Annotated in this window: 56 protein-coding genes (2 of these 56 cut by a window edge); 8 read left to right on the forward strand and 48 right to left on the reverse strand. The window is 72.7% G+C overall.

Annotation, left to right across the window (positions count from 1 at the left end; translation table 11 throughout):
* The 8 genes in view from AWQ68_RS29280 to AWQ68_RS29315 are tightly spaced (at most 54 nt apart) and all read right to left on the reverse strand, a layout consistent with a single transcriptional unit that may run on beyond the window.
* Positions 1–593, reverse strand: the 5' portion of a protein-coding gene (locus tag AWQ68_RS29280) for an SDR family NAD(P)-dependent oxidoreductase (protein ID WP_066946284.1). Its footprint begins 295 nt before the window's first position; only the first 593 of its 888 coding nucleotides appear in the window; the start codon lies at positions 591–593; its stop codon lies off the left edge, out of view.
* Entirely contained in the window at positions 590–1,639 is a 1,050-nt protein-coding gene (locus AWQ68_RS29285) for a hypothetical protein (protein ID WP_066946287.1), read from the reverse strand. The genes AWQ68_RS29280 and AWQ68_RS29285 overlap by 4 nt, the downstream gene beginning before the upstream one ends.
* Positions 1,636–2,175 (reverse strand): UGSC family (seleno)protein, encoded by a 540-nt coding sequence (locus tag AWQ68_RS29290; RefSeq protein ID WP_066946289.1) that lies wholly within the window; start codon positions 2,173–2,175, stop codon positions 1,636–1,638. Before AWQ68_RS29290 ends, AWQ68_RS29285 begins: the two co-directional genes overlap by 4 nt.
* Positions 2,176–2,187: 12 nt before the next feature.
* The gene (locus tag AWQ68_RS29295; RefSeq protein ID WP_066946292.1) at positions 2,188–2,409 is read right to left on the reverse strand and encodes a hypothetical protein; all 222 of its coding nucleotides are present in this window, start codon (positions 2,407–2,409) and stop codon (positions 2,188–2,190) included.
* Positions 2,409–4,460, reverse strand: a complete 2,052-nt coding sequence (locus AWQ68_RS29300) for a dipeptide ABC transporter ATP-binding protein (protein ID WP_066946294.1) — start codon at positions 4,458–4,460, stop codon at positions 2,409–2,411. Before AWQ68_RS29300 ends, AWQ68_RS29295 begins: the two co-directional genes overlap by 1 nt.
* Complete coding sequence (locus AWQ68_RS29305; protein WP_084464520.1) at positions 4,457–5,344, reverse strand: ABC transporter permease; 888 nt, start codon at positions 5,342–5,344, stop codon at positions 4,457–4,459. The genes AWQ68_RS29300 and AWQ68_RS29305 overlap by 4 nt, the downstream gene beginning before the upstream one ends.
* Complete coding sequence (locus tag AWQ68_RS29310; RefSeq protein WP_066946297.1) at positions 5,341–6,288, reverse strand: ABC transporter permease; 948 nt, start codon at positions 6,286–6,288, stop codon at positions 5,341–5,343. Before AWQ68_RS29310 ends, AWQ68_RS29305 begins: the two co-directional genes overlap by 4 nt.
* Positions 6,289–6,342: 54 nt before the next feature.
* Positions 6,343–7,959, reverse strand: coding sequence for an ABC transporter substrate-binding protein (locus tag AWQ68_RS29315; RefSeq protein WP_066946300.1), 1,617 nt, complete (start codon positions 7,957–7,959; stop codon positions 6,343–6,345).
* A 299-nt stretch (positions 7,960–8,258) separates the two neighbouring features.
* Between AWQ68_RS29315 and AWQ68_RS29320 the strand changes: the two genes are divergently transcribed.
* A complete protein-coding gene (locus AWQ68_RS29320) occupies positions 8,259–9,113 on the forward strand; it encodes an IclR family transcriptional regulator (protein WP_084464521.1) in 855 nt (284 codons plus the stop codon).
* Here the strand turns inward: AWQ68_RS29320 and mftF are convergent.
* The 7 genes from mftF to mftA are packed head-to-tail and all read right to left on the reverse strand — an operon-like array spanning position 9,082 to position 14,951.
* Complete coding sequence (gene mftF, locus AWQ68_RS29325) at positions 9,082–10,527, reverse strand: mycofactocin biosynthesis glycosyltransferase MftF (RefSeq protein WP_066946306.1); 1,446 nt, start codon at positions 10,525–10,527, stop codon at positions 9,082–9,084. The genes AWQ68_RS29320 and mftF overlap by 32 nt on opposite strands.
* The gene (locus tag AWQ68_RS29330; RefSeq protein ID WP_066946308.1) at positions 10,524–11,360 is read right to left on the reverse strand and encodes a mycofactocin-coupled SDR family oxidoreductase; all 837 of its coding nucleotides are present in this window, start codon (positions 11,358–11,360) and stop codon (positions 10,524–10,526) included. The genes mftF and AWQ68_RS29330 overlap by 4 nt, the downstream gene beginning before the upstream one ends.
* The gene (mftE, locus tag AWQ68_RS44405) at positions 11,357–12,097 is read right to left on the reverse strand and encodes a mycofactocin biosynthesis peptidyl-dipeptidase MftE (protein ID WP_245656187.1); all 741 of its coding nucleotides are present in this window, start codon (positions 12,095–12,097) and stop codon (positions 11,357–11,359) included. The genes AWQ68_RS29330 and mftE overlap by 4 nt, the downstream gene beginning before the upstream one ends.
* Positions 12,094–13,275 carry a pre-mycofactocin synthase MftD gene (gene mftD / locus AWQ68_RS29340; RefSeq protein WP_066946311.1) on the reverse strand — a complete coding sequence of 394 codons (1,182 nt, stop codon included), beginning with the start codon at positions 13,273–13,275 and terminating at the stop codon, positions 12,094–12,096. Before mftD ends, mftE begins: the two co-directional genes overlap by 4 nt.
* A 17-nt stretch (positions 13,276–13,292) precedes the next feature.
* Positions 13,293–14,525 carry a mycofactocin radical SAM maturase gene (gene mftC / locus AWQ68_RS29345; protein WP_066946316.1) on the reverse strand — a complete coding sequence of 411 codons (1,233 nt, stop codon included), beginning with the start codon at positions 14,523–14,525 and terminating at the stop codon, positions 13,293–13,295.
* Positions 14,522–14,818, reverse strand: coding sequence for a mycofactocin biosynthesis chaperone MftB (gene mftB / locus AWQ68_RS29350; RefSeq protein WP_066946319.1), 297 nt, complete (start codon positions 14,816–14,818; stop codon positions 14,522–14,524). Before mftB ends, mftC begins: the two co-directional genes overlap by 4 nt.
* Positions 14,819–14,840: 22 nt before the next feature.
* Positions 14,841–14,951, reverse strand: a complete 111-nt coding sequence (gene mftA / locus AWQ68_RS42870; protein WP_066946321.1) for a mycofactocin precursor MftA — start codon at positions 14,949–14,951, stop codon at positions 14,841–14,843.
* A 200-nt stretch (positions 14,952–15,151) separates the two neighbouring features.
* Here mftA and mftR point away from each other — a divergent pair, with 200 nt between their 5' ends.
* Positions 15,152–15,754 carry a mycofactocin system transcriptional regulator MftR gene (gene mftR / locus AWQ68_RS29360; RefSeq protein ID WP_245656189.1) on the forward strand — a complete coding sequence of 201 codons (603 nt, stop codon included), beginning with the start codon at positions 15,152–15,154 and terminating at the stop codon, positions 15,752–15,754.
* Here the strand turns inward: mftR and AWQ68_RS29365 are convergent.
* From AWQ68_RS29365 to AWQ68_RS29380, 4 genes are read right to left on the reverse strand one after another with little or no spacing between them, the layout of a single operon-like run.
* Positions 15,730–16,563 carry an IclR family transcriptional regulator gene (locus tag AWQ68_RS29365; RefSeq protein ID WP_084464524.1) on the reverse strand — a complete coding sequence of 278 codons (834 nt, stop codon included), beginning with the start codon at positions 16,561–16,563 and terminating at the stop codon, positions 15,730–15,732. The two genes, mftR and AWQ68_RS29365, sit on opposite strands and share 25 nt — an antisense overlap.
* A gap of 31 nt (positions 16,564–16,594) precedes the next feature.
* Entirely contained in the window at positions 16,595–17,578 is a 984-nt protein-coding gene (locus AWQ68_RS29370; protein WP_066946326.1) for a PDR/VanB family oxidoreductase, read from the reverse strand.
* Positions 17,575–17,763 (reverse strand): hypothetical protein, encoded by a 189-nt coding sequence (locus AWQ68_RS29375; protein WP_066946329.1) that lies wholly within the window; start codon positions 17,761–17,763, stop codon positions 17,575–17,577. The genes AWQ68_RS29370 and AWQ68_RS29375 overlap by 4 nt, the downstream gene beginning before the upstream one ends.
* A complete protein-coding gene (locus tag AWQ68_RS29380) occupies positions 17,760–18,830 on the reverse strand; it encodes an aromatic ring-hydroxylating dioxygenase subunit alpha (RefSeq protein ID WP_066946332.1) in 1,071 nt (356 codons plus the stop codon). Before AWQ68_RS29380 ends, AWQ68_RS29375 begins: the two co-directional genes overlap by 4 nt.
* 506 nt (positions 18,831–19,336) lie before the next feature.
* Between AWQ68_RS29380 and AWQ68_RS29385 the strand changes: the two genes are divergently transcribed.
* Positions 19,337–19,879: a hypothetical protein gene (locus AWQ68_RS29385; protein ID WP_066946335.1), complete on the forward strand. Its 543-nt coding sequence runs from the start codon at positions 19,337–19,339 to the stop codon at positions 19,877–19,879.
* 518 nt (positions 19,880–20,397) lie between these two features.
* Positions 20,398–21,081 carry a hypothetical protein gene (locus AWQ68_RS29390; RefSeq protein WP_157545869.1) on the forward strand — a complete coding sequence of 228 codons (684 nt, stop codon included), beginning with the start codon at positions 20,398–20,400 and terminating at the stop codon, positions 21,079–21,081.
* 120 nt (positions 21,082–21,201) lie between these two features.
* On the opposite strand, the gene AWQ68_RS42875 is transcribed toward AWQ68_RS29390, so the two are convergent.
* The 13 genes from AWQ68_RS42875 to mdlC form a co-directional block, all read right to left on the reverse strand.
* Positions 21,202–21,348 (reverse strand): hypothetical protein, encoded by a 147-nt coding sequence (locus AWQ68_RS42875; protein ID WP_157545871.1) that lies wholly within the window; start codon positions 21,346–21,348, stop codon positions 21,202–21,204.
* Positions 21,345–21,629, reverse strand: coding sequence for a muconolactone Delta-isomerase family protein (locus AWQ68_RS29395; RefSeq protein WP_066946341.1), 285 nt, complete (start codon positions 21,627–21,629; stop codon positions 21,345–21,347). The genes AWQ68_RS42875 and AWQ68_RS29395 overlap by 4 nt, the downstream gene beginning before the upstream one ends.
* A 57-nt stretch (positions 21,630–21,686) precedes the next feature.
* Entirely contained in the window at positions 21,687–22,394 is a 708-nt protein-coding gene (locus AWQ68_RS29400) for an alpha/beta hydrolase (RefSeq protein WP_066946344.1), read from the reverse strand.
* Positions 22,391–23,419, reverse strand: a complete 1,029-nt coding sequence (locus AWQ68_RS29405; protein WP_084464525.1) for a Rieske 2Fe-2S domain-containing protein — start codon at positions 23,417–23,419, stop codon at positions 22,391–22,393. The genes AWQ68_RS29400 and AWQ68_RS29405 overlap by 4 nt, the downstream gene beginning before the upstream one ends.
* A 37-nt stretch (positions 23,420–23,456) precedes the next feature.
* Positions 23,457–23,753 carry a hypothetical protein gene (locus AWQ68_RS43750; RefSeq protein ID WP_066946347.1) on the reverse strand — a complete coding sequence of 99 codons (297 nt, stop codon included), beginning with the start codon at positions 23,751–23,753 and terminating at the stop codon, positions 23,457–23,459.
* Positions 23,750–24,601: a DODA-type extradiol aromatic ring-opening family dioxygenase gene (locus tag AWQ68_RS29415; protein WP_066946350.1), complete on the reverse strand. Its 852-nt coding sequence runs from the start codon at positions 24,599–24,601 to the stop codon at positions 23,750–23,752. The genes AWQ68_RS43750 and AWQ68_RS29415 overlap by 4 nt, the downstream gene beginning before the upstream one ends.
* Entirely contained in the window at positions 24,594–25,313 is a 720-nt protein-coding gene (locus AWQ68_RS29420) for a 4-carboxy-4-hydroxy-2-oxoadipate aldolase/oxaloacetate decarboxylase (protein WP_066946354.1), read from the reverse strand. Before AWQ68_RS29420 ends, AWQ68_RS29415 begins: the two co-directional genes overlap by 8 nt.
* Positions 25,310–26,041, reverse strand: coding sequence for a PIG-L deacetylase family protein (locus AWQ68_RS29425; protein WP_066946477.1), 732 nt, complete (start codon positions 26,039–26,041; stop codon positions 25,310–25,312). The genes AWQ68_RS29420 and AWQ68_RS29425 overlap by 4 nt, the downstream gene beginning before the upstream one ends.
* A 176-nt stretch (positions 26,042–26,217) precedes the next feature.
* Complete coding sequence (locus AWQ68_RS29430) at positions 26,218–27,213, reverse strand: PDR/VanB family oxidoreductase (protein WP_245656191.1); 996 nt, start codon at positions 27,211–27,213, stop codon at positions 26,218–26,220.
* A 186-nt stretch (positions 27,214–27,399) separates the two neighbouring features.
* Positions 27,400–28,080 (reverse strand): response regulator transcription factor, encoded by a 681-nt coding sequence (locus AWQ68_RS29435; protein WP_066946356.1) that lies wholly within the window; start codon positions 28,078–28,080, stop codon positions 27,400–27,402.
* Positions 28,077–29,627 carry a sensor histidine kinase gene (locus tag AWQ68_RS29440; RefSeq protein ID WP_218007088.1) on the reverse strand — a complete coding sequence of 517 codons (1,551 nt, stop codon included), beginning with the start codon at positions 29,625–29,627 and terminating at the stop codon, positions 28,077–28,079. The genes AWQ68_RS29435 and AWQ68_RS29440 overlap by 4 nt, the downstream gene beginning before the upstream one ends.
* 133 nt (positions 29,628–29,760) lie before the next feature.
* Positions 29,761–31,080: an MFS transporter gene (locus tag AWQ68_RS29445; RefSeq protein WP_066946360.1), complete on the reverse strand. Its 1,320-nt coding sequence runs from the start codon at positions 31,078–31,080 to the stop codon at positions 29,761–29,763.
* 176 nt (positions 31,081–31,256) lie between these two features.
* Positions 31,257–32,858, reverse strand: coding sequence for a benzoylformate decarboxylase (gene mdlC / locus AWQ68_RS29450; protein ID WP_066946362.1), 1,602 nt, complete (start codon positions 32,856–32,858; stop codon positions 31,257–31,259).
* 263 nt (positions 32,859–33,121) lie between these two features.
* Here mdlC and AWQ68_RS29455 point away from each other — a divergent pair, with 263 nt between their 5' ends.
* On the forward strand, positions 33,122–34,585 hold the full coding sequence (locus AWQ68_RS29455; protein ID WP_066946365.1) for an aldehyde dehydrogenase family protein: 1,464 nt from the start codon (positions 33,122–33,124) through the stop codon (positions 34,583–34,585).
* Positions 34,586–34,764: 179 nt separating this feature from the next.
* Here the strand turns inward: AWQ68_RS29455 and AWQ68_RS29460 are convergent, their stop codons facing one another.
* The 13 genes from AWQ68_RS29460 to AWQ68_RS29520 form a co-directional block, all read right to left on the reverse strand.
* On the reverse strand, positions 34,765–35,769 hold the full coding sequence (locus AWQ68_RS29460; protein ID WP_066946368.1) for an amidohydrolase family protein: 1,005 nt from the start codon (positions 35,767–35,769) through the stop codon (positions 34,765–34,767).
* A 20-nt stretch (positions 35,770–35,789) separates the two neighbouring features.
* Entirely contained in the window at positions 35,790–36,896 is a 1,107-nt protein-coding gene (locus tag AWQ68_RS29465; protein WP_066946371.1) for a zinc-dependent alcohol dehydrogenase, read from the reverse strand.
* Between the two features lie 56 nt (positions 36,897–36,952).
* Positions 36,953–37,786 carry an SDR family NAD(P)-dependent oxidoreductase gene (locus AWQ68_RS29470; protein ID WP_218007089.1) on the reverse strand — a complete coding sequence of 278 codons (834 nt, stop codon included), beginning with the start codon at positions 37,784–37,786 and terminating at the stop codon, positions 36,953–36,955.
* Between the two features lie 43 nt (positions 37,787–37,829).
* Positions 37,830–39,119 carry a phenylacetate--CoA ligase family protein gene (locus AWQ68_RS29475; RefSeq protein WP_066946374.1) on the reverse strand — a complete coding sequence of 430 codons (1,290 nt, stop codon included), beginning with the start codon at positions 39,117–39,119 and terminating at the stop codon, positions 37,830–37,832.
* Positions 39,120–39,147: 28 nt separating this feature from the next.
* Positions 39,148–40,266, reverse strand: coding sequence for an NDMA-dependent alcohol dehydrogenase (locus AWQ68_RS29480; RefSeq protein ID WP_066946377.1), 1,119 nt, complete (start codon positions 40,264–40,266; stop codon positions 39,148–39,150).
* Between the two features lie 25 nt (positions 40,267–40,291).
* The gene (locus AWQ68_RS29485; RefSeq protein WP_174554162.1) at positions 40,292–41,263 is read right to left on the reverse strand and encodes a TIGR03560 family F420-dependent LLM class oxidoreductase; all 972 of its coding nucleotides are present in this window, start codon (positions 41,261–41,263) and stop codon (positions 40,292–40,294) included.
* Positions 41,250–42,722 carry an aldehyde dehydrogenase family protein gene (locus AWQ68_RS29490; RefSeq protein WP_066946380.1) on the reverse strand — a complete coding sequence of 491 codons (1,473 nt, stop codon included), beginning with the start codon at positions 42,720–42,722 and terminating at the stop codon, positions 41,250–41,252. Before AWQ68_RS29490 ends, AWQ68_RS29485 begins: the two co-directional genes overlap by 14 nt.
* A 22-nt stretch (positions 42,723–42,744) precedes the next feature.
* Positions 42,745–43,854 carry an NDMA-dependent alcohol dehydrogenase gene (locus AWQ68_RS29495; protein WP_066946384.1) on the reverse strand — a complete coding sequence of 370 codons (1,110 nt, stop codon included), beginning with the start codon at positions 43,852–43,854 and terminating at the stop codon, positions 42,745–42,747.
* Positions 43,855–44,004: 150 nt separating this feature from the next.
* On the reverse strand, positions 44,005–45,093 hold the full coding sequence (locus AWQ68_RS29500) for an ABC transporter ATP-binding protein (protein WP_084464527.1): 1,089 nt from the start codon (positions 45,091–45,093) through the stop codon (positions 44,005–44,007).
* The gene (locus tag AWQ68_RS29505; RefSeq protein WP_066946387.1) at positions 45,090–46,163 is read right to left on the reverse strand and encodes an ABC transporter ATP-binding protein; all 1,074 of its coding nucleotides are present in this window, start codon (positions 46,161–46,163) and stop codon (positions 45,090–45,092) included. The genes AWQ68_RS29500 and AWQ68_RS29505 overlap by 4 nt, the downstream gene beginning before the upstream one ends.
* Positions 46,160–47,035 carry an ABC transporter permease gene (locus AWQ68_RS29510; protein ID WP_066946389.1) on the reverse strand — a complete coding sequence of 292 codons (876 nt, stop codon included), beginning with the start codon at positions 47,033–47,035 and terminating at the stop codon, positions 46,160–46,162. Before AWQ68_RS29510 ends, AWQ68_RS29505 begins: the two co-directional genes overlap by 4 nt.
* Positions 47,022–48,035 (reverse strand): ABC transporter permease, encoded by a 1,014-nt coding sequence (locus AWQ68_RS29515; protein ID WP_066946392.1) that lies wholly within the window; start codon positions 48,033–48,035, stop codon positions 47,022–47,024. Before AWQ68_RS29515 ends, AWQ68_RS29510 begins: the two co-directional genes overlap by 14 nt.
* The gene (locus AWQ68_RS29520; RefSeq protein ID WP_066946395.1) at positions 48,032–49,630 is read right to left on the reverse strand and encodes an ABC transporter substrate-binding protein; all 1,599 of its coding nucleotides are present in this window, start codon (positions 49,628–49,630) and stop codon (positions 48,032–48,034) included. Before AWQ68_RS29520 ends, AWQ68_RS29515 begins: the two co-directional genes overlap by 4 nt.
* Before the next feature lie 423 nt (positions 49,631–50,053).
* On the opposite strand from AWQ68_RS29520, the gene fdhA reads away from it, so the two are divergent.
* Together fdhA and AWQ68_RS29530 are read left to right on the forward strand one after the other, a co-directional pair.
* Complete coding sequence (gene fdhA / locus AWQ68_RS29525; RefSeq protein WP_066946398.1) at positions 50,054–51,271, forward strand: formaldehyde dehydrogenase, glutathione-independent; 1,218 nt, start codon at positions 50,054–50,056, stop codon at positions 51,269–51,271.
* Positions 51,272–51,320: 49 nt separating this feature from the next.
* Positions 51,321–52,109 (forward strand): SDR family NAD(P)-dependent oxidoreductase, encoded by a 789-nt coding sequence (locus AWQ68_RS29530; RefSeq protein WP_218007090.1) that lies wholly within the window; start codon positions 51,321–51,323, stop codon positions 52,107–52,109.
* 126 nt (positions 52,110–52,235) lie between these two features.
* Here AWQ68_RS29530 and AWQ68_RS29535 read toward each other — a convergent pair whose 3' ends face one another.
* Complete coding sequence (locus tag AWQ68_RS29535) at positions 52,236–52,664, reverse strand: hypothetical protein (protein ID WP_066946400.1); 429 nt, start codon at positions 52,662–52,664, stop codon at positions 52,236–52,238.
* 351 nt (positions 52,665–53,015) lie between these two features.
* Between AWQ68_RS29535 and AWQ68_RS29540 the strand changes: the two genes are divergently transcribed.
* Positions 53,016–53,918: a bifunctional helix-turn-helix transcriptional regulator/GNAT family N-acetyltransferase gene (locus AWQ68_RS29540; RefSeq protein WP_066946403.1), complete on the forward strand. Its 903-nt coding sequence runs from the start codon at positions 53,016–53,018 to the stop codon at positions 53,916–53,918.
* 144 nt (positions 53,919–54,062) lie between these two features.
* Here AWQ68_RS29540 and AWQ68_RS29545 read toward each other — a convergent pair whose 3' ends face one another.
* Both AWQ68_RS29545 and AWQ68_RS29550 read right to left on the reverse strand, forming a co-directional pair.
* A complete protein-coding gene (locus AWQ68_RS29545; protein ID WP_066946406.1) occupies positions 54,063–54,851 on the reverse strand; it encodes an alpha/beta fold hydrolase in 789 nt (262 codons plus the stop codon).
* A protein-coding gene (locus AWQ68_RS29550) for an MFS transporter (protein ID WP_169809009.1) crosses the window boundary here: on the reverse strand, positions 54,842–55,634 show its 3' portion. It continues 422 nt past the right edge of the window; only the last 793 of its 1,215 coding nucleotides appear in the window; the start codon falls outside the window, past its right edge; the stop codon is at positions 54,842–54,844. The genes AWQ68_RS29545 and AWQ68_RS29550 overlap by 10 nt, the downstream gene beginning before the upstream one ends.

A 55,634-nucleotide genomic window follows, 5' to 3' on the forward strand; every position in this document is an offset into this window, starting at 1 on the left:
GGCGCCACGTCCATGGACAGCGCGCGGGTCAGTCCGATCACGCCGGCCTTCGACGCCGAGTACGCGGTCGAGAACGGCGCCGCGGTCAGCCCGGCCATCGACGAGATGTTGACGATGCGCCCGTACCTGCGGCCCCGCATGTGCGGCACGGCCGCCCGGCACATCAGGTACGTGCCGCGCAGGTTGACGCCGAGCACCAGGTCCAATGTCTCCAGCGGCACGTCCTCGATGTCGGCACGGTCCGGGCCCTGGGGGGCCGCGGCATTGTTGACCAGGACGTCGACCGAGCCGAACCGCTCCACGGTCGCGGCGACCATCCGCTCCGCGGCGGCGGGGTCGGAGACGTCGCCGAGCACGGAGGCGACCTCGTGCCCCTCCGCGGCGAGGTCGGCGACCAGCGCGGACAGGCCGTCGCCGGTCGGCGCCGCGCCGATCAGCCGCTGGCGGTCGTTCGGGACGCCCGCCGCCTCCTTGTCCGTCACCATCACGGCCATCCCGGCCCGCGCGAGGGTGCGGGCGATGGCCTGTCCCATCCCGTCGGGCTTGCCGCATCCGGTGACGAGGGCGGCCCGCCGCCCCGGTCCGCCGCTCACGGCTCGACCCGCGCGGAGACGCCGGACCAGTTCGAGAACAGCCGGACCACCATGGACATCCCGGCGTTCCTGGCCCCGGCGACGACGATCGGCAGGTTCTGCGGCGAGTCGGCCGCGAACATCGGGTCGAAGCCCTCCGCATCTCCGTCGCCGCGCTCGTATCTGACGCCGTTCTCGGTGATGCCGTTCTTGCCGACCCGGGCCAGGTCGGCCTTGGTCCGGCCGCACCGCTCCACCAGCCAGGTACGGACGTCGTCCTTGCTCATCCCGGCGTTCGCCAGCATCTGCGCGTGCTCCGGGCAGAACACCACGCCCGCCCCGGCGTTGCGGAAGATCAGCGAGCCGCTGCGGGACAGCGTGTCGGCGAAGTCGGCGAGCAGCTTCTCCGGGTCGCCGGTGTGCCGGTTGTCGACGTACTCGCTGGTCCGCAGCAGGGTCGTGGAGACGGCGTCGACGCCTGCGGTCACCCCGCCGTCCACCGACAGCGGCTCCCAGGGGCTCTCCTCCTCGTTCTCGGCGATGCACATCGCCCAGCGGCCGGGGACGCCCTGGGTCGCCTGCTCGAAGACGTGCGGGACGACGCCGAGCCCGTTGCGCACGATGAGGCCGATGGCGCGGGCGACCGTCGCGTTCGCCCGGAAGCCGGGTCCGAACACGCCGCCGGTGCTGTTGAAGCCGAGCCGCCGCCGCACCGGGCCGTTCACGACGAGCAGCGGCGCCGGGCCGCTGGTGCTCTGCCAGCCGCCGCCCATGGTGGAGCGCTCCAGCATCAGCGCGTCCCACGCGGCCAGCACCACGGGGAAGTACTCGGGCAGGCAGCCGGCCATCACCGAGTTGATCGCCGCCAGCTCGACGGTCACCTCGCGCTTGAGGTGGTCCAGCCTGCCGATCACCTCGTCGGCCGGCCGCGAGGTCGTGGCGAGGAACTCGTCGGTGCGCTCCCTGGTCGCGGGCACCGTGGGCAGCCCGTCGGTCCAGCCCTGCCGGTACACGTACTCGATCGCCCGCTCCGCCACGCGCGGGTCCTCGGTGGCCTGCCCGGTCATCGTCCCTCCTCGCTCACCCGCGCCACGACGACGTCGAGCAACTCGCCGGCGCGGACCGCGACCTGCTCGGGGTTCAGCACCGCGACCGGGTGCGGGGTCATCAGGAAGTCGAAGTCGGCGTCGCCGTGCACCTCGGCCATCGCCCTGGCCGTCACCGCGAACGCGTCGCTGCAGATGACCGCCGCGGGGACGCCCTCACGCTCGAACGTGATGCCGTCGGCCACCGCGGACGCGCTGCACGAGCCGCAGTCGCCCACCCCGACGACCACCACGTCGCAGGCGGTCTTCATCTCGCTGAGCAGCGGCTCGTCCACCGGCAGCGCGAACATCTCCTTGGTGCGCCGGATCGTCACCACGGCGCCGTACCGGCTCGTCATCAGCTCGCCGATCTCGGCCAGCAGCAGGGCCGCGTTCTGCTTGGTGTTGTCCAGCAGGCCCACCCGCGCGCCGGCCAGGCTCGGCAGCCGCCGCGCGCCGGACGCCACGCCGGCGGGCCGTACGGACAGTCCCGTCGGGTCCAGGATCCGGTCGAACATCCCTCACACTCCTCAGTCGTTCGGATAGGTCAGCCGGATCGCGTCCGCGTCGACGCCGAGGATCGGCTGCAGCATGGTGACCAGGATCTTCTTGGGCACCAGGCAGTCGCCGCAGGTCTCCGGGTCGGCGGTGATCCGGACGTCGAACCCGGCTCCGCTCTCCTCGACGGTCAGGTGATAGCCGTCGACGGCCAGGGTCGCGGCCATCTGCTCAAGTCGGGCGTCGTCTTTCATCACTGCCTCATTCGTGCTGTCGGTGACGGGGCCGCCGGCTCCGGGGAGCCGGTCAGCGGGAAGTGGCAGGCGGCGAGCCGTCCTGGGGCCACCTCGACGAGCGGCGGCTCCTTGTCCGCGCACTCCTGCCGCGCCATCGGGCACCTGGTACGGAACCGGCAGCCGGACGGCGGGGACAGCGGCGAGGGGAGCTGGCCCTCCAGGCGGGGCGTGCTCGCGTGGTCGCGGGTGGGGTCGGGCACCGGCACCGCGCCGATGAGCGCCCGGGTGTACGGGTGGGCCGGTGCGGAGTACACCTGGTCCGCGTCGCCCAGCTCGACGATCGTGCCGAGGTACATCACGGCGACCCGGTCGCTGATGTTCCGCACCACGCTCAGGTCATGGGAGACGAACAGCATGGTGAGTCCGCGCTCCGCCTTCAACCGTTCCAGCAGGTTGAGCACCTGGGCCTGGACCGACACGTCCAGCGCGGACACCGGCTCGTCGCACACCAGCACGTCCGGGTCGAGCGCCATGGCGCGGGCGATGGCGACGCGCTGCGCCTGCCCGCCGGAAAGCTGGTACGCCTTCTTGCCGCCGTGGATGTCCGGGTCGACGCCGACGCCGCGCAGCGCGTCGTCCACCTTCGCGGCCAGCTCCGCGCCCCGAACGCCCTGGATCAGCAGGCCCTCGGCGACGCACCCGCGCACGGTCTTGCGCGGGTTGAGCGAGGCGATCGGGTCCTGCAGGACGATCTGGATGCGGGTGCGCTGCCTGCGCATCTCGCGCGGAGAGAGGGTGAGCAGGTCGGTGCCGTCGAGCAGCACCGATCCGCTCGCCGCCTGCTGCAGCCGGACGATCGCCTTGGCGGCGGAGGACTTGCCGCAGCCGGACTCGCCGACCATGCCGAGGGTCTCCCCCGGCGGCATGGCGAAGCTGATCCCGGACACCGCATGGATCGTGCCGCCCGGAACCCGGTAGCGGCAGACCAGGTCGCGGACCTCCAGCCGGGGCGGCCGCCCGGCCGCCGGGGTCGCGGCGGCCGGGGCGGCCACCGCTGCGGCGTGCGCCGAGGCCGGAGCCGCGTCCGGCTCCACCGGGACGAAACAGGCGAACCGGTGGCCGGAGTCGCCCTGCGAAAGCAGTCGCGGCCGCTCGGTGCGGCACCGGTCCACCGCGGCGGGGCAGCGGGGCGCGAAGCGGCACGCCCGCGGCCGTCCCACCGGGTCGGGGGCCGACCCCGGAACGGTGGGCAGCACGCTGTGCCGCGGCATGTCCAGGGTGGGCAGCGCCCCGAGCAGCGCCCGGGTGTACCGGTGCCTGGCCTCGGCGAACAGCGTCCGGGTGGCGGACTCCTCGGCGATCCGGCCGCCGTACATGACGGCGATCCGGTCGGTACGGCCGGCCACCACGCCGAGGTCGTGGCTCACGATGATCATGGCCATCCCGCGGGTGGCCTGGATCTCCTGCAGCAGGTCGAGGATCTGCCGCTGGATGGTCACGTCCAGCGCGGTGGTCGCCTCGTCGGCGATCAGCAGGTCGGGGTCGCAGGCGAGCGCCATCGCGATGGCGACCCGCTGCCGCATGCCGCCGGACAGCTGGTGCGGGTACTGGGCGAGCCGGGCCCGGGGCTCCGGGATGCCGACCAGGTCGAGCAGGTCGAGCGCCCGCTCCCGCGCCTGCGCGGCGGTCAGGCCGAGGTGCCGCCTGGCGCCCTCGCTGACCTGCCGGCCGATCCGGACCACCGGGTTCAGCGACGTCATCGAGTCCTGGAAGACCATGGCGACCCGCTTGCCCCACACGCCGCGCGCCTGCTCGGTGCGGCCGCCCGCGAGGTCCACGCCGTCGAAGGTCAGCTCGCCGGAGAGCGTGGACGCGGCGGGGGTGACCCCCATGATCGACCGGACCAGCATCGACTTGCCCGAGCCGGACTCGCCGACCAGGCCGAGCGTCTCGCCCGCGCCGAGGTCGAGGTCGACCCCGTCCAGCGGCCAGATCGTGCCGCGCGCGGTCGGGATGCGCACGCTGAGGTCACGGATCCGCAGCAGCGACTTCGCCTCGTCGTGCGTCACAGATGTCCTCCCCGTCCGTCCGCGCGCTCGCGGAGGCGATCACCGATGGTGTTGAACGAGAACACGGTCAGCAGCAGCACCGCCGCGGGGACGAAGACGAGGTACGGCCGGGTCCTGATGCTGTCGAAGCCGGACGCGATCATCCCGCCCCAGCTCGGCCGCGGCGGCGGCAGGCCGATCCCGAGGAAGTCGAGCGCCCCCAGGGCGATCATGAAGGTCGCCACCATCACGAACCCGAACGCGACCAGCGAGTGCGCGATGTTCGGCAGCACCTCGCGGACGATCATCCGCCAGGCCGGCGTGCCGAGGGCCCGGGCGGCCAGCACGTAGTCCCGGCCGAGCTGGACGTTGGCGTTCGCGTACGCGATGCGCAGGCTGGACGGCAGGCTGAGCAGGCCGAGCATGGCCGACAGCGACCAGACGCTCGGCCGCGTCACCGAGGCCATGGCCAGCAGCAGCACCAGGCCGGGGAAGGCGAGCACCACATCGCTGAGCAGGTTGACCACGGTGGCGAGCCAGCCCTTGAAGTAGGCGGCCGCCGTCCCGAGGGCGACTCCGCCCGCCATCCCGATGACGGTGCCGAGCAGCGCGACCGCCAGGGAGAGCTGCGCACCGTGGATCACCCGGGACAGCACGCTCAGCCCGACGCTGTCGGTGCCGAGGAACTCGGGCCAGGACTCGAACGGCGGGGTCGCGCCGTCCGCCACCGGCTCGTCGTACCCGGCGATCGGCAGCAGCCCGGCCAGCAGGGTGGAGGCGAGGACGAGGACCACCCAGACGGAGCAGAGCACCAGGCTGACCGGCGGCCGGCGCCGGACCGGCGCGTCCTCGTCCTCGGCCGCGGCGGGCCGCGTGCCGGGCCCCGTCGTCATCGTCGCGCTCATGACGTCTGCACTCTCGGGTCGATGACGGCCTGAAGGAGGTCGACCAGGGTGTTGACCACCACATAGGTCAGCGCGACCAGCAGCACCACCCCCTGGACGATGGGGACGTCCCGCTGGGTGACCGCGTTGACGATCGCCGACCCCATGCCGGGCAGCCGGAAGATCACCTCGGAGATGACCGCGCCGGTCATCAGCGAGCCGATGGACAGCCCGGCCAGGGAGACCAGCGTGGTCAGCGACGGCCGCAGCGCGTGCCGCAGCAGGATGTAGGCGGTGTTCAGCCCCTTGGCCCGCGCGGTCAGCACGAAGTCCTGCTGCAACGTGGTGATCATGTCGCTGCGCAGCACCCGGAAGAACGTGGCCATCGGGTGCAGGGCCAGCACCAGGGAGGGCAGGATCGCGCTGCGCAGGTTGCCCACCGGGTCCTGGGTCAAGGGCACCCACCCGCTGACCGGCAGCATCCCCAGCCGCACCGCGAACACGTAGAGCAGCCCGATCGCCAGCACGAACGAGGGCAGCGACATGAACAGCGAGGAGACGCCGGTCGCGATCGTGTCGATCTTTCCGCCGACGTTCCTCGCGGTGTAGGCGGCCAGCGGCACCGCGACCAGCAGGGCGATGCCGAGGCCGAGCACCATCAGCTCGAAGGTCACCGCGAAGCCGTTGGTGATCACCTCGGTCACCGGGACGTGGGTGAGCAGTGACTCGCCCAGGTCGCCGCGGACCGCGTCCGCGAGCCAGGACAGGTACCGCTCGGCGAAGGGCCGGTCCAGCCCGAGCTGCCGTTCCAGCTCCGCGATCTGCCCGGCGTTGGCGTTCGGGCCCAGGATCTGGGCGGCGACGGTGCCGCCCTGCGAGAGCAGGGCGGTCACGCCGAGGGAGACCAGGAGGACGACGGCGAGGAGATGGCTGAGCTTCTTCGCCACGAACGTGGTGCCGCTCATCTTCCCTCCTGATTCCGGTCGTGAGGTTTGTACGGGTTCAGCACGTCGGACCGGTCACCCGGTGTACGCGAGCTTCTGCGTGAGGAGGATGTCCAGTCCGCCGTTCACCGGCTCGACGCCGGTCAGCTTCGCGTCGTGGACGAAGAACGAGATCGGCTTGCCCCAGATCCAGAACGGCAGGTCGGTGGTCCAGATCTCCTGCACCTTCCGGTACGCGGCGATCCGGTCCTTCTCGTCGCGGGAGCCGCGGGCGGCGACCAGGGCGTCGTCCATCTCCTTGGTGGCGTAGCCGGTGAGGTTGGTGGCGCCGCCGGAGGACAGCCAGTCGCCGAACAGCGGGTCCGGGTCGTGGAACTTCATGCCGCCCGGGTAGCTGGTGATCTGGAAGTCCCGGTTCACGAAGATCTTCGTGTACGCGTCGGCGGCGGTGATGATCTCGACCTTGACCTCGAAGCCGGCCACCTGGTTGAGCCGGCTGGCGACGTACTCGGCGAGCTTCTGGTCGGTGCCGGGCAGCGCGGTGATGGTGAAATGCAGCGGGTTGCCCTTGGCCTCGCACTCCTTGACGGCCGCGGCGGCCTTGGCCGGGTCGGCCGAGGGGAACTTCAGCGACTCGTCATAGAAGGCGGAGGACGGGTCCATCAGGCCGTAGGTGGGGCCGCCGACCTTCTGCGACTGGTTCAGCGCCTTGTCGATCGCGGCCGGGTCGAGCGCGTAGGCCAGCGCCTGCCGCGCGCACAGCTCGCCGAACGGCGCCTTCTTCTCGTTGAACTGGTACGCCGCGCCTCCGCTGGGCTTGAGCGTCGTCACGCCGAGGCCGGCCGCCATCGCGTCGTCCACGGCGGTGGGGGTGGACACGTTGTTGGCGAGCTGGACCTGGCCGGACACGATGGAGTCGATCACCGTGGCCGCGTTGCCGGCGGTGGCGAATGTGACGCTGTCCAGGTGCGGCTCACCCGGGGTGAGGTAGTTCTCGTTCTTGACCAGCTTCAGCTCGTTCGCGGTGCGGTTCCACTGGGCGAGCTTGAACGGGCCCGCGCCCACCGGCTTCTCCGCGTACTGCTTGCCCGACGCCTTGATCGCGGTCGGCGAGGCGATGTAGCCCAGCGAGTTCGCCACGATCCGGTCGAAGGCGCAGTTGGCGGTCTTGAGCCGGATGTCGACCGTGGTGTCGTTCTTGGCGCTCGCCGTGACGCCGGCGAGCTTGGGCGCCTGCGGCGACGCGGTCTCCGGGTCCTGGATGCGCTCCCAGTTGAAGACGACGGCCTCGGCGTCCAGCGGGGTGCCGTCGGTGAACTTCAGGCCCGGCTTGAGCACGAGCGTCCAGTTCTTGCACGTGTCGTCGACCGGTTCGATGCTCTCGCCGAGCTGGCCGGTGACCGTGTTCGTGGCGATGTCGGCGTAGAACAGCACGTCGTAGAGCGCCTGCATGTAGCCGCCCTGCGCGCCGTAGTTGCCGGTCTGCACGGCGGCGGGATCCAGCGAGAAGATCGCCTGGGTGATCAGCAGCCGGGCGTCTCCGCCGGCTTTGGGAGCTCCCGTCGCCGTGCCGGGCTCGCCCGCGGCGGTGGACGTGCCGCCCGAGCAGGCGGACAGGACTGCGGCGGCTGTCACCGCTGCCGCGCCGGCGACGGCTCTCTTCGTCCCGGCGACGCGGCGTGGACGTGACATGGCGGATCCTCCTGAAGGCTGGGGTGAGCCAGCGACTGTGACCGGGGCCACTTGAGCCCGTGCTCAGGCAATGTAGGTTCCGCACCGGTGCGCCGTAATCAGTGCTTCCACGTCGCGGAAGAAGTCACCGGAAATCGCCCGGCGGCCCCGTTTCCGGGCCCGAAGGGAACGGAACTTCCGCCGGACGGAAGACCGTTTTCGACCCATCCGTATCGCTTCCTAAAGTCTGTCCACATGTGTAGCCTGATTTACGTTTACGTAACATTGGTCACTTTTTGACCCGGCACGTAGGTGAGCGTATGACTGTTCTCGCAGCCACCTCCTCGGAACCGACCCGGCTCACTTCCGCCCAGCGGGTGCTCTCGATCCTCGGCGTCTTCAGCAGCGAGCACATGGCGCTCTCGCTCAGCGAGATCAGCCGCCGCACGGGCCTGACCCTGACCACGACCCACCGGCTCGTCAACGAGCTGCGCGCCTGGGGCGCGCTCCGCCGCGAGAGCGACGGCAGGTACACCATCGGCCTGCGCATCCTCGAACTCGGCACCCTGGCACCCCAGGGCCTGCAGCTCCGAGAGGTCGCCCTCCCCTTCCTCGACGACCTGCGGCACGCCACCCACGCGAACATCCACCTCGCGGTCGCCGACGGGCACGACGTCATCTACATCGAGTCGCTGCGCGCCCGGCACGGCGTACCGGTGCTGAGCAGGCTCGGCGGGCGCTGGCCGATGCACGCCACCGGAACCGGCCTCGTCCTGCTCGCGTACTCCCCCCAGGAATTCCAGGAGGAGGTGCTCCGCTCGAAGCTGCGCCAGTTCACCGCGCAGACCGTGACCTGCCCGGACGCCCTGCGGGTCAGGCTGGCCGAGGTGCGCAAGTCCGGCGTCGCCATCACCGAGAACCAGCTCACCCAGGACGCCCTGGCCATCGCCGCGCCGATCCGCGGCCCGCGGGACGCCGTCGTCGCGGCGGTCGGCGTGACCGTGCCGACCGGCTCCGCCTCGCCGCACTCCCTGGTGCCCGCGCTGGCCGCGACCGCCCGCGGCATCTCCCGCGCGCTCGGCGCGCCTTCGGCCACCCCCGTGTCGGGCGTGCCCGTCTCCTCACCGCCGCGGATCCGCGGCCTCAACCGGAGCGTCCCGAGGCAGGGCCGCTGACCGACCGTCCCGAGGCTCCCCGTACATCGGGCAGCAGGGACCGAGCCGAGCGCCCCCTGACGGCGCCGGCCCACACCCCGGCGCCGTAGGCGAGATCGTCGAGCCGCCGGGCGACCACGAACCGCACCGGGTCCAGCCGCGGACGGGTCTTGCGATACTCCACGATCCCGTCCGCCAGCGCCGCCACGAGCACCGCCCGGCGGACCCTGCGGGAGACCAGGCACCCGGCGAGGCTGAGCGGCCACCAATGCCGCAGCAGCAGCGCGCTCGTCTGCCCCAGCGCGCCGGCGAGCCCGAGCCCGGTCAGGGCCGCCGCCAGCCGCCGCGGGCTGTCGCTCCGGGACACCGTACGGGTGAGCCGCGCGGACACCCCGGCCAGCACCGCGGCGGCCACCGGCGCCGACCAGCGCCGCTGCGCGAGCAGCGCCCCGACCGCGGCCACGCTCCACGGCGCGAGCACGGCCGGGGCCACCGCGGCGCCGTGCCGCCGTGCCAGCGTGTGCGCGCCGGTCCCGTAGAACGCCTTGCGGCCCAGCCACGACCGGAACCCGGTCCGGTGGTCGTGCCGGACCGCGACCGCCGGCTCGTACCTGACCTGCCATCCGGCGGCCGCCAGCCGCCAGACCAGGTCGACGTCCTCGGCCACCCGCATGCCGCCGGCGTAGCCGTCGCCGAGCGCGGCCACCCGCGCCACCAGGCAGGCGCTGGGCACCCAGCCCACCGGTGAACGCGGGCGCACCGTCCCGGGGACCGGCCCGAGGTCCAGCGACGAGCGGACCGCCTCGTACCGGGAGATCCAGTTCTGCCGCCGCCCGGCTGAGGCGTCCAGGCCGAGCACCCGGGGCGCGACCGCGGCGACGCCGGGATGGTGGAAGTGCCGCAACAGTGTCGCCACCGCGTCGGGGTCGACCACCACGTCGGAGTCCACGAACGCCACGTACGGCGTGCGGACCCGCGCGAGGCCCGCGTTGCGCGCGCCCGCCGGGCCGACGTTGCGGGGCAGGGCGACCAGCTCCGCACCGTGCCGACCGGCCACCCCGGCCACCGCCGCCGCGTCGTCGGAGCGGTCGTCGACCACGATCACCGCCATGCGCCCGCCCAGGCCGGCCAGCAGCCGGTCGAGCTCGGCCGGCCGGTCGCGCACCGGGACCACGACGGTGACCTCGGACAGCTCGACCGGCGGCAGCTCCCGGGCGACCGGATCGGCCATGCCGAGCGCGAGCAGCCGGGCCGCGAGCCGTTCCGACCATGGATCGGCGACCCGGATCCGGCGCCCGGAGAGGATCGTCGCGGCCCGCCCGGTGAGGTGGATCAGGCGGGGCGGCGCGCCGCCCACCAGGGTGCGTCCGCCGTCGTACGCCCGGACCTCGCGGCCCAACTCGACGACGAACCCGTCGGGCAGCCGGTCGCTCATCCGCGGAACCCTCCCTCGGCGCTCACCACGGAGCCGTTCGCGACGCCGCCCGCCCTGGAGCAGTGGAACGCGATGAGCTCCGCGATCTCGGACGGCTCGATGAGCCGCCCGTTCAGCTGGGACGACGCGAACGACTCCACGTCGTCGATCCCGTACAGCGCGGCCGTGGCGGCCAGCATCGCGGTGCGGGTGGAGCCGGGCGAGACCGCGACCGCGGTCACCCCGGTGCCGGCCAGGTCGGCGGCCAGCCCGCGGACCAGCCCGATCACGGCGTGCTTGGCCATGCCGTACCCGGCCAGGTGGAACAGGCCGCGGGTCCCGGCGGCCGAGGCGACCGCGACGAACCGGCAGCCGCCGGGGTCGGGGCCGCCGAGCATCCGGGGCACGGTCGCCGCGGCGGTGTTCCACACGCCGAGCACGTCGATCTCCCACAGCGTCCGCAGCTCCGGGTCGGGGGTCTCCCACAGCGGCCGGCCTCCGGCGATCACCGCGGCGGCGGCCACCGCGGCGTCGAGCCGGCCGAACCGCTCGACCGCGAGCGCGGCGGCCGCCTCCAGCGCCGCGCGGTCCCGCACGTCCGCCACCACGGCGGCGACCTGGCCGGGGTGGGCGTCGCGCAGGGCGTGCAGCGCGGCGACCTCCGGCTGCGGGTAGTCCGCACCCGACGCGCGGGCGGGTCCCGCGCCGCCCGCGCACCAGTCCACCGCGACCACCCGGTAGCCCTGGCGGCAGAGCGCCCGGACGGTGTCCGCGCCGATGCCGCGAGCGGCGCCGGTGACCAGGGCGACCCGCGGGGGACGGCTCTCCCCGCTCGCCCCGCTCGCCCCGCTCACCTCCGGCTCGCCTCGGCCCGGAGCCGGCCGCCGCCGTCGGCGACGCCGCGCTCGATCAGGCCGGTCGCCTCCGCGACCATCTCGCCCAGGACCCGCGCCCCCTCGGCGGCGGTGGCTCCGGTGGGGTCGCCGAGCACGCCGGACGGGGACACGGCGGCGACGCCGCCCGCGACGATGCCGGGCATCAGCTCCCCGATGGGCGCGGTGTTGCCGGGTGCTGCCCTGGCCAGGTCCACCCGGCCCGGGGCGAGGTGCAGCATCAGCGAGGTCTCGGTGTACCCGGCGTGCGCGTCGACGGTCTCCGTCTCGCACGGCACCCATGCGACCTCGTGCCGCTCGTACATCATCTGGGCCACCGCGTCGGACAAGGTCCGCGCGTTCCCGCCGTGCGCGTTGACGAACACGATCCGCCCGGACCAGACGGACAGCGAGCGGACCAGCTCCACCAGGGTGTGCCGGAGGGCCTCGTTGCCGATCGAGACCGTCCCGGGGAACGACTGGTGCTCCCCGCTGGCGGTGTAGCTGAGCGGCGGCGCGACGAGGACGGGCTCGTCCGGGTGCCGCTCCCGCCACCGGGCCGCCGCCCCCTCGGCCACCGCCACCGCGATGGCCGTGTCGGTGTCCAGCGGCAGGTGCGGGCCGTGCTGCTCGACGGAGCCGACCGGCACGAGGACCAGCGGCCGCTCCGGCAGCGCCGTCCAGGCCAGCCCGGACAGCCGCGCGTCCGGCGGCGTCACACCGACTCCGTCGCGCCGAGGGTGCGGGTGAACCCGGGTGGGACGACCACATCGTCCGGGGTCAGCTCATGGATGGAGGAGCGGCCCAGCCCGAGCAGGGCCGAGTCGATGCCGCCGCGCAGGATGTCGAGCACGTTCTCCACCCCGGCCTGACCGGCCGCGCCGAGGCCCCACAGGTAGGCCCGACCGATCATCACCGCCCGCGCGCCGAGCGCCAGCGCCTTCACGACGTCGCCGCCGCGGCGGACGCCGCCGTCCAGCAGCACCTCGATCCGGTCGCCGACCGCCTCGACCACCGCGGGCAGGGCGCGGATCGGCGCCGGGGTGCCGTCCAGGTTGTTGCCGCCGTGGTTGGACACCGAGATCGCGGTGACCCCGGCGTCGACCGCGCGCCGGGCGTCGTCCACCCGGCACACGCCCTTGAGCATGAACGGCCCGTCCCAGCGCTCCCGCATCCAGGCGACGTCGTCCCAGGTTGGGAGGGGGGTCTGCATCCACTCGCCGTACGCGCCGAAGAAGGTCAGCGGGGGCTCGCCCGGGTCGGTCAGGTTGGGCACGGTCAGATCCGGCACGCCGCCGGTGCGCAGGAAGTCCAGCAGCCAGCCGGGCCGGGACAGCCCCTCGGGGGCGAATCTGGCGATCGCCTTCAGGTCGAGCCGCTCGGGGATCCACGGGCTCCCCCAGTCGCGCCCGTTGGAGAACGACCAGTCGAGGGTGGCGATCAGGCCGACCGCCCCGGCCGCGCGGGCCCGCTCCATCCGCCGGACCATCGCGTCCTTGTCGCCCATCCAGTACATCTGGAAGAAGGTCGAGGAGTTCGCGGCCACGACCTCCTCGACCGGCTTGCTGGCGAACGAGCTGAGCCCCATCGCGGTGCCGCGCGCGGCGGCGGCCCGCGCCACGGCCACCTCACCGTCCGGGTGGACGGCCTGGACGCCGGTGGGCGAGATGATCACGGGCAGCGAGATCTGCTGTCCCATGACCGTCGTCGCCATGTCGCGCTTGGCCGACAGGTCCGCCACGTGCGGGGCGAAGCCCAGCTCGGCGAACGCCGCGGTGTTGTCCCTGAACGAGACGCCCTTCTCCGATCCGGCCAGCAGCGCGCCGTACACCGACCTGGGCAGCCTCCTCTTCGCCCGCCGCCGCGCCTCCGCGACCGTCTCGAACCACTTGCCCATGACTCACCTCTCGCAGCTCAGTCGGTCACGCGGAACCCGGCGAGCGGGCTCTCCGCGCAGGGGGAGGCGGGCGGGGCCGCCGGATCCGGCCGCGCGCCGATCTGGACCGGAACCGGCGCCGCGGCCCGCGGCCGCGTGCGGTGCGAATGGTCCTGGCGCTGGGCGGGCACGGTGCGGGCCGGGTCGGCGAGCGCGGCCTCGCCGTACCCCTGGACGCACTCGGGGTCCGGCCCGTCCAGCGGCAGACCGGTGAAGAACTTGGCCGCCATGCATCCGCCCCGGCACACGTCGTAGAACCGGCAGGAGGCGCATGCGCCGCCGCCGCTCGGGGCGCGCAGCCGCCGGAACAGCTCGGAGGTGCGCCAAACCTCGGCGAACCCGCCGTCGGTCAGGACGTTCCCGGCCAGGAAGGTGTCGTGGATGGCGAACGGGCAGGCGTAGACGTCGCCGATCGGGTCGATCAGGCAGACCACGCGGCCCGCGCCGCACATGTTCAGGCCGGGCAGCTTCTCGCCGAACCCGGCGAGGTGGAAGAACGAGTCGCCGGTCAGCACGTTCTCCCCGGCCCGGACCAGCCAGTCGTACAGCTCGCGCTGCTGCGCGGAGGTCGGGTGCAGCTCGTCCCAGACGTCGGCGCCCCGGCCGGATGGGCGGAGCCTGGTCAGCCGCAGGGTGGCGCCGTGCTCGTCGGCGATGCGCTTGAACTCGTCGAGCTGGCCGGCGTTCTCGCGGGTGACCACGACGGAGATCTTGGCGTCCGTGAACCCGGCCGCGGCCAGGTTGTCCAACGCGCGCAGCGCCATGGCATACGAGCCGGGCCCGCGGACGCGGTCGTTGACCTCGGCGGTGGCGCCGTCGAGGGACACCTGGACGTCGACGTAGTCGGTGGAGGCGAGGTAGCGGGCCCGGGGCAGGTCGATCCGCACGCCGTTGGTGGAGAACTTGACGCCGACCTGGTGGTCGACCGCGTACTCCAGCAGGTGCCAGAAGTCGGGCCGCACGGTGGGCTCGCCGCCGCCGATGTTGACGTAGAAGACCTGCATCGCCCGTAGCTCGTCGATCACGGCCTCGCACTGCTCGGTGCTCAGCTCGCGCGGGTCGCGCCTGCCGGAGGAGGACAGGCAGTGGACGCAGGACAGGTTGCAGGCGTAGGTCAGCTCCCAGGTGAGGCAGATCGGGGCGTCCAGCCCGTGCTCGAAGTGCTCGACGAGCGTGGCGGGCCGGGCGGCGGAGCCGATCGGGTTGATCATCGTTCTTCTCCTCCGGTGTCTCCGGTGTCGCGGCGACGGATCATGTCGGCTTGGGCGAGGCCGCGAAGGGCCACGGCGTAGGCGTCCCACTGGCCGGCGGGCACGCCCGCCCGCGCCAGCGCCGTACGCGCGTCGGGTGAGCCGCCCAGGCTCCGGACCACCTCTACGAGCTCCCTGCGCTTGAGGAAGGTCAGGCGCCGGTTGCCGAAGTGGTAGGCCAGCGCCCCGAACGGCTCCGGCCGGAGGGCCACCGAGGGGGACAGCTCCCACGGCTGGTCAAGGATCTCGGTCACGATCGGCTCCCTGCCCCGTCCGCTAGTAGACGCCGCACATCCCGTCGATCGAGACCTCTTCGATCAGCGACTCCTCGAAGAGCTCGTCGCTCGCGGGGGCGGACTCCTCCGGGGACACGATTCGCTTCTCCATGACAGCTCCTGTCTTCCACCGGGCCGCGGTGCGCGGCCGGTAACGGAACATTAATGGCACTGAGGGCCAAAAAGAAGGGACATTTTGCGGTTGTTTCGCATTGATCTGGATGTTTGCCGGAAAGATCATGATGTGTCGGATATGGCGTACGGTCCTGACCGGGGCGAAGCCGTCCGTACGAGGCGTTAACTTGGTTGACCGTGACCACCCGATCGAGGCACCCGCAGGGCCGCAAGCCCGTCACCGACCACGCCGCGATCGAGCGCGTGGCGTTCGCGCTGTTCGAGGAGCGCGGGTTCGAGGCGACCACGGTGGACGCGATCGCCGAGGCGGCGGGCATCGGGCGGCGCACCCTGTTCCGGTATTACCCGTCCAAGAACGACATCCCGTGGGGACAGTTCGACGCGAGCCTCGCCGACCTCGCACGATCCCTGGACGCCATGCCGCGCGACATCCCGGTGCGCGAGGCGGTGCACCAGGCGGTGCTCGCCTTCAACCGCTTCGACGACGCGGCGCTGCCCCAGCACCGGCAGCGGATGACGCTGCTGCTGCGCACCCCGGCGCTGCAGGCCCACTCCACCCTCAGGTACCGGCAGTGGCGCGAGGTCATCGCGCGCTACGTCGCCGGCCGGTACGGCCTCGCCCCCGCCGACCTGCTGCCGCGGATGGTCGGGCAGGTCTCGCTCGCGCTCGCGTTGTCCGCGTACGAGCAGTGGCTGGAGCAGGAGGGCCGCTCGCTCGAGGAACTCCTCGACGAGGCGCTCGCCGGGCTGCGGGCCTACCTGGCGGAACCGGGACGCTGAGCCGGGACCGGCCGGGGCGGACTCCGCATCACCGGCCGGCCCGCCGCCGTGGCGCGCAACGCGCGGGTGATGCCGCGCGCCGCCGTCTGCACCAGCGGGGCCAGCGCGGCCGGCTGCGCGCCGTCCGCCCGCACCACCAGGGACACCGCGGCGACGACCTCGCCGTCCGGATCGGTGATCGGCGCGGCCACCGACAGCGCGTCCAGGGTCACCTGCCCGTCGCTGACCGCGTACCCGAGGCGGCGTACGTCGGCCAGGATCCGGCGCAGCGCCTTGGGGTCGGTCACCGTCCGGTCCGTGAACCGGCGCAGCGGCAGCCCGAGCACCTCCTGCTGCACGCTCGCCGGCGCGTGCGCCAGCAGCACCAGGCCGACACCGGTGGCGTGCATCGCGAACCGGCCGCCGACCCTGGTCCACACCGGCACCGCGTGCAACCCGGCGATCCGCTCCACGTAGACGATCTCCGCGCCCTCGCGCACCGCGAGCTGCACGTTCTCGTGGGTGACCTCGTACAGGTCCTCCAGGAACGGCATGGCCGCGTCGCGCAGCCCCACGCCACGCGGGGCGAGCGAGGCGACCTCCCACAGCCGCAGGCCGATCCGGTACCGGCCGCGCGCGTCGCGCTCCAGCGCGCCCCACTCGACCAGCTCGGCCGCCCTGCGGTGCGCGGTGGGCAGGCTCAGCCGGGCCCGGCGGGCGAGCTGGCTCAGGGTGAGCTCCGGCTCCGCGGCGGTGAACGCCGCCAGCATGGCGAGCACCTTTGAGGTGACCGACCGGCCCGGCTCCACCGTGGGCACGGCGTCCTTCATGTCCGGCCTGCTCCTTTCGCCCGTACGCGGGTCAGAGTTCCAGGACGAGCCGCGGGGACCGGGCCCGCGACACGCAGATCATCATGGTGTCGCCGGCCGCGCGTTCCTCGTCGGTGAGCAGCGAGTCCCGGTGATCGGGGGTGCCGTCGAGCACGACGGTCTCACAGGTGCCGCAGGTGCCCTCCTGACAGGACGACAACACCTGCACCCCGGCCTCCTCCACCACGCTCAGGATGGATCTGTCCGGCGGGACGGCCAGGGTCAGGCCGGACACCGCCAGCTCGACCTCGAACGCCTCGCGCGGCCCGTCGTCCGCGCCCGCCTTGGGAGCGAACCGCTCGGTGTGCAGGGTGCCGGGCGGCCAGTGCGCGCAGGCCCGCTCGACCGCGGCGAGCAGCGGCTCCGGCCCGCAGCAGTAGACGGCGGTCCCGGGCGCCGGCTCGCCGAGCAGCGCGTCCAGGTCGAGCAGCCCGGTCTCGTCCTGCGGCCGCACGCTGACCCGGTCGCCGTACCGGTCGCACAGCTCCTCACGGAACGCCATCGAGGAGCGGGTCCGGCCGCCGTAGACCAGCCGCCAGTCCGCGCCGGCCGCCTGGACCGCGGCGGCCATCGGCACGATCGGGGTGATCCCGATGCCGCCCGCGACGAACAGGTACCGCTCGGCGGGCACCAGGGCGAAGTGGTTGCGCGGCCCGCGGACGCGCACCGTGTCGCCCTCGGCGAGCCGGTCGTGCACGTGCCGGGAGCCGCCCCGGCCGTCCGGCTCGCGCAGCACCGCGACCCGCAGGGTCGTGGCGTCCGCCGGGTCGCCGCACAACGAGTACTGCCGGACCAGACCCGGGGCCAGCAGCAGGTCCACGTGCGCGCCGGGCTCCCAGGACGGCAGTGGGCCGCCGTCCCCGGACCGGAACGTGAGCCGCGCCACGCCGTCCGCGACGATCTCCTTGCGGGCGAGCACCACGTCCAGCTCGGTCTCGGCGCGCACCGCGGCGCCCGCGATCGTCCCGGCCGTCATGCGCCCTCCCCGCCGGCGGGCGGGTGGTGTCCCTCCGGGTGGGCGAGCAGCCACTCCCACAGCTCGACCGGATCCTCCGAGAGGTGCCGCGCCCCGCAGTGGCAGGCGCCGTCCAGCACGTCCGTGCCCGGCGTCCAGTCGATCCGGTAGACGGCGCCACCGCCGGGCGGCCCCGCCGAGGTCACGACGGCACTGCCTGGGAGGACCGGACGGACGCGGCGGCCGAGCTTTCCGCGACCATCCGCTTGAGGATCCGCCGGGCGGCCAGCGCTCCGGTGTCGATGTTGATCGACAGCTCCTGGTAGCCCTCCGGCTCGTTCGCGATCACCTTCTCCAGCAGGTCGAGCGCGACCACGTCCTGCATGACGACGGTGCGGTTGCTCTCGGCGAGGAAGGCGGTCACCTCCTCGTCGTCGAGGGCGAAGTCGCGGGCCACCGCCCAGAAGTCGAGCGTGGTGTTCTCGGTCTCCGGCGTGATGGCGTAGACGATCTCGACGTGGAAGCCGTTCGGGTCGGTGCCGTCCTCGTTCGGCAGCACGCCGACCGGCGCGATCCGGCTGTGCAGCAGGTACAGGCACGGCGGGTGGTACTCGATGTCCTGCCAGCGGGTGATCCGGCCCTGGATGCCGGTGGACTTGGCGTAGAACGGCGGGCACTCCGCGTCGGCCATGTGCCGGCTGACGTGGATGACCGCGTTCTCCTCGTCCACCTCGGTGGTGATCGGGGTGTCGGCCACCTCGGGCGTGCCGATGTAGCCGCCGTGCAGGTAGGTCTCGTGGGAGAGGTCCATCAGGTTGTCGACCAGGAGCTGGTAGCGGGCGGCCAGCGGCTCCATCCCGCACACCACCGTGTAGCGGGAGTCGTCCAGCCAGGGCGCCCTGGGGATCAGCGCGGGGTCCGCGAGGTCGCGGTCGCCGATCCACACCCAGATGAAGGAGTCCTGCTCCACCACCGGGTACGAGGCCACCCGGGCGGTGCGCGGGATCCTGGTCTGCCCGGGGACGAAGACGCAGGCGCCGCCCTTGTCGTAGGTGAAGCCGTGATAGCCGCAGACGATCGTGTCGCCCTCCAGCCTGCTCTCCGACAGCGGGTAGCGCCGGTGCACGCACCGGTCGGCCAGCGCGACGGGCTCGCCCTCCGTGGTCCGGTAGAGGACCAGCGGCTCGCCGAGGATCGTCCTGGCGAGCAGATCGCGCCCGACCTCGCGAGCATAAGCGGCGACATACCACTGGTTGCGCACGAAAGCAGTCATGTGGGATTCAGAGCTCCTTCGAACCTGCGGGTCGTCTCCCACTATCCGGATCGGGCCGATCGGAATCAGCGGCGTTTTCACTGGATGGAAGGATTCTCTGCCCGGTCGGCCACACCGACCGTGACGATCCGGGGAAACCGAGGGCCGATGCACGCGTCTCCACGGACATCCACGTCGCGAAACAGGAACTCGACGGGGCGGTGGCACTTCGGCCTGGTTCTTGCCCTTCCGCCCGAACAGCCGCCCTGGCGACTCGGGCGTCACGCGGAATCTCGCTGTGCGCCCTCGGCCCGATCACGCTCAGACCGCGATCTGGGCCCCTGCTGATCAACGAGACGACAAGAGCTGCCTAAGAACGGAATGGCGGCGTTTGTCGTCTCACGGCGCCGGAGATCCACACGATGCGGAAATAGCTCCATCGAGGGTTATCCGGGGCATTCTTCGGCATGGATGGCGGAGATGCTCGAGCGTCTAGAGGAATCGATTCCTTTTCGGGGAGAATCGCTATGTCCAAGTTCAAGAGTCTCGTCGGACTGCTCGCCGCGAGCGCCGCGTTGACCGGTGGGGCGGTCGCGCTGGGCGCCGCCACCACCGTCACCGCGGCGAGCGCCGCTATCGTCCAGGCCGGCGGCTACATCCCCCCGCCGGCCCCGGTGGCGAAGCCGGTCGCGGTGGCGCCGTCGGTCAGCTTCCCCAGATGGAGCAGCAGCCGCAACCGCAACTGGAACCGCAACCACAACCGCAACCACCAGCGGCAGCGCGACGACCAGCGCCAGCACCAGCGTCAGCGCCAGAGCGTGATCAATAACATCCGGGTCAGCCAGCCGGAGGTGCGGCGGGAGCGCGAGGACAGGGAGGTCAGGGAGGACCGGGGCCTCGACATCCCGGCTGCCGCCCTTCTCGCCCAGCTCGTCGCGGCCCGCGGCGGCAACGGCGGCAACGGCGGCGCGATCGCCGGCGGCGGCAACAACAACGCCAACGGAGGCAACGGCGGCAACGGCAACGCCGCAGGCACCGGCTTCCTGATCGGCTTTCCCATCCGGGATTAAATAAGCACATTCTGCGGCCGTAGACCGCCGAGCCGGTCGGTCTCACCCTGCCGGAAACCGGCGGTATGTGCCGTCACCACACCCCGGAAGACCATTTCAACGGCCTTCACGTTCCACAAGGACGAGGTTCTTCCTGACCCGTCGTTCGCGAAGAGCGCGGGCAGGCCAGGAGGGGCCACACCGGTCCCGGACGTTGAAAAGGCACCGGCCCGAAAATACGCAAGGTCCGGGTCTCCTGGACACCGGCACGCCGGGCTCGGCGTCGTCGCCCTGCGCGAGCGGCGGCGCCTGGCCCGGCTCGCCGAGGCCGGGGTGCCCGCCCGGCACTCTGGTCGGCCCGGCGGGGCAGGCCGTTGGCGCCACGTTCTCCCTGCTCGCCGTCGCGAGAGGGTGCGGGGAATGGTGGATCACAGTGCCGGGTCCCGAGCTGCGGCTCAGCGCCGGTAGGGGCGGGTGGACGGGCACGTCGCAAGCGCCGCGCAAACCGGGTGCAAGCGAGCACCGGTACCGTCCTGATCATGTCGACACGATGGCTCGCGGGCGCGGCCGCGACGATGGCCGCCGCCGCGCTGTTGCTCCCCTCCCCCGCCTCCGCGTCCGCCTCCGGGACGCGGTCGGGTGGCCACGCCGTTCCGGGCGCTCCGGCCGCCGCCCGGACCGCTCCGGCCGCGCCGGCGACGGTCGCCAAGCGGCTGTTCGGCGCCTGGCTGCGCCGCGACCGCGCGGCGGCGGCCCGGGTCGCCTCGCCGTCCGCGGTGAACACGTTGTTCTCCTACGTCTATCGCGCGCCGGACGGCTTCGCCGGGTGCACGGGGAACCGGTGCCGGTTCACGCACACCAGCGTCCGGGTGCCGGGCGGCCTGAACGGGATCCTGATGATCGTCTCGGGGACGAAGGTGAACCGGGTCTACGAGTCCCGCCACCTCACCCGCCCGTCGACGGCGGCGGCGTACCTGTTCTCCGCCTGGCAGAAGGGTGATCGCGACCGCGGGCTGGAGGTCGCCTCGACGGCGGCCGTCTCCTCCCTGTTCCGCACGAAGTACGACCCGGCCGGCGTGACGTACTACCCCCAGGGGTGCACGGCCGAGCCGAAGGGCTTCAGCTGCGCCTACTCGTACGAGGGCGGGGCCATGCTGATGCACGTCACCGGGACGCGCTCGTCCGGGTACGAGGTGCGCTCGATCAGCTATATCGCGGACTGACCGGAAACGCGGCGGACGCGGTTTCCCGGTGAATGTGCGTTCACCGGAAACCGGGCGCGGCGGGCGACGCCCTCCGGGATGGGCGCCGCCCGCCGCGGTTCCGGGCCGGGGCGGCTCGCGTCAGACCCGCCCGTGCTCGTGCTCCTCCAGCCACGACCACATCTCCCGGGGGTCGGCGCTGGTGTACGTCCGCCCGCACCAGCACTCGCCCGCCAGCTCGCTGACGGTCCCCAGGAAGGTCACGCGGAGCACACCTTCGCCGTTCACGACCGGCCCCGCTCCTGCGGGTGCGTGGCCAGCGCCTCGACGGTGACGTCCAGCCAGGGGGCCATCGGCAGCGACATCAGCGCGTCGTGCAGCTCCGCGGGGTCCGCCGCCTCGTACAGGCCCACCGTCGCGGTACGGCCGGGCACCCGCCACAACCGCTTCAGGATGCCCGCGGCCCGTAGCTCCTCCGCGCGGGCGCGCTCGGCCTTCCGCAGCTCCTCCCGCTGCTCGGCGGGGGTCGTCGGGGGCAGCCGGTTCTCGGACCTGACGAGGAACTCCACGTCGTCTTCCTTCCTCTCCAGCGTTCTTGATCGTTTCTGTGGCGGGCTCCGCCGGGCTCAGCCGCCGGCCAGCTCCATCAGGACGTGGGCCAGCGCCTCGGGCGCGGTGACCATCGCCTCGTGCCCGGTGTCCAGCTCGCGGACCGGCCAGCCGAGCCGCCTGGCGCGCTCCGCCTGCCCCTGGAAGACCCGCATCCAGCTCACGCACTCGACGAACGCCGCGGGCACGCCGTGCGCCGCGCCGGTCAGCCGCAGCGGATCGGTGTACGTCTTCCACGGATGCGGGGTCAGCCTGGGGGTCAGCCAGTCCACGTCGGCCTGCTCGGTCACCCCGAGCACGGACAGCGAGCGGACCGGGACCAGCCAGCCGAAGCCGGGCCCGGCGGCGGACTCGGCCCAGTGGTGGGCCACCGTCTCCGGGAGGAGGTCCCGCGCGGCCTCGCCGTCCGCGCCGACGAACGCGTCCAGGTGGACGCGCCTGGCGATCGCGGCGGGCCGCCGGTCCGTCACCCCGGTGATCACCTGCCCCGCGTAGCTGTGCCCGACCAGCACCACGTCCGTCAACTGGAGCGTGTCGAGCAGGCGGACCACGTCCTCGACGTGGGTGTCCAGCCCGACGAGCGGGGAGAGCAGGTGCGCCCGTTCGGACAGCCCGGTCAGCGTCGGCGTGTGGACCTCGTGGCCGGCGGCCCGCAGCAGCGGCGCCACCCGGTCCCAGCACCAGCCGCCGTGCCAGGCTCCGTGGACCAGGACGAAGGTGCTCATCGGGCGGCCACCGCCGCCTCGCGCGCCGCCATCTTCTCCAGCAGGCGGCGGCCGCGCAGGCCCGCCACGTCGGAGCGGATGCTGGACTCGCGGGCGCCCGGCGCCTCGCTGGCGACCATGACCTCCTGGATCTCCAGTGCGTCCACGTCCTCCTTCATCACGGCGAGCTGCTGCTGGAGCTGGAACTCCGACAGCTTCTCGTCGTCGATGAGGTAGTCGCGGCCGAGGGCGAAGAAGTCGTGCGTCTCGGTCTCGGTGGCCGGGGTCATCCCGTAGATGACCTTCATGTGGAAGCCCTCCGGCTCCTCGGTGCCGGTCGGCGCCAGCCGCATGTTGAGCTGGAAGACGCCCGGGGCGTAGAAGTCGCCGTCCTGCCAGCGGTCGATCGGCGAGGTCAGCCCCATCGACTTCTCGTAGAAGGGCGGCGCCTCGATGCCGACCATGTGCCGGGTGAAGGACACCCGGTCGCCCTCGCTGGTCACGTCGATCGGGGTCGCGGCGACCGCCGCGTTGCCGATGCTGCTCGGGTGCAGGAACGTCTCGTGGGTCAGGTCGAGCAGGTTCTCCACGAGCAGGAGCTGCCTGGCCTTCAGCGGCACGACGCCGTGCACGTGGGTCCAGCCGGGATCGGTCAGCCAGGAGGTGTCGGGCAGCAGGGCGGGGTCGGCCAGCTCCGGGTCACCCGGCCAGATCCACACCACGCCGTCCCGCTCCACCAGCGGGAACCTGTGCACGGACGCCTTGGGCCTGTCGGACTGCTCGGCGACGCCGACGCAGCCGCCGGAGCCGTCGATCCGGTACCCGTGGTAGTTGCACTCGATGACGTCGCCGTCCAGCCGGCCCAGCGAGAGCGGGTACTTCCGGTGCGGGCAGCGGTCCTCGATCGCGTTGACCATGCCGTCCTGCAGGCGGTAGAAGCAGACGGGGCGGCCGACGATCCAGCGCTGCATGAGTGTGCGGCCGATCTCGTCGGACCACGCGCCGATGTACCAGCCGTTCTTCACCAGCGGTGTCAGCGAACCCATGGGGATACTCCTCAGTGAAACGGTGCGGGTGCTGCCTTCAGGAACCTGCGGCGTCGCGGTCGCGGGCCGTCATCCGGCAGCCGGTCCAGGCCAGCAGCGGGTGCGCGCCGGCCTCGACGCAGGTGTCGACGTCGAGGGTGGCCAGCGCGGCGGCCTCGGCGTCGGAGAGTCCGTACTCGGCGACCAGGCCCTGCGGGTCGTCGAGGTAGCGGCGGCGCAGGGCCGGGTCACGGAAGTCGCGGAGCAGCCGGTTGAACGCGTAGTTCGCCGGGTCCGGGTACCGGTAGAAGTTGTAGCCCTCGTTCTTGAACTCGAAGGGGGGCGTGCGGCTCACGAGGCCACCTCCTCTGCGCTCTTCACGGCGTTCTCGCCGTCGGCGTCCGGCTCGGCCGGATCCCAGACGACGACGCCCTGCCCGTGGTGCCACACCTTCTGGTAGCTGAGCACCCGGCCCGGGGCCCGGCGGCCCATCGCGCCCCACAGCACGAACCAGGCGAGCATCTCGCCCTCGCCGACCTCGTCGAGCTGCGGCGGGGTCAGGTCGAGGATCGGGTCCAGGTCGTTCGCCTCGATCCGCTCGATGATCCACTCGTCGAAGGCGAACTCCGGCTGCGGGTAGCGCGGCGTGCCGGGGAAGTGCGACATGCCGCCGCTGGCCAGGATGGCGACCCGCTCGGGACGGCCCGCGATCACCTCGCCGATCGCCCGGCCCAGCGCCTCGCAGCGCCGCCCGCTCGGCAGCGGCGGCAGGTAGACGTTGACCAGCAGCGGGATGACCGGGATGTCCCGGTCGCCGAGCACGAACCGGAACGGCGTGGCGAACGCGTGGCCCAGCTCGGCCCGCTGCGAGTACGCCATGTCGAAGCCGCGCTCGATCAGCCCGTCGAGCAGGGCGGTGGCCAGCTCCCGGTGGATCGGGTGCCGGAAGTGCTCTCCGCCGAACTCGCCGGTGGCGTGCTCCCCGGTGACCAGGGTGAACGTCGGCACCAGGTCGAGCGAGAAGGTCTCCAGGTGGTCGGTGCCGACCACGAGCAGCACGTCCGGCCGCGTCTCGTCGAGGACGCGCCCCAGTTCGAGCAGCGCGTTGCGGCTGGCTTCGAGCTTCTCCTCCTCCTCGCCGGCGAACTTCTGCAGCAACTGGGGCGCGTGCACCCCGGCCATAGCGGCGACGATCTCACCCATCACTGCCTCCCCTGGCCGGCTCCTCCGGCTCCTCGTCCACGTAGGTCACGCCGAGTCGCGCGAGCGTCTCGCGCATGCCGTACAGGTCCAGGCCGAGCACCCCGGCCTGGAACTTCTCGCGCTTGCCCTGCTCGGCGGCCTCCCTGGCCAGCGCCTTGGCCGCCACCTGCGCGGCGTCCTCGCGCCGCACGACCAGCACGCCGTCGTCGTCGGCGACGATCACGTCGCCCGGCCGGATGTACGCTCCGGCGACCACCACCGGGACGTTCACCGAGCCGGGGGTGGCCTTGACCGTGCCCTGCGCGGAGATCGCCCGCGACCAGGCGGGGAACCCCATCGCGGTCAGCTCGGCGACGTCGCGCACGCCCGCGTCGATGACCAGGCCGCGCACTCCCCTGGCCGCGAGCTGGGTGGCGAACAGCTCGCCGAACATGCCGTCGGTGGACAGCGACGTGGTGGCGACGACCAGCACGTCGCCGGGGCCGCACTGCTCGATGCAGGCGTGGATCATCAGGTTGTCGCCGGGCTGGCTGAGCACGGTGACGGCCCGGCCCGCGACGCGCGCGCCCGGGTAGATCGGGCGCAGCACGGCGTCGGTGAGGCCGCGGCGGCCCATCGCCTCGTGCACGGTGGCCACCCCGAGCCGCTCGAACACCGCGACGGCCTCGGGGTCGGGCCGGCGCCGGGTCCGTACGATCACGTGCCCGCTCATCGCAGCTCGTCCCCCACGGTCGGGAAGGTCCGCTGGTACGCCTCGGCGTGCGTGACCGTCTTCGGCGCGCCGTTGCGCACCGCCTGGACGCCGCGGCGCAGGCCGAGGTCGGTGTAGTAGCGGACCAGGTGCTCCTGGGCGGTCATGCGGTTCATCGCCTCGGCCTTCACGTCGAAGACCGGAGAGATGTCCAGCAGCAGGTCCGGCGCGAACCCGCACACCTCCGGTTGGTGCGGCTCGAACTGGAACACCTGCGCCGCGCCGAGCGGGCGGGTGCTCCGGTCGTGCCCGTGCGCCTGGGCGACCATCCGGGTGAGCAGGGTGGTCTCGTGCGCCTGGTTGTGGTCCCGGTTGTACGGGTCGTTCGCGACGTGGGTGAGCAGGATGTCGGGCTGCCGCTCGCGCATCACGCCGACGATCCGGTCCACGGCGTCCTCGCCGACGCGCAGCGGGTAGTCGCCGAGGTCGAGGAACTCGATGCTCGCGCCGAGCACCTCGGCCGCGGCGGACGCCTCGGCCCGCCTGGCCTCCTTGACCCGTTCGACGGTCATCCCCTCCTGTTTCCACAGGCCCTGCGACTCGCCTCGTTCGCCGTAGCTCAGGCACAGCACGTGCACGCTGGAGCCGCGCCGCGCGGACAGCGCGATGGCGCCGCCCGCGCGCCAGACGAAGTCGCCGGAGTGCGCGCTGATCACCAGCACGGAGGGGTGCCGGGGGATGTCTGACATGGTGATGTCCTGCTCCATTCACGAGAGGGGGTTCGCGGGAGGGGATGCGCCGGGGGACTCGCGGGGGGCGCCGCGGCGGGAGGGACGCCCGGTGGCGGCGGCCGGGCCGTCGTCGGAGGGCGGGTCAGAGGGTGCGGTCAGAGTGCCCGGTCGGGGGGCCCGGTCGGGGGGCGCCGTCAGAGGTCCAGAACCAGCCGGGCGCCCCGGCAGCGGGAGACGCAGATCATCATCGTGTCGCCCACGGCCTTCTCCTCGTCGGTGAGCAGCGAGTCGCGGTGGTCCGGCTCGCCCTCCAGCACGGCGGTCTCGCAGGTGCCGCAGATGCCCTCGGTGCAGGAGGACAGCACGTCCACCCCGGCCCGCTCCACGGCGTCCAGGATGCTGGTGTCCGCGGGCACCGCGACGGTGAGCCCGGAGCGGGCGCAGACGACGTCGAATGCGGTGTCGGCCGCGCCGTTCTCCACCGGGGCCGCGGCGAACCGCTCGACGTGCAGCGCGCCGGCGGGCCAGGCCCGGCAGCGCAGCTCGACCGCCTCGATCAGGCCGGCCGGGCCGCAGCAGTAGACCAGGGTGTCCGCGGCGGGGGCGCCGAGCAGCGCGTCCAGGTCGAGCGGGCCGACCTCGTCCTGCGGGTGGATCCGGACCCGGTCGCCGTACCGGGACAGCTCGTCGAGGAACGCCATCGAGGCGCGGGCGCGTCCGCCGTAGTGCAGCACCCAGTCCGCTCCGGCGGTGTCCGCCTCCTTGATCATCGGCAGCAGCGGGGTGATGCCGATGCCGCCGGCCACGAACAGGTACCGGCCGGACGGCCGCAGCGCGAAGTTGTTGCGCGGGCCGCGCACCCGTAGGGTGGCGCCCTCGGCGAGCTCGTCGGCGATCCAGCGGGAGCCGCCGCGGCCGTCGGCCTCGCGCAGCACCGCGATCCGCCAGCGGGCGGAGTCGGCCGGGTCGCCGCAGAGCGAGTACTGGCGGGTCGGCCCGCCGGGGATCACCACGTCGATGTGCGCGCCGGGCGTCCACGCGGGCAGCGCGCCGCCGGACGGCAGCGCGAACTCCACGCCGACGACGCCCTCGGCCCGGTCCCGGCGGGCGACGACGACGAGGTCGGCTTCGAAGTCCGAGACGGTGCGGGTCGTGGACGCGCGGGCGTCGAGGACGGTGGACGCGATCACGATGGCGCTGACCTCCCTGGCGTTGTCACAGGTGTGCGGCGCGGCCAGGCGGCCGTGCCCATGGACAACCCTAGGAATCCGGGCCGCGCGGGTAATCGGCCCGATGTCAGCACCGGGGCGACCGATGCGGCCGGTCGGGTCTACGTCATCCGTCGCGGTTCCGGCGGTTTCTCCCCGCCGGGCGGGTCAGGCGGGCGGCGGGATGAGGCCCTCGCGGATGGCGAGCAGCGCCGCCTGGGTGCGCGAGGAGAGCTGGAGCTTGGTCAGCACGTTGCTGACGTGGGTCCGCGCGGTGCGCTCGCTGATCGCCAGCCGATCGGCGATGTCCCGGTTGGAGTTGCCCTGCGCGACCAGGGTGAGGATCTCCCGCTCCCGCGCGGTCAGCGCGTTGAGCCCGACGTGCGGCGCGGCCATCCGCCGGGTGAGCTGGCGGGCCACGGCGGAGTCCAGGTGCACCTCGCCGTCGGCGGCGGCCCGGACGGCGGTGACCACCTCGTCCGGGTCGGCGTCCTTGAGCAGGTAGCCGGCCGCGCCGGCGGCGAGCGCGGCGTGCACCCGCTCCGCCTCGCCGAAGCTGGACAGCACGACGACCTTCACCTCGGGGTGCGCCCGGGTGATCGCCTCGGTCGCCTCCACGCCGCCCATCTTCGGCATCTGCAGGTCCATCAGCACCACGTCCGGCAGCGGCTCGCCGAGGGTCTGCCACTGCCGGAGCTGGGCGACCGCCTGCTGCCCGTCGGCCGCCTCCCCCACCACCTCCAGGGTGGGCACGGTCTCCACGTAGGCGAGCAGGCCCCGCCGTACGATGGCGTGGTCGTCGACCACCATGACACGGATGACCTCGGTCGCGGTCCTCTCGCCGGTCATCGGTTCCTCCCCTCTCCGGTGCCCGCGCGGCGCGTGCCGGGGCCCGGAAGCGTCACGCCGACGGTCCAGCCGCCCTCGGCCCGGGGGCCCGCGGTGAGCAGGCCGCCCCACCGCTGTGCCCGTTCGCGCATGGAGACCAGGCCGAGCGTGTCCCGGCCCGGCCCGCCTGTCGCGGCCTCGCCCGCCGCGCGTCCCTTGCCGCAGCCGTTGTCGGTCACCGCGACCGCGAGGCCGCCGCCGGCCGACCGGCGGAACCTGATCTCCACCGTGCCGGCGCGGGCGTGCTTGACCACGTTGTGCAGGGCCTCCTGGACGATGCGGTACACGTCCTCCTGAACGTCGAGGGCGAGGTCCAGGTCCGCGCCGGGGGGCGCCTGCACGTCCACGACCAGGCCGGTACGCGCCTCGACCCCGGCGGCGTGCGCGCGTACGGCGTCGACGAGGCCGCGCTCGGCCAGGTCGAGCGGGCGCAGCTCGAACACCAGCCCGCGCAGGTCGGCCAGCGCGCTCTGCGAGAGCTCGGCCAGTTCCTCGGCGCCGCGACGCACCCGCGCCGGGTCCGCGTCCGGCCCGTCGAGCTGGGCGCGCAGCGCCTTGGCCTGCATCCGCATGGAGAAGAGCTGCTGCACCACGGAGTCGTGCAGGTCCCGCGCCAGCCGGCGGCGCTCGTGCGATCGGGTCTGCGCCATCAGCGAGGCGATGTCGATGGCGACCGCGGCGTGGTCGGCCATCGCCTCCAGGAAGGCGAGCGAGCCGGCCCCGGGGTCCTCCCCGGGCATGTAGTACGCGTTGATCACACCGACGGTGTGGCCGCGCGCCACCAGCGGCACGGCGGCGAAGCCGTCCCAGTCGGGGTAGCCCATGATCGCGTGCAGCGGGGCCCAGGACGGGTCGGCCATGATGACCCGTTTGCGGTGCCGGACCACCACCGGGGCGCCGCGTTCGAACGCGTCCATGAAGTGCATCCGGGCGCCCAGCCGGCGGCACGCGCTCAGTCGTTCGGTGAAGTCGTGGGCGTCGCCGAATCCGGCCATGCCGAGCACCCGCAGCTCCTCGCGCGGGTCGTCGAGGGCGAGGATCTGCGCCGCCGCGATGTTCCCGGTCATCACCACCTCGCGCGCCACCGCGTCGAGGGTGGCGCGCAGCGAGGCGGTGTCGGCCACGCTGGAGGCGGCCCGGACGATAGCGGTCAGCCGCTCCCGCTGCCTGAGCGCGTCGGTGACGTCGCTGAACCAGACCGCGTGGCCGCCGCCGTCCAGCGGGGCGACGCGGTAGTCGAGGTCGCGCCGCCGCCCGTCCGGCGCGGACCAGGAGGCGCTTGGCCGCTCCCCGGAGGCCGGGTGGTCGTCGAGGGGGAACGGGGCCCGCCGGCCGAGCAGTTCGGCGGCGGCAAGCCCGAGGATGTGCGTGGCGGCGGGGTTGACCGAGGCGAACCGGCCGTCGCGGTCCAGTACGGCCAGGCCGTCGGCGGAAACCTCCAGCAGGACCCGCAGCGTGGACTCGTCCACCGAGCCCGGTTGCCGGGCAGCGCCGACAGGAGGTGCCACGTCGCTCCGTACCTCTGCCTCATGCCACTGTGACTTTCGGCAAAAATAGTACTACAAGGTAAAAATCCGGCAATACGCAACGTGGCGCCCGGACACAGAACGCGTCCGGGCGCCAGGGGAGGTGCCGGTGGTCCTATCCGGCCGCCTCCGCCGCCGCGTCCACCGGCAGCTCCTCCTGGACGGCCGCCCCGCCGCGCAGCCCGAGGATGCCCACGAAGCTGACCAGCGAGAGACCGGCCACGTAGCAGGCGATCACGGTCGAGGAGTTGTAGGCGTCGAACAGCGCGGTCAGCACCAGCGGGGTGACCGCACCGCCGATCATGCCGCCCAGCTGGTACGCGATCGAGATGCCGCTGTAGCGGATCCGGACGTCGAAGATCTCGGTGAACAGGCCGCCCTGCGCACCGGCCATGATGCCCTGCACGATCGCCGCGCCGATGAAGGCGAGCAGCGCCAGCCCGGTGCTCTTGGTGTCGACCAGGGCGAACATCGGGATCGGCCACACCACGGCGGTCAGCGTGCCGATGACGTAGATCTTCTTCGAGCCGAACCGGTCGGAGAGGACGGCCGACACCACGATCGTGCCGATCCACACCAGGGTGGACAGCAGGATCAGGGTGAGCAGCGTGCTCCGGTCGAACCCGACGACCTTGGTGCCGTAGGTGAGCATGTAGACGATCACCGTGAAGCCGACCGCGGGCGGCGCGATGGAGGCCAGGCTGGCCATCAGCAGCTTGCGCGGCTCCCGCCGGAACAGCTCGGAGACCGGGGCCTTGCTGACGCTCTGGGCCTCCTTCATCCGCTCGAACTCCGGGGCGTCGTGCAACCTGCTGCGGACCAGGAAGCCGACCACCACCAGCAGCGCGCTGAGCAGGAACGGGATGCGCCAGCCGTACGACATGAAGGCGTCGTTGGACATGCCGGAGACGGCCAGGAACGCCAGGTTGGAGGTCAGCACGCCGACCGGGACGCCGAACTGGGCGAAGCTGCCGTAGACGGCGCGGCGGCGCGGGGAGGCGTGCTCGGTGGCGATCAGGATCGCGCCACCCCACTCGCCCCCGACACCGAAGCCCTGGACCAGGCGGAGGGTGACGAGCAGCAGCGGCGCCCCGACCCCGATGGCCGCGTAAGTGGGCAGCACACCGATGAGGAAGGTCGAGCCGCCGGTCAGCAGCAGGGTGAGGACCAGCATCGACTTGCGGCCGATCCGGTCACCGAAGTGGCCGATGATCGCGGCGCCCAGCGGCCGGGCGATGAACCCGACGGCGAAGGTGGCGAGGGAGGCGAGGGTGCCCGCCACGGAGGAGAACTCCGGGAAGAACAGGCTTCCGAACACGAGCGCGGCGGCGGTGCCGAAGATGTAGTAGTCGTACCACTCGATGGACGTGCCGACAAAGCTGGCCGCGAAGATGCCCTTTTTGGACGGGCCGGTGGAAGTTGGCGATGGGGCCACGGATGGGTACTCCTCTGGACGCCGGATGGCAGATAAGGGCGTGAGACCTTCCAGAAAGTGTCGGAGGTCTCACGGGCTCTACGGAATGTAAGTGAGCGGGACACGCCGAGTCGTGGGTCTTCTGTGGCGGCGCGCCTACGTCATGTGTCGCGTGACGGGCGGCCGCGCACTCCGGCTCACCCCAGCCTGCGGGTCTCCCCCAAGATCGGCAGTTCGACCAGGCGGGGGCCGCGGTCCGGCGCCACGGCGGCCAGCTCCGCCGCGAGCTCGGCGCCGTCCGCGATCCGCCGGGCGGGCAGGCCGTACCCCTCCGCGATCCGCACCGCGTCCACGCCGGGCAGGTCGAGCCCGGGCGTGCCGGTGACGCCGAGCTGGTCCACGAACCCGCGCAGCGCACCGTACGTGCCGTTGCGCAGCACCACGAACGTGATCGGCAGGTTCCACTGCGCCGCGGTCCACAGCCCGGCGACGCCGTACTGCACCGCACCGTCGCCGAGCACGGCGACCACCGGGCGGCCCGGGTCGGCCAGCGCCACGCCGACCGCCGCGGGCAGCCCGAACCCCAGTCCGCCGGCGGCGGGGAAGAACAGCCCGCGCGGCCCGGCGAGGTCGAGGTGCTCCCAGAACTGGCTGGTGTTCGAGGTGGACTCGTTGACCATGCGGACGCCGCGCGGCAGGGTCCGCGCCATCAGCGCGAACACCCCGCCCGCGCGGAACGGGGCGTCCCCCGGCTCACCCTCGGCGGGACGCTCGATCGGCGCGGGCGCCGGCCGGCCCGGCGTGCCGGGAAGCGCGTCGAGAAGCTGCGCGGCCACCGCGGCGACGTCGGCCACCAGCGCGTCGCCGAAGGCGGCCCGCGCCGCCGACGCCGGGTCGGCGCTCACCGCGACCAGCTCGGCGCCCGCGGGCAGCCACGGCCCCGGCCGGTAGGCGTGGTAGCGGAACACCGGCGCGCCGAGGACCAGCACCAGGTCGTGGCCGGTCAGGTGCTCGGCCACCCCGGCGATGCTCGGCGGCAGCACGCCGCGCCAGAGCGGGTGCCGGGTCGGGAAGGGGCAGCGCGGCGGGGTCGGCGCGGTCCACACGGGCACGGCCAGCCGCTCGGCCAGCGCGACCACCGTCGCGAAGGCCCGCTCGTCGTCCACCTCGGGCCCCACCACCAGGGCCGGAGCCTGCGCCCGGGCCAGCCGGCCGGCCAGCTCGGCGACCAGCTCCGGGGTGGCGGCGCCGGCCGCGCGCACCCGCCGGGCGCCCAGGTGCGCCACCTCGTCCACGTCCACCTCGCGCGCCCAGTCATCCAGCGGCAGCGACACGAACACCGGACCGGCCGGAGGCAGTACGGCCAGGTGGAAGGCCTCCGACAGTGCGCGCGGCACGTCCTGTGCCCTGGCCGGCTCGAACGCCCACTTCACGTGCGGCTCGGGCACCCGGGTCATCGCCGGTTCGGCGAGCACCGAGCCCAGCCCGATCATGGCGCGAGCCTGCTGCCCCGCCGTCACCACCAGCGGCGTGTTCGAGGCGCGGGCGTTGGCCAGGTTGCCCATCGCGTTGCCGAGCCCGGCCGCCGAGTGCAGGTTGACCAGCGCCGGACGGCCGGTGGCCTGGGCGTACCCGTCGGCCATCGCCAGGACCGCCCCCTCGTGCAGCCCGAGCACGTAGCGGAAGTCCGCCGGGAAGCCGTCCAGGAACGGCAGCTCGTTCGAGCCGGGGTTGCCGAACACGGTGGTCAGCCCCCAGGCGCGCAGCAGGTCGTACGTCGTGTCGCGAACGGTCGGCATGGTTCCTCCAAACCATCGACAGGCCGGTCCGGGCGGATCACCCCGGCGGCGAGTCCGCGCACACTAGCCGCCGCGTCGACGGCGGAACAACCGCCGGGGCGCGCGGCCCGGCTACGTCAGATGTCGCGGTCGCAACTGCCGGATCACACCGCCGCGACCAGGTCCGATGCCCGCCGGAATTCGCCGCGCCGCGCTGTAGCGTGGCCCGACGCATGCGGGGACGCGATCCGCGGTCCCGCCCCGCGACGACTTCGAGGTAAGCCATGACCCCACTGGACCAGCTGCCCGAGATCAGGACCCACCTCTACATCGACGGCGAGACACGGGAGGCCGGCGACGCGCTGCGGGTGATCGACCCGGCCGACGGCGCGTCGGTGGTCGGCTACGCCGCGGCCGCCGACGCCAAGCAGGCCGAGTCCGCGGTCGCCGCGGCTCACCGTGCCTTCCCCGCCTGGGCGGCCCTCGCACCGGATGAGCGCGCCGCGCTGCTGACCGCCGCACTGGCGCCGCTGGAGGCGGACCGCCCGGCCACGGCCGAGGTGCTGACCCGCGAGAACGGCAAGATCCGGATGGAGTCCGTCATCGACTCCATCGTGTTCGAGCACCGCTTCCGGCTCGCCGTCGACCTGGCCGGGGAGGTCGGGCGGGTGACCACCCTGCCCGCTCCGCCGTACCGGACCGAGATCTCCTATCTGCCGCTCGGCGTCGTGACGATCATCGTGCCGTTCAACTGGCCGCTCGCGATCCTGGCCGCCTCGCTGCCGCAGGCACTGCTGGCCGGCAACACCGTCGTGGTGAAGCCGCCGCCCACCGCGCCACTGGCGACCGTGCGCAGCGTCGAGATGGTCGCGCGGGCGCTGCCGCCGGGCGTGCTCAACGTGGTCACCGGCGCGGACGCGGAGATCGGCGCGGCGCTGGTCCAGGACGACCGGGTGAAGAAGGTCTGCTTCACCGGCAGCTCGCTCGGCGGCCGGCGGATCATGTCGATGGCCGCGGAGTCGCTGACCCGGGTGGCACTGGAGCTGGGCGGCAACGACCCGGCGATCGTGCTGGCCGACGCCGACCTGGGCCCGGAGGCGATGGGGCGGCTGTTCGGCGGCGTCTTCGACTCCACCGGACAGATCTGCATGGCCACCAAGCGCCTGTACGTGCACCGGTCCCGCTACGACGAGGTGGTGGAGGGCCTGTCGGGGCTGCTCGCCGCCACCCGGCTGGGCCACGGCCTGGCCGAGGGGGTCACCATGGGGCCGTTGCACAGCGCCCGGCAGCGGGACTACGTCCGGGAGCTGCTCGACCAGGCCCGCGCGTCCGGCGCCGAGGTGCGCGAGTACGGCGCGGCCGCCGACGGCCAGGACATCTCCCGCGGCAACTTCCTGCGGCCGTCCCTGGTGCTCGACCCGGCCGACGACGCCCGCGTGGTGGTCGAGGAGCAGTTCGGCCCGACCCTGCCGATCCTGCCGTTCGACGACGAGGACGACGCGGTGGCCCGGGCCAACGACACCTGGTCGGGGCTGTGCTCCTCGGTCTGGACGGCGGACCCCGAGCGGGCCGCCGCCATCGCGGCCCGGCTGCGCACCGGCTACACGTTCGTGAACACGCACGGCGCGGCGCACCTGGACGAGCGGGCGCCGTTCGGCGGGTTCGACCACAGCGGCATGGGCCGAGAGATGGGCGTCGAGGGCATCCGGGAGTTCATGGACACCCACTCGGTGGGCTTCCCCGCCTGACCCGCACGCGGAACGCCGGTCGCCCGGCCACGGGCGACCGGCCCAGTGCGTCCGGCCCAGTGCGTCCGGCCCAGTGCGTCCGGCCCAGTGCGTCCGGCCCAGTGCGTCCGGCACGGCAGGGCGTCGGCGGGGCTCTGCCATCACGGCCCCGCCGACGCCTCGTCCCGTGACCCGCCGGCTCAGCGCGGCGGGTCGATGCCGAGGAACCGGAACGCGTTGTGCCAGGTGATGTCCTCCAGCTCCTTCTCGGGCAGCCCGAGCAGCCACAACGACCGGCCGGCCGGCTCCTCCCTGAGCATCGCCGGGAAGTCGGACCCGACGAGCAACCGGTCATGCCCGAGCAGGTCGACCAGGTACCGCAGGGCACGCCGGTCGAACACCATCGAGTCGTAGTAGAACCGGCGCGCGTACTCCAGCGGGGACGGGCCGTCGTCCGGCATGACGGCGCGCTCCGGGTTCGGCGGCTCCTCGTTCCAGGAGCCGCTCCAGAAGTACTGGGCGCGCGGCACCATGAGCGGGAACCCGCCGGCCGCGTGGCTGAACGAGATCCGCAGGTTCGGGCACTTGGCCGCGGTCCCTCCGGTGATCAGCGACGCGGCGGCCAGCGCCCCCTCCAGGCCGACGACGTACGTGCCCGCCGCGGACGGCGGCAGCCGGTCCGTCGCGGCCGGCATGGCGTGCACGAAGATCGGCAGGTCGAGCCGTTCCGCCTCGGCGAAGAACGGCAGGAACCGCTCATCGCCGATCGAGGCGCCCAGCACGTTGGAGGCGATCTCGACGCCGTGCAGTCCGGCCGCGCGGATCGCGGCCAGCTCCGCCGCGGCGGCGTCCGGATCCTGCAGCGGCACCATGCCGAAGCCGATCAGCCGCTCCGGCGCGACGGCGCACAGCGTCGCGGTGAACTCGTTGACGTGCCGGGCCAGCGCCAGCCCGTCCGCGACCGGCAGGTCGTAGCGCAGCAGCGGCGGCATCGGGGTGACCACCTCGGCGTCCACGCCGGACGCGTCCATCTCCTCGATCCGGCGCTCCGCCTGGAAGAACACGTCACGGGCGCGGAACCGCATCGCCCCGAACACCAGCAGGCGCGCGGTGTCGCCGTCGATGGCCTCCATCCGGGGGAAGCACGCCGGGGCGTCCTCCGGGTAGTCCCGCGGCAGCAGGTGGGCATGGGCGTCGACGAGCATTCGGACCTCCCGGTCGCTGGTCAGGAATTGGGGTGCACCGAGACATGGATCGCGGCCTCGCCCGGCACCTCGCCGGCGAGGGTCTCCATGGCCAGCGCCGTCTCGTCCAGCCCGAACGAGTGGGTGTGCATCTTCTCCAGCGGGAACCGGCCGGACTCGATGATCGCGATCGCCTCCGCGTACGCGCGGGCGTCCACGCCGAACGCGCCGACGAGCGTGAGCGCGCGGTTGATCACCAGGTCGGTGCGCACCGGCACCTCGCGGTCGCCCTTGAGCCCGGCCAGCACGACCCGGCCGCCGTGCCGGGCGGCGAGCAGCGCGTCGGTGACCGGCTTCGTGGCCATCGGGGTCAGCTCGAGCACCACGTCGGCCATCGCGCCGGAGGTGATCTCACGCACCCGCTCGACGGTGTCCTCCGCCTCGTCGCCGTCCACCACGATGGTGTGGTCGGCGCCGAACTCGCGCGCCAGCGCGAGCTTGTGCCGGTCGGCCTCCAGCCCGGTGACGATGACGGTCCCGGCGCCCGCGGCGCGGGCCGCGATGACCGAGGCGAGGCCGCGCTGCCCCGCCCCGAGCACCAGCACGGTGTCCCCGAGCTGGATCCCGCCCAGGTGGCAGGCCCAGCGCACCCCGGCGCCCAACGGGTTGAACATGGACGCGACCTCGGCGGGGAGGCTCGCGTCGATGCGGTGCAGCACCGCCCCCGGCGAGAGGTAGAGGTACTCGGCGAGACCGCCCCACAGGGACGGCTCCACGTCGATGCCGGTCACGCCGTGGCCGAGCGTGCGGTTCGGGCAGGACTGGTACCGCCCGATCAGGCAGTTGTGGCAGTTACGGCAGGGGACGACGACCTCCAGGGCCACCCGGTCGCCCGGCCGCACACCCCATCGGGCCGCGGCCCGCTCGCCGATCTCCTCGATGACGCCCATCGGCTCGTGGCCGGGCACCAGGGGTTTCCCGCTGCCCATCCGCATGTGGCCCTTGTACAGCTCGACGTCGCTGCCGCAGATGCCGTTGGCCTCGACCCGCAGCAGGCCGTCGTCAGGGCCGATCTTCGGGCGCGGGAACTCGCGGATCTCGATCTGCCTGGGGCCGACTTGCACCGCGGCGCGTACGGTCTCTCCCATTGATGAGGTGGCCTCTCTCGTGATGGTCCGTCTGGCTCGTCCGGGCGCGCGTCGCGTCAGGAGGGCACCGAGGTGATCGGCGGCGCGGCCGGGAAGCGGTGCGGCGGCCCCCCGTCCACGGCGAGGGTGTGCCCGGAGATCCACCTGGCCCGGTCACTGAGCAGGAACAGCGCGGCGTGCGCGATGTCCCAGGAGGTGCCCTCGGTCTTCAGCGCGGTGCTCTCCCGGCGCGGGCCGCGCATCTCCTCGGACATGTTGGCGGCGGCGAAGGCGCCCCAGATCGCGCCCACCTGGACGCAGTTGACCCGGATGCCCTGCGGGCCGAGCGTGGTGGCCGCGCCCTCGGTCAGGTTCTCCAGCCCGGCCTTGGCCACGCAGTAGACCATCCCGGGGCCGCGCATCCGCACGCCGACCGACGAGATGTTCACAATCGCGCTGCCGCGCGGCAGCACCGGCACCGCGTGCCGGGTGACCTGCCAGGCCGACTTGAGGTTGATGTCGACGAGCTGGTCGAACCGCTCGGGCGTCACGTCGAACAGGCCGGCCCGGTCGCCGGCCGCGACGTTGTTGACCAGGGCGTCGAGCCGTCCGAACCGGCCGGTCACCTCGGCGACGGCATCGGCGCAGGCGCGGTCGTCGGTGACGTCGGCGACCACCGCGATCGCCTCGCCGCCGTCGGCCGCGATCCGCTCGACGGTGCGCTTGGCCGCGTCCGCGTCCCGGTCGAGCACGGCGACGCGGGCGCCGTGCGCGGCCACGAGCCGGCTGATCGCGTAGCCGACGCCGGGCAGCCGTCCGTTCTGGCCGGCTCCCGTGACGAGCGCGGTGCGGCCCTCCATCCATCGCTCGCCGCCTTCGGCGAACGGATCGTTCAGCGGGTCGTCGGACATGGGTCTCCTCCATGCGTCCGTGGTGCGGGGGTGGGGTCCGGGGTCAGCCGGCGATCCGGGTCAGCCGGGACTTCAGCTCGTAGCGCTCGATCGAGCCGGGCGGGACGAGCGTCACGACCGCCCGGACGGTCAGCCGCGACCGGATGAGCCCCTCGATCTCCTGGCGGAGGCCGTCCAGGTCACCGGGCTCGTCGCCCCACTCGGCCTCGACCCGCAGCGGCGGCTCGACCCGGGGGCCCTCCTCGGGCAGCACGATCTGGATCGCGCCGTTGGTGCGCGGGTGCAGGGTCTGCACCAGGTCGCGCACCGCCGAGGGGAACACGTTGACGCCGAGCACGATCAGCATGTCGTCGGTACGGCCCACGCAGCGGATGAGCGGCGCGCCGTCCGGGGCCAGGCCGGTGACGACGATCCGGTCCCTGGTGCGGAACCGGACCAGCGGGCACGCCTCCCGGTCCACCGACGTGTAGACGAGCTCGCCGGTGGCGCCGGGCTCCGGGACGACCGGCTCACCGGTCTCCGGGTCGATCAGCTCCACCACCACGTGCTTGCCGCCGGTGTAGCGCATCCCGCCGCTGCCCGGCGCCTCGCCGAACAGAACCGGCGCCATGTCGGCGTTGCCGAGGCCCTCGGTAACCGGCGCGCCCCACTCCTCCTCGACGTTCCGGCGGAACGCCGGCTCGCCCCCGCCCGGCTCGCCACCCACGAAGATCTTGCGGATGCCGAACTCCCGCGGGTCCCGGCCCAGCTTGCGCACGTGCTCGGCCAGGTAGCGCACGTACGAGGGGGTGGCGTGCAGCGCGGTGACGCCGAGGGTGTCCATCGCGAGCACGGCCTTGTCCGACGCGCCGGTCCCGATCGGGACCATCGTGGCGCCGATCCGCTCCAGCGCGTCGCGGATCGGCAGGCCGCCGACGAACAGGGTGAGCCCCGAGCCGTGCAGGACGACGTCCTCACGGCGGGCGCCCATGGTGTGGAAGGCCCGGGCCACCATCTCGGTCCACGCCTCGGAGTCGCGCCTGGTGACCCCGACCCAGCTCGGCGTGCCGGTGGTGCCGGTGGAGGCGTGCACCCGGATGATCTCCGTCATGTCCACCCCGGCGTGCCGGCCGAGCGGGGGCGCCGCCGCCTGCGACTCCCGCAGCATCTGCTTGCTGGTGAACGGCAGTTTGCGCAGGTCGTCCAGCGAGATCAGCGCCGACGGGTCGACCCCGTGCCCGGCGAACAGGTCGGCGTAGAACGGCGAGCGGGCGGGCAGCCGGTCGAGCTGGGTACGGAGCATCGCGGTGACCGCGTCTCGGTCCTCAGGCGCGACGAAGCCAGGTGTGAACACAGAAGTTCCTTCCGGGAATGCGGGTCGCTCAGTGCTCGTGGACGACGACGCCGCGGATGTTCTTGCCGTCGGCCAGGTCGCGGTAGGCGTCGTTGATCTCGTCGAGCCGGTACTTCCGGGTGACCAGCTCGTCGAGCTTGAGGTCCCCTGAGCGATACAGGCCGAGCAGCCTCGGCACGTCGTACAGCGGGTTGCAGTCGCCGAAGAGGGCGCCGCGCACCTGCCGCTGGTAGCCGATCAGCTGGCCGGCGTGCACGTGCGCGGCGCGCTCGGTCAGCTTGCCGACCGCGGTCACGGTGACCTTGCCGCCCTTGCCGGTCATCTGCACGGCGGCGTTGACGATCTCCTCGGTGAGCACGCCCGGGGTGCAGATCACGTGGTCGGCGAGCTGGCCCCAGGTGGTCTCGACGACGAAGTCGTGCGCCTCGCGGGCGTCGGCGAACGTGTGCGTGGCGCCGAACACCGTGGCCATCTCCCGCTTGAACGGCACCGGGTCCACCACGACGACGTTCTTCGCCCCGGCGTACCGTGCGCCCTGCACCGCGTTGCTGCCGACCCCGCCGGAGCCGAAGATCACGACGGTGTCGCCCGCCCGGACCCCGGCGGCGTACACCGCCGAACCCCAGCCGGTCGGCACGCCGCAGCCCACCAGCGCGCCGATCTCGAACGGGATGTCGTCGGGGAGCGGGATGACCGCCCACTCCGACACCACCGCGTACTGCGAGAAGGTGCCGAGCGAGCAGAACCCGCCGAGGTCCTCCCCGTCGAGGTGGAACCGGTAGGTGCCGTCGAGGAACATGCCGGTGCCGGCGTTCAGTCCCTTGACGCACATGTTCTGGTGCCCGGTCGAGCAGGGCCGGCAGGCGCCGCAGGCCGGGATGTAGGAGCAGACGATCCGGTCGCCCGGCTTGACCCGCCGGACGTCGGGGCCGACGGACTCGACGACGCCGGCGCCCTCGTGCCCGCCGACGATCGGGAACCGCACCGGGGCGTCGCCCGCGGTGATGTGGTCGTCGGAGTGGCACAGTCCGGCGGCGTAGAACTTGACGCGGACCTCGTGCGCCTTCGGCTCGTCGAGTTGCAGGTCGGCCAGCTCCCAGCCGGCGTGCGGCCGGCGGGCAATGGCAGCGCGGGTGGTGATGCTCATCGGTTTCCCCGTTCTGTCGCGGCGCTCACGGCTCCGCGATCTCCAACGCCGTGACGTGCGGGAGGACCTCGGCGCCGATCAGCTCGACGTGGTCGAGGTCGTGGATGTCGTAGATGTGCAGGTAGACGGTGTCGACGCCGAGCGCGCTCAGCTCCTCGATCCGCTCCACGACCAGCTCGGGCGAGCCGATCGCCGCGTTGGTACGCATGAACTCCGAGCCGATGACGGCGGCCCGGCGCTCCACCTCCGCGGGCGTGGAGCCGCAGGCGATCGGCAGCACCGACGACCGGCGCGGCTCCGCCGGGTCGCGGCCGATCGCCTCACAGGCGCGGGAGAACACGTCGAACCGCTCGCGCAGGTCGCCGCCGAGCGCCGAGTTGAACTCGGTCGCGTACTTCGCCGCGATGGCCGGGGTGCGCCGGGGGCCGGTGCCGCCGACCAGGATCGGGGGATGCGGCGTCTGCGCGGGCCGCGGCGGGGTGCGGTTGTCCTCGATCCGGAAGTGCTTCCCGGCGAAGGAGAAGCCCTCCTCGTCACCGGACGGGGTGCGCCACAGCCCGGTGATGATCGCGAGCTGCTCCTCCAGCCGGTCGAACCGCTCGGCGGTCTCCGGGAACGGCAGGCCGAAGGCGGCGTGCTCGCGGGCGTACCAGCCGGTGCCGAGGCCCAGCTCGACCCGGCCGCCGCTCATCTCGTCGACGGAGGCGACGATGGTGGCCAGCAGGCCGGGCGCGCGGAACGTGGCCGCGCCCATCAGCGCGCCGAGCCGTACCCGCCGGGTGTCGCGGGCCAGCCCGCCCAGGGTGGTCCAGCAGTCGGTCGGCCGGTACGTGCGGTCCTCGGGGTCGACGCCCATCAGGTGGTCGGAGCGGAAGAACGCGTCGAACCCGGTCCGCTCGGTGGTCAGCGCGAGGGCGAGGATGTCGTCGTAGGTGGATCCGTGCCGGGGCTCCATCAGGACCCGCAGCCGGATGCCGCGACGGTCAGAGCGTGCCACGGATCGACACCGCTTTCACCTGGGTGTACTCGAGCACGTGCTCCGCGCTCATGGTCCGGCCGAAGCCGCTGCGCTTGTAGCCGCCGAACGGAGCGCCGATCACTCCGCCGCCGAGCGCGGCGTTCACCGCGACCTGGCCGGCCTGCAGCCCGCGCGACATCCGTACCGCGCGGCCGACGTCGCGGGTCCACACCGAGGCGACCAGCCCGTACTCGGTGCCGTTGGCCACCTCGAGGGCCTCGCCCTCGCCGTCCACCGGGATCACCGACAGGACCGGCCCGAAAATCTCCTCCTGGGCGATCCGCATCCCCGGGTCCACCCGGTCGAACAGGGTGGGCTCGACGAAGAAGCCGCGCTCGAACAGCTCACCCTCGGGGACGCCGCCGCCGGTGACCAGCTCGGCGCCCTCCTCCCGGCCGATCCGCATGTAGTCGAGCACCCGGTCGTGCTGCTTGGCATTGATCAGCGGGCCCATCTGGACCTGCTGGTGCCACGGCCCGACCTTCACCTGGCGCATGTGCTCGGCCAGGCGGCGCACCACTTCGGCGTGGATGCTCCGGTCCACCACGACACGTGACCCGGCGGCGCAGATCTGGCCGGTGTTCAGCGTGATGCCGGCGGCGATCGCGGGGATCGCCGCGTCCAGGTCGGCGTCGTCCAGCAGGACCTGCGGCGACTTGCCGCCCAGCTCCAGGTGCAGCGGGATGAGGTTCTTCGCGCAGGCCGCCATGACCAGCGAGCCGGTCTGCGGCGAGCCGGTGAAGCTCATCCGGTTGATGCCCGGGTGGGCCGGGATGGCGGCGCCCGCCTCGTGGCCGTAGCCGGTCACCACGTTGATCACGCCCGCGGGGATGCCCGCCCGCTGCGCGAGCCGGGCCAGCGCCAGCGGGGTCAGCGGGGCGTCCTCGGCGGGCTTGATCACGATGGTGTTGCCGGCCGCGATGGCGGGGCCGACGTCGTTGACGAACATCGGACCGGGGGCGTTCCACGGGATGACGCTGCCCACCACGCCGTACGGCTCGCGCAGGGTCAGCCCGAGCACGTCCGGCGAGTACGTCGGCAGTGAGTGGCCGAGGACCTTGTCGGCCTGACCGGCGACGAAGGTGAGGATGCGGGCCATCGGCGGCGGGCCCCAGTGCGGGCGGCCCACCTCCTTGGACTCGAGCTGGTCCAGCTCGGCCTCGTGCTGCTCGATGAGCCGGGCCCACCGCTGGATCAGGGCGCCGCGCGCCGTCGCGTTGGTGTCGCGCCAGGCGGGGAAGGCCGCGGCGGCCGCCCGCACCGCGGCGTCCACGTCGGCGGCGGTGCCGCGCGGCACCCGCCCGAGGACCTCGCCGGTGGCCGGGTTGATCACCTCGATCGTCTCGCCGCCGATCGCGGGGACCCACTCCCCGCCGATCAGGTGCACGTCGTCGACCTGCAGGGAGTCGACTCCCGAGCCGGGAAGGACAGTCGTCATCAGATGCTCCTCAGTGCTCGTGTCAGTGCTCGTGGACGATCACGCCGCGGATGTTCTTGCCGTCCAACATGTCCTGGTAGCCCTGGTTGACCTCGTCCAGGCGGTACGTACGGGTGATCAGCTCGTCGAGCTTGAGGTCGCCCGAGCGGTACAGCTCCAGCAGGCGCGGGACGTCGTGGAGCGGGTTGCAGCCGCCGAAGATCGCGCCCTGCACCCGCCGCTGGTACCCGATGAGCATGCCGGGGTGGGCGTCGAGCGAGCCGTTGCCGACCGCGGTGACCGTCACCTGGCCGCTCTTGCCGACCACGTTCAGCGCGTGCTCGATGACCTCGTCGTGCAGCACGCCGACCGTGATGATCGCGTGGTCGGCGAGCTCGCCCCAGGTGGTCTCGACGACGAACTCGTGCGCCTCGCGGGCGTCGGCGAACGTGTGCGTGGCGCCGAACACCTTCGCCATCTCCCGCTTGAACGGCACCGGGTCCACCACGACGACGTTCTTCGCCCCGGCGAAGCGCGCGCCCTGCACCGCGTTGCTGCCGACCCCGCCGGAGCCGTACACCACGACGGTGTCGCCCGCCCGGACCCCGGCGGCGTACACCGCCGAGCCCCAGCCGGTCGGCACGCCGCAGCCCACCAGCGCGCCGATCTCGAACGGGATGTCGTCCGGGATGCGGATGCAGGAGAACTCCGACACCACCGCGTACTCGGAGAAGGTGCCGAGGACGCAGAGCCCGCCGAGGTCCTCCCCGTCCAGGTGGAAGCGGAAGCTGTCGTCGGGGAACATGCCGGTGGAGGCGTTCTTGCCCGCGTCGCAGAGGTTCTGCCGTCCGGTGGAGCAGTAGCGGCAGGCGCCGCACGCCGGGATGAAGGAGCAGACGACGTGGTCGCCGACCGCCACCCGGGTCACGGACTCGCCGACGGCGTCCACGATGCCGGCGCCCTCGTGCCCGCCGACGACCGGGAACCGCATCGCGGCGTCGCCCTTCTGGATGTGGTCGTCGGAGTGGCACAGCCCCGCGGCCATGAATTTGATGCGGACCTCATTCGCCCGCGGCTCGTCCAGCTCGACGTCGGTGATCTCCCACGGCCTGCCGGGTTCACGGCAGATCGCGGCGCGAGTGGTCATGCTCATTGAGCCCCGTCTCCTGATTCTCGAATGGCCGCGACGGCGGCCGCGGTACGGGCGGATTCAGCGGAAAGTCGCAGGTGAGGCCGTACGCGGTCGGCCGCGGTGACCTCACTATGCCGGGCCGGTGACCGCGTGATCGACGGCCCTTTCGCGTCACGGAAAGGAAATGTCGCCGGGATCCGTAAGGCCGGCGTCCGTACGGCGCGCGGCCGTGCCGGTGGTCGCGGCCGGGCCCGCGTCGAGCGGGAAGTTGAGCGGGAAGTGGCAGGCCACCTGGTGGCCGGGCGCGAGCTCGCGAAGCGCCGGCCGCTCCTCCGCGCACCTGGCCTGGGCGAGCGGGCACCGGGTGCGGAACCGGCAGCCGCTCGGCGGGTCGATCGGCGACGGCGGCTCCCCTTGCGGGGGCGTGGGCCGGCGGGCCTCGCCGGTGACCGGGTCCAGGCCCGGGATCGAGTCCAGCAGCGCCGCCGTGTACGGATGCATCGGCCGCCGGTACAGCTCCTCGGACGGCCCGATCTCGGCGAGCTGCCCGAGGTGCATCACCGCGACCCGGTCGCTGATCTGTTTCACCAGCGCCAGGTCGTGCGAGATGAACAGGTACGACAGGCCCAGCTCCGACCGCAGCCGCTCGAACAGGTTCAGCACCTGCGCCTGGATCAGCACGTCCAGCGAGGCCACCGCCTCGTCGCAGACGATCAGCGCCGGGTTGAGCGCGATGGCCCGCGCGATGGCGACGCGCTGGCACTGCCCGCCGGACAGCTCGTACGGGCGGCGCCCGGCGAACACGCCGGGATCGAGCCCGACCAGGTCGAGCAGCTCCCGCACCCGTTCCCGGCGGCGGGCCGCCGAGCGCACGCCGTACCCGAGCAGCGGCTCCTCGACCAGATCGGCGATCCGCCAGCGCGGGTTCAGCGAGCCGAACGGATCCTGGTAGACCATCTGCATGTCGCGGCGCGCCTCCACCAGCGCCTTGCGCCGCAGCCGCATCAGGTCCGTGCCGAGGAAGCGCACCTCGCCCGACTTGGGGCGCGGCGCCTGGATGATCGACCTGGCCAGGGTGGACTTGCCGGAACCGGTCTCCCCCACCACGCCGAGGGTTTCGCCCCGGCCCATCTGGAAGGACACGTCGGACACGGCGTGCACGACGGCGCCCTTCACCCCGCCGGGCCCGCGCACCGCGAACTCCTGCACGATGTCGCACACCTCGAGCAGCGGGGTGTCCCCCGCGCGCGTCTCGGTCATCTCGTCGCTCCGTCCTCGCCGCCGCCACCGCCGCCGCCAGAACCGCCGGGCGGGTCCTCGGCGGGATGCCAGCACGCCCACCAGTGCCCCGGTTCGTGCTCGGAGAAGGGCGGCGCCTGTTCGCACCGGCCGGTCGCCGACGCGCAGCGCGGCCGGAACGCGCAGCCCTTCGGGATCGCCGCCGGATCCGGCGGCTGGCCGGAGATCACCGGCAGCGGCGCGTGCGGCTCCCGCTCCAGCAGCGGGACGGCGCCGAGCAGCGCCCGGGTGTACGGCATCCGCACGTGCCCGAACAGCCGGCCCGCCGAGGCGTACTCCACCGCCCGCCCCGCGTACATGACCACGACGTGCTGGGCGTAGCTGGCGGCCAGCCCGAGATCGTGGCTGATCATGACGACGGCCATGCCGAGTCGCTCCTGCAGCTCGACCAGCAGCTGCATGATCTGCGCCTGGGTGGTCACGTCCAGCGCGGTGGTCGCCTCGTCCGCGATGAGCAGCCGGGGCTCGCCGGCCAGCGCGATGGCGATCACCACGCGCTGGCGCATGCCGCCGGAGAGCTGGTGCGGGTACTCGTGGAAGCGGCGCTCCGCGGCCGGCAGCCGCACCAGTTTCAGCAGCTCGACCGCCCGCTCGCCGGCCTCCTTCCGGCCGATCCCCGAGTGCGCGCGGATCGCCTCGGTGATCTGCGCGCCGATCCGCATGGTGGGGTTGAGTGAGCGGGCCGGGTCCTGGAACACCATCGCGATGTCCCGGCCGCGCCTGCGCCGGATCTCCCGCTCGGGCATGCCGATCAGCTCGGCGCCCTCGAACCTGGCCGAGCCGGACACCTCGGCCGAGGACGGCAGCAGCCCGAGCAGCGCGCGGGCGCTGACGCTCTTGCCCGACCCGGACTCGCCGATGATCGCGAGCATCTGGCCGGCGTCGAGCCGGTAGGACAGGCCGTTCACCGCGTGCACCCGGCGGCCGCCCCTGGTGAACCGGATCCGCAGGTCCCGTATCTCGAGCAGGGCGGCCGCGCCGGCCCGCTCCGCCGGGTCCGCGGTGAGCACCTCGTCTCGTTCGACAGTCATCGGACACTCCACCGCGTACGCAGGCTCTCGCCGAGCAGGTTGAACGCGAGCACCGTGACGAACAGGATCAGGCTGGGCCAGAGCACGAGCATGGGGGTCGCGGACAGGCTCGCCTGCCCCTGGGAGATCATGTTCCCCCAGCTCGGCGCGGGCGCCGGGATGCCGAGACCGAGGAAGCTCAGCGCGCCCTCGATGACGATCACGACACCCATGCCGAGCATCCCGAACGTGGTGAGCTGCGGGGCGATGTTCGGCGCGATGTGCCGGAGCAGCACCCGCCGGCCCTTCGTCCCGCAGAGCCGCGCGGCGGCCATGAACGGCTGCTCGCGCAGGCTGAGCGTGGCCGCCCTGGAGATCCGGGCGAACGCCGGGACGCTGAAGAATCCCAGCGCCAGGATCGTGTTGGTCAGGCTCGGCCCCAGGCTCTGCGCGACCGCGAGGGTCAGCACCAGCGACGGGAAGGCGATCAGCACGTCCAGCAGGCGCATGATCACGGTGTCCGCCGCGCCGCCGACGTACCCGGACAGCGCGCCCAGCGTGCCGCCGACCGCCAGGCCGAGCAGGTTCACCGTGACCGCGACGATCAGCGACGTCTGCCCTCCGTACAGAATGCGGGACAGGATGTCGTTGCCGTTGGGGTCGGTGCCGAGCAGGTGGCCGGGCGAGCCGGTGGGCAGGCCGGCCTCCAGGATGTTTCCGCCGGTCGGCGACGGCACGGGCAGGACCAGCGGAGCCAGGAAGCAGGCTCCGGCGACCAGCGCCAGCAGCGCCACCGGCACGGCCACGCCGAGCCCGCGGGTCCAGGTACGCGCCCGCGGAGCGTCCTCGTCCGCGTCGGCGACCGGCACCGGCGGCGCTTCAACGACTGCCATAGCGAATCCTCGGGTCGAGTACGGCGTAGAGCAGGTCGGTGAGCAGGTTCGCCAGCACCGCGACGACGGCGAACACCACGACGCAGGCCTGGACGACGGCCATGTCGCGGGTGTTGATCGCCTGCAGCATGAGCTGGCCGAGCCCGGGGAGGGCGAAGATCTGCTCGATGATCACGGTGGCGCCGATCAGCGTGCTCAGGTTCAGCCCGACCACGGTGATCAGCCCGAAGGACGAGTTCCGGAAGGCGTGCCGCAGCAGCACCCGCCACGGACCGACGCCCTTGGCCTGGGCGGTGACCACGTAGTCCTGCCCCTGCATCTGGTCGACCAGGTCGCCCCGGAGGAAGCGGGTGTAGAGGCAGAACATCGGGATGCCGATCGCCGCGGACGGCAGCACCAGCGAGTGCAGGTTGCCGCCGACGCTCTCCGACAGCGGGACGAACCCGATCGCCGGGAACACCGCGAACCGCACGGCGAACACCAGCACGAGCACCAGGGCCAGCACGTAGTTGGCCACCGACAGCCCGGTCACGCTGACGAACATGCTGAGCCGGTCGAAGAGCCGGTTCGGGCGGTAGGCGGCCAGCAGCGCGACCGGCACGGCGAGCACCAGCGAGACGACGAACGCCATGGCGACCAGCTCGCCGGTCACCGCCAGCCGCTCGCCCAGTTGCCCGGCCACCGACTGGCCGCTCACCAGGGAGCGGCCGAGGTCGCCGGTGACCGCGCCGCCGAGCCAGTCGAGGTAGCGCAGCGGCGCCGGCTTGTCCAGGCCGAGCTGCAGCTCCATCGCGCGGATCTGCTCGGGAGTGGCGTCGGCGCCGAGGAGCTGCTGGGCGGCGTTGCCGGGGATCAGGTTGAGCACCCAGAAGGTCAGGATGCTCACCCCGAGCGTGATCGGGATCGCCATGAGCAGCCGATTGCCGACCAGCCGCACGCTGGGCGAGGCGAACAGCCGCGCCCCGACGCCGCGGTGACGCCCGGCGGTCACCGCCGTCACCGGCTTCTCCAGACCTCGTCCCACAGCACGCCAGAGTTGACGACCAGCGGCGGGATCCTGGTGGTCAGGCCGGGTCCGTGCACGCCCTTGGCGGTGAGGTTCGTCGGGGCGAAGGCCAGGCCGAACGGCGCGTACGCCTTGTCGCTGATGTACTGCCCGGCCTTGGTGTAGATCGCGTCGCGCTCGGCCGGGTCGACGGTGCCCTCGGCCTCGGCGAACATGTCGTCCAGCGCCTTGTCGGCCACCCCGCTGAACGGCGAGGTCGAGGCGAACCGGAAGGCGACGCCGACGCCGGCGGCCGGGTCCCAGGCTCCCGCGGTCTGCAGCATCGCGTGCCACTTGCCGGAGTTGAACTGCTGGACGAGGGTGGAGAGCTGGTAGTCCTTGATCGTGGTGGTGATGCCCGCCTCCTGCCACTGGGTCTGCAGCGCGATCATCACCTGCTTGGCGACGTAGTTGCCGAGCGTGCCCAGCTCGACCTTCAGCCCGCCCAGCTCCTGCACGAGCTGCTTGGCCCTGTCCAGGTCGTGCCCCCGGTAGCCGGGCACCGAGTCGTGGTGGAACAGGCCGCCGGGCGCGGTGAACGACTGGCTGACCGGGAAGCGGTCCTTGAACAGGCCCTTCGCGATGGCCTCGAAGTCGGTGGCGTAGTAGATCGCCTGGCGGGCCCGCTCGTCGTCGAACGGCGCCGCCTTCGAGTTGAGCTGCACCACGTACGGGGAGGTCGGCGGCTGCATGGTGACCGTGAGCCGGCCGCCGGACTGCGCCTGCTCCATCAGCGGGACGGTGTTCATCCCCTCGTACGCGTGGGCCTGCCCGGCCAGCAGTGCCTGGTAGGCCGCCTGGTCGCCGCCGATCGACTTGAACGTCAGTTTGTCCAGGTACGGCAGGCCGTCCTTGAAGTACTGGGGGTTGCGCTCCAGCACCAGTTCGGAGCTGAGCTGGTTGGACACGACCGTGAACGGCCCCGCGCCGACGGGGGTCACCCGGAACTTGTCGTCGCCGAGCTGCTTCAGCGCGGTCGGCGAGGCGATCCAGTTCACGTTCGAGATCGGGAACGCGTTGATCACGGAGGCGTACGGCCGGGTGAACCTGAGCACCACGGTGTCGCCGCCCTCGACGCCGATGCCGTCCTTGACCAGCGGCCACTTGGGCGTGCAGGTACACGTCGCGCCGAGGTTGCGCTTGAGGTTGAACACCACCGCCTCGGCGTCGAACGCGGTGCCGTCGGAGAACGTGATGCCCTGGCGAAGCTTGATCTTCACGGTCTTGCCGCCGTCGAGCAACTCGTAGCTCTCCGCCTGGTTGGGCGTGACCTTGGCGTCGCCGCCGTCGTCGTTCGCGGTGAGCAGGAACAACCCACCGTAGATGGCGCCCATCATGGCGATGTTGGCCCCGCCGGTGGTGTTGGTCGCGGGGTCGAGGCCGGTCGGCCAGCTTCCGGCGAACGCCGAGTCCTCCAGAACGGTGATCTCCCCGCCCTTCTGCGGGGTGGAGGCCGCCGACGTCTCGTCCGCCGGCGCGGCCCCGGTGGAAGCGCCCGGGTCGCCGCTGCACGCGGCGATCCCCAGGAACGCTGCCAGAAGGACAGCCATTCGCTGGGTCCTCGTTCTCACTTGCGTCCTCCTGCTTCGGTGACGGCGACGGGCAGCCGGTGCGGTGCCGTGGAACTCTCCAGGGGATGCGCGGCGGTGCCTCTGACCTGCGCCTTCGGCCGTTCTGCGGCTGTGTGACCTGGCTCACTGCTGTGCGCTCAAGGGTGACCAGGCGCTGTCGGCCTGGCAAAGCGAGCTTTCGTGGGATGGAAGAAAAGCTTCGGACGCTCACCGAGACGCCCGGCGCCTCGCCGTCGCCGCCCGCCTCCGAGCAGCGGAAACCGGCGGGCTCGCGACGAATGACGTAGCCGCGCCGCGACACTCCGCCGTACGAGATGCCGTCATTCGCGAGTTATCCCTGCTGGCGCGGCTGGTTAACGTCGCACCAGACCCGAACAACCGGATCTCCCAGGAGGCGACGACGTGGCCGGCAACAAGGCAGTGACCTACATCGGTCCAGGCAAGGTCGAGGTGCACTCCATCGACTACCCCGGGCTGGTGCTGAAGGACGGCCCCGGCGTGCACCCGGCGAACGTCGGCCGCGAATGCGAGCACGGCGTCATCCTGAAGGTCGTCTCGACCAACATCTGCGGCTCCGACCAGCACATGGTGCGCGGCCGCACCACCGCGCCCGCCGGCCTCGTGCTCGGCCACGAGATCACCGGCGAGGTCGTCGAGGTCGGCCGGGACGTCGAGTTCATCAAGGTCGGCGACCTGTGCTCCGTCCCGTTCAACATCGCGTGCGGGCGCTGCCGGATGTGCAAGGAGGGCCACACCGGGGTGTGCCTGAACGTCAACCCCGACCGGCCCGGCTCGGCGTACGGGTACGTCGACATGGGCGGCTGGGTCGGCGGGCAGGCCGAGTACGTCATGGTCCCCTACGCGGACTGGAACCTGCTGAAGTTCCCGGACCGCGACCAGGCCCTGGAGAAGATCCTCGACCTGACCATGCTGTCGGACATCTTCCCCACCGGCTACCACGGCGCGGTCACCGCGGGCGTCACCTCCGGGTCCACGGTGTACGTCGCCGGCGCGGGCCCGGTCGGGCTGGCGGCGGCGCACTCCGCCCAGTTCCTCGGCGCGTCCGTGGTGATCGTCGGCGACATGAACGAGGCGCGGCTGGCCCAGGCGCGCAGCTTCGGCTGCGAGACCGTCGACCTCACCAAGGACGCCTCGCTGGCCGAGCAGATCGAGCAGATCCTCGGCGTGCCCGAGGTGGACGCCGCGGTGGACGCCGTCGGGTTCGAGGCCCGCGGGCACGGGACGGGCGCCCAGGAGGCCCCGGCCACGGTGCTGAACTCGATCATGGAGATCACCCGGGCCGCGGGCAGGCTCGGCATCCCCGGCCTGTACGTCACCGGCGACCCCGGCGCGGTGGACGACGCCGCCAGGGTGGGCTCGCTGTCGATCCGCATCGGGCTCGGCTGGGCGAAGTCGCAGTCGTTCACCACCGGCCAGTGCCCGGTGATGCGCTACCACCGCGGCCTGATGAACGCGATCCTCAGCGACCGGGTGCGGATCGCCGAGGCGGTCAACGCCACGGTCATCCCGCTCGACGACGCACCCCGCGCGTACGCGGAGTTCGACAGCGGCGTCGCGCGGAAGTTCGTCATCGACCCGCACGGCATGGTGCCCGCCTGACCCTCCCTGCCCCCACCCGCAGCCCCGACCCTGAAGGGAACCGTCTTCCGTGAACGACCTGCCCCCGCCCGCCGCCGGTGACGTACGGCCCCAGCCGCTCAGGCCGGCCGGCACGGTGGCGGTGGTGACCGGCGCGGCCGGCGGGCTGGGCCGGGCGATCGCCCGGCGGCTGGCCAGGGAGGGCTGCTCGGTCGCGGCGCTCGACATCGCCGAGATGCCCGGCCTGGAGAACGAGGCGGGCCCGGGGCGGATCGGCGTCTGGCGGTGCGATGTGACCGACTCCGGCCAGGTCCGCCGCACCGTCGCCGAGGTGGCCGACCGGTTCGACGGGTTGGACATCCTGGTCAACAACGCCGGCCTGCTCTCCGGCCGGGCCAGTCTGCTCGACACGACGCCCGAGGAGATGCGCCGCTTCTTCGACGTCAACACGGTCGGCGCCCTGCTGATGGTGCAGGCCTGCTTCCCTCTGCTCCGGGACAGCGCGTATCGCGGACGCGTCGTCAACGTCGCGTCCCGCACGTTCTTCACCGGGGCGCCGGGCCAGCTCGGCTACGTGGCGAGCAAGGGCGCGCTAATCGGGATGACCCGGGTGATGGCGCGCGAGCTCGGAGAGCACCGGATCACGGTGAACGCGGTGATGCCCGCGCAGGTGGCGACCCCCGGCACCCGCGCGCACTCCGGCGACGAGGTGTTCGCCCGGACCATGGGCCAGCAGGCGATCCGGGAGTTCGTCACCCCGGAGCACTTCGCCGGCCTGGTCGCCTACCTCGCCTCCCCCGACGCCGCCATGGTCACCGGCCAGTCCCTGATCTGCGACGGAGGCGGATACCTGCACTGAACCGACCGGCGCGGCCCATCCAGGGCGTCGCCGCATCCGAGAGAAGGTCGCGGCACGCGGAGGCGCGGCGTGCGCGGTGCCCGCCGGACAGGTACGGCACCCCGCCTGTCCGGCGAGATACCCCGGCTATGATCGCGCCTCCGTCTTGCGGCGCCGAGCGGGCTTCTTGGCCGGCGGCCTCCTCTTGGCCTCGGCCTTCCGCTCGGGGGCGACCGCCGGGGTGGCCTTCTCTGAGACGTCCCGCAGCTGATCCGCGACGTCGCGGCTCACCTTGCTGATCACCGTGCGGCCGCGGACCGTCAGGTCGTCATAGATCTCTCCGACCTTGTCGGCCGCGGTCCCGATGTACGTGAGGGCCTTGACGGGCAGATCCTCGACGGCCACCTCGCGTGCCCTACCGGGCAGCTCCGCGGATGTCTTGGGAACCTCCTGCGCCCGCCCCTGCAGTTGCCGGGACCACGTGCGCAGCTTCTCGACGGCGTATTGGCCGGCGCCCGCGACGACGTAGAGCGGCCTGAAGCCGCTGATCTTCTTGAATCCTTGGCTGATCACCATGGTTGTTCTCCCCTCCCAGCAGAGGGAGGCCCGAGCACGTGTGCTCCTTGGGAATCCCGGCGGGATCTCCCTGTCCTCGGCACGGTCTGATCCCTGCCGGGACGCAGCAGGGTCCTCCGGGTGGCTTCCTGCCGCTCGGTTTGGTCGCTGCCCGGAAAGGGGCGTTCCATTCCTCGCCGTCGAACTGTCGAAGCGGCGGTTCGCCGTCCGGAGGGAACCGAGGAGGAAGGCCGGACAGCATGCCGTCGCGGTCGGCCCGCGTGTGTCGCGTGTGGAAGTGCGCCCGGGACTGGGCATCCAGGCGCAGCGGAGATATGTTTGCTGCAGTCAACAAGTTGGTTGAGGTAGGCAATGAATACGGTGGCAGACGTCCGCGCTTTCAACCGCTTCTACACGGGCGTCATCGGTGTGCTCGGCGCCGGACTGCTGGACACGCCCTACTCGCTGAGCGAGGCGAGGGTGCTCTTCGAGCTCAACACGACCTCGGAGGCGGGGACGATCAGCAAGAGGCTGGGCCTCGATCCGGGCTATCTGAGCCGGATGCTCGGCAAGTTCGAGGCGGAGGGCCTCATCGCCCGCGAGCGGTCGGAGACCGACGGCCGCCGCCAGGTGGTACGGCTCACGGACAAGGGCCGGGAGACGTACCGCATGCTCGACGAGCGCTCGGCCGCCGACGTGGAGGCGCTGCTCGGCGGGCTGGCCGAGGAGGACCGGCGGCGGCTGCTGGCCGGCATGGCGGCGATCCGGGGCGTCCTCGACCCGCCCGCCCGCCGCGAGCCGTACGTCATCAGGCCGCCGCGCGCGGGCGATCTCGGCTGGGTGGTCTACCGGCACGGGGCGCTCTACAGCGCGGAATACGGCTGGGGCGCCCCCTTCGAGGCCCTGGTCGCGCGGATCGTCGCCGACTACGCGGCCGGGCACGACCCCGCGCGGGAGGCCGGATGGATCGCGGAGGTCGACGGCCATCCGGCGGGGAGCGTGTTCTGCATGCGCAAGGACGACACGACCGCCCAGCTCAGGCTGCTCCTGGTCGAGCCGTCCGCGCGTGGCATGGGCATCGGCGCGCGGCTCGTCGAGGAGTGCCTGCGGTTCGCCCGGCAGGCCGGGTACCGGCGGATCGTCCTGTGGACGAGAGCCGTCCTGGCGGGTGCGCGCCGGATCTACCAGCAGGCCGGGTTCGAACTCGTGGAGGAGCACCCGGGCGAGGAGTCTGGCCGCCCGGTGGTGGAGCAGATCTGGGCCAGGGACCTCTGAGCGGTCGCCGTCCGGCCGAGGAGCCCCTCCCCGAGGGACTCCTCCCGTCGCACGAGCCGGCTGCGGGCGGCTGGTCCGTCGCGGTCGCGCCCGGTGCGTGGCCGGGCCCGGCAGCCGGGACCTCCCCCGCCGCAAGAGTCCGATCTACCGCTCCGCGTTGTCGGCCAGGAAGTCCAGGACGATCTCACCGGCGACCTCGCGGAACTCCTCGAAGTAGGCGTGCCTGGCCCCCTCGATGAGGGCCGTCGCCGCCTTCGGGATGCGGCCGGCGAGCAGCGGCGCGTTGGCCGCGGGGGTGAGCAGGTCGTCCGTCCCGTGGATGACCAGCGTCGGCGCGGTGATGCCGGGCAGAGCGTCCCAGGCGTCGTGGTCGGCGCTGGCGCGCAGATGGCGCCGCCGAGCGTGGGGAGGCATGCCGGGATCGCCCGTGGTGCGGTGCGGTCCGGGATGATCGGCCAGCCAGCGCGGCGTGTACATCAGCTCCAGCAGAGCCCGTTCGGCCGCCCGCCGGTCGGGCTGGCCCAGCGACTTCCTGACGGCGTCGTCACGCTCGACGCCGTACCGCCCTCCGGGGGAGGTGCAGCCGAGGACGAGCGCGACGACCCGCTCCGGATGGTCGGCCGCGACCCATTGGGCGACCCGCCCGCCCATGGAGGTGCCGTAGACGTGGGCCCGTTCGATCCCCAGGTCGTCGAGCACGGCGACGACGTCCGCCGCGAAGCCGCGGGTGCCGTACGGCTCGTCCGGCTTGTCGCTGGCGCCGGTGCCGCGCCAGTCGAGGGTGACGGTGAAGTACTGGCGGGCGAAGTCCGGCCGGACGCCGTCCCACCAATGGTGGTTGTTGGCCTGCCCGGCCAGCAGGACGAGCGGGTGGCCGCGGCCGGCGACCTGGTACGACAGGGCGACGCCGTCGGGGGCGGTGACTACTGGCACGGGGCGGTCCTTGGGGTCGTGTCGAAGCGGCGGGCCAGGATGACGAGGAGCCCGGCTCCGAGGGTAAGGGCGACGCAGCCGGAGATGACGCTCGTCCAGCCGTCGGTCTGCCACCGGCGCGCGGCCAGTGCGCCGAAGACCGAGCTGCCCGCGTAGTAGGCGAGCAGGTAGAGCCCGGCCGCCTGGGCGGCGCCCACGCCGATCCGCTGGGCCCGGTCGGAGACCCAGCCACTGACCAGGGAATGCGTGCCGAGGAAGGCGAAGGTCAGCAGGGCGAGTCCGGACACCACGGCGGGGAGCGGGGTGAGGAGGGTGAGCAGGACGCCGAGCAGGAGCAGGGCGATGCCGAGCAGCGCGGCGAGGCCGCGTCCCCGCCGCGCCGCCAGACGCCCGGCGGCGAGCGGCGCGGGGATGCCGACCGGGTAGGCCAGGAAGGCCAGCGTGGCCGCGCCGCCCAGCAGGTACGGCGCCGCTTCCAGGCGGAAGGTCAGCGCGTTGCACAGCCCGACGAAGACGCCCATGGTGGCCGCGCCGACCAGGCACAGCATGACCAGCGCGGGATCGCGCAGGGTGCGGCCGGTGTTGGCGAACAGGCTGCGCATCCGCGGCGTCGCCCTGCGGAACCGCCGGGACGGCGGCACCGTGACCCACAGGCCGATCGTGCAGAGCAGGGTGATGACGCCGATCGCCGCGCCGGCGCCCGTCCAGCCCCACCAGGCGTGGAAGGGACCGGGCAGCAGCCGCCCGGCCGCCCCGCCGAGGGCGGTGCCCGTGATGTACGTC

Origin of the sequence: Microtetraspora fusca (genome assembly GCF_001570365.1) — a bacterium.
Classification (GTDB): Bacteria; Actinomycetota; Actinomycetes; order Streptosporangiales; family Streptosporangiaceae; genus Microtetraspora; species Microtetraspora fusca.

Coding starts and splice junctions, on each gene's coding strand:
- mftD (WP_066946311.1), bottom strand. CDS start 13,275: ATGGGCAAGTGGTTCGAGACGGTCGCGGAGGCGCGGCGGCGGGCGAAG.
- AWQ68_RS29535 (WP_066946400.1), bottom strand. CDS start 52,664: ATGGTGATCAGCCAAGGATTCAAGAAGATCAGCGGCTTCAGGCCGCTC.
- AWQ68_RS29520 (WP_066946395.1), bottom strand. CDS start 49,630: ATGGCTGTCCTTCTGGCAGCGTTCCTGGGGATCGCCGCGTGCAGCGGC.
- AWQ68_RS29365 (WP_084464524.1), bottom strand. CDS start 16,563: ATGAAGGACGCCGTGCCCACGGTGGAGCCGGGCCGGTCGGTCACCTCA.
- AWQ68_RS29480 (WP_066946377.1), bottom strand. CDS start 40,266: ATGAGCATCACCACCCGCGCTGCCATTGCCCGCCGGCCGCACGCCGGC.
- AWQ68_RS29415 (WP_066946350.1), bottom strand. CDS start 24,601: ATGGGTGAGATCGTCGCCGCTATGGCCGGGGTGCACGCGCCCCAGTTG.
- AWQ68_RS29295 (WP_066946292.1), bottom strand. CDS start 2,409: ATGAAAGACGACGCCCGACTTGAGCAGATGGCCGCGACCCTGGCCGTC.
- AWQ68_RS29425 (WP_066946477.1), bottom strand. CDS start 26,041: ATGTCAGACATCCCCCGGCACCCCTCCGTGCTGGTGATCAGCGCGCAC.
- AWQ68_RS29380 (WP_066946332.1), bottom strand. CDS start 18,830: ATGACTGCTTTCGTGCGCAACCAGTGGTATGTCGCCGCTTATGCTCGC.
- AWQ68_RS29310 (WP_066946297.1), bottom strand. CDS start 6,288: ATGAGCGGCACCACGTTCGTGGCGAAGAAGCTCAGCCATCTCCTCGCC.
- AWQ68_RS29490 (WP_066946380.1), bottom strand. CDS start 42,722: ATGACGACTGTCCTTCCCGGCTCGGGAGTCGACTCCCTGCAGGTCGAC.
- AWQ68_RS29285 (WP_066946287.1), bottom strand. CDS start 1,639: ATGACCGGGCAGGCCACCGAGGACCCGCGCGTGGCGGAGCGGGCGATC.
- AWQ68_RS29290 (WP_066946289.1), bottom strand. CDS start 2,175: ATGTTCGACCGGATCCTGGACCCGACGGGACTGTCCGTACGGCCCGCC.
- AWQ68_RS29305 (WP_084464520.1), bottom strand. CDS start 5,344: ATGAGCGCGACGATGACGACGGGGCCCGGCACGCGGCCCGCCGCGGCC.
- AWQ68_RS29370 (WP_066946326.1), bottom strand. CDS start 17,578: ATGACGGCCGGGACGATCGCGGGCGCCGCGGTGCGCGCCGAGACCGAG.
- AWQ68_RS29320 (WP_084464521.1), top strand. CDS start 8,259: ATGACTGTTCTCGCAGCCACCTCCTCGGAACCGACCCGGCTCACTTCC.
- AWQ68_RS29510 (WP_066946389.1), bottom strand. CDS start 47,035: ATGGCAGTCGTTGAAGCGCCGCCGGTGCCGGTCGCCGACGCGGACGAG.
- AWQ68_RS29470 (WP_218007089.1), bottom strand. CDS start 37,786: ATGTCCGACGACCCGCTGAACGATCCGTTCGCCGAAGGCGGCGAGCGA.
- AWQ68_RS29405 (WP_084464525.1), bottom strand. CDS start 23,419: ATGGGTTCGCTGACACCGCTGGTGAAGAACGGCTGGTACATCGGCGCG.
- AWQ68_RS29540 (WP_066946403.1), top strand. CDS start 53,016: ATGAATACGGTGGCAGACGTCCGCGCTTTCAACCGCTTCTACACGGGC.
- AWQ68_RS29390 (WP_157545869.1), top strand. CDS start 20,398: ATGTCGACACGATGGCTCGCGGGCGCGGCCGCGACGATGGCCGCCGCC.
- AWQ68_RS29420 (WP_066946354.1), bottom strand. CDS start 25,313: ATGAGCGGGCACGTGATCGTACGGACCCGGCGCCGGCCCGACCCCGAG.
- AWQ68_RS29465 (WP_066946371.1), bottom strand. CDS start 36,896: ATGGGAGAGACCGTACGCGCCGCGGTGCAAGTCGGCCCCAGGCAGATC.
- AWQ68_RS29500 (WP_084464527.1), bottom strand. CDS start 45,093: ATGACCGAGACGCGCGCGGGGGACACCCCGCTGCTCGAGGTGTGCGAC.
- AWQ68_RS29455 (WP_066946365.1), top strand. CDS start 33,122: ATGACCCCACTGGACCAGCTGCCCGAGATCAGGACCCACCTCTACATC.
- AWQ68_RS29505 (WP_066946387.1), bottom strand. CDS start 46,163: ATGACTGTCGAACGAGACGAGGTGCTCACCGCGGACCCGGCGGAGCGG.
- AWQ68_RS29435 (WP_066946356.1), bottom strand. CDS start 28,080: ATGACCGGCGAGAGGACCGCGACCGAGGTCATCCGTGTCATGGTGGTC.
- mdlC (WP_066946362.1), bottom strand. CDS start 32,858: ATGCCGACCGTTCGCGACACGACGTACGACCTGCTGCGCGCCTGGGGG.
- AWQ68_RS29460 (WP_066946368.1), bottom strand. CDS start 35,769: ATGCTCGTCGACGCCCATGCCCACCTGCTGCCGCGGGACTACCCGGAG.
- AWQ68_RS29315 (WP_066946300.1), bottom strand. CDS start 7,959: ATGTCACGTCCACGCCGCGTCGCCGGGACGAAGAGAGCCGTCGCCGGC.
- mftA (WP_066946321.1), bottom strand. CDS start 14,951: ATGGAGAAGCGAATCGTGTCCCCGGAGGAGTCCGCCCCCGCGAGCGAC.
- mftF (WP_066946306.1), bottom strand. CDS start 10,527: ATGAGCGACCGGCTGCCCGACGGGTTCGTCGTCGAGTTGGGCCGCGAG.
- AWQ68_RS29495 (WP_066946384.1), bottom strand. CDS start 43,854: ATGAGCATGACCACTCGCGCCGCGATCTGCCGTGAACCCGGCAGGCCG.
- AWQ68_RS29400 (WP_066946344.1), bottom strand. CDS start 22,394: ATGAGCACCTTCGTCCTGGTCCACGGAGCCTGGCACGGCGGCTGGTGC.
- AWQ68_RS29385 (WP_066946335.1), top strand. CDS start 19,337: ATGTCCAAGTTCAAGAGTCTCGTCGGACTGCTCGCCGCGAGCGCCGCG.
- mftC (WP_066946316.1), bottom strand. CDS start 14,525: ATGATCAACCCGATCGGCTCCGCCGCCCGGCCCGCCACGCTCGTCGAG.